General features: G+C 70.9%; 40 protein-coding genes (2 of these 40 only partly in view). 23 read left to right on the forward strand and 17 right to left on the reverse strand.

Going from position 1 to position 57,671, the window contains the following annotated elements; all coding sequences use genetic code 11:
• Window positions 1-362 carry the end of a hypothetical protein gene (locus tag MQN93_RS00765; RefSeq protein WP_242707859.1) on the forward strand. Its footprint begins 715 nt before the window's first position, so the window shows 362 of its 1,077 coding nt (coding positions 716-1,077); its start codon lies beyond the left edge, outside the window; the stop codon is at window positions 360-362.
• Window positions 363-405: 43 nt separating this feature from the next.
• On the opposite strand, the gene MQN93_RS00770 is transcribed toward MQN93_RS00765, so the two are convergent.
• Window positions 406-4,062: a CHAT domain-containing protein gene (locus MQN93_RS00770; RefSeq protein WP_242707860.1), complete on the reverse strand. Its 3,657-nt coding sequence runs from the start codon at window positions 4,060-4,062 to the stop codon at window positions 406-408.
• Between the two features lie 97 nt (window positions 4,063-4,159).
• Between MQN93_RS00770 and MQN93_RS00775 the strand changes: the two genes are divergently transcribed.
• Together MQN93_RS00775 and MQN93_RS00780 are read left to right on the forward strand one after the other, a co-directional pair.
• Window positions 4,160-4,801, forward strand: a complete 642-nt coding sequence (locus MQN93_RS00775) for a hypothetical protein (protein ID WP_242707861.1) — start codon at window positions 4,160-4,162, stop codon at window positions 4,799-4,801.
• 325 nt (window positions 4,802-5,126) lie between these two features.
• Window positions 5,127-8,399 carry a GH92 family glycosyl hydrolase gene (locus tag MQN93_RS00780; protein ID WP_242707862.1) on the forward strand — a complete coding sequence of 1,091 codons (3,273 nt, stop codon included), beginning with the start codon at window positions 5,127-5,129 and terminating at the stop codon, window positions 8,397-8,399.
• Between the two features lie 62 nt (window positions 8,400-8,461).
• Here MQN93_RS00780 and MQN93_RS00785 read toward each other — a convergent pair whose 3' ends face one another.
• Entirely contained in the window at window positions 8,462-12,265 is a 3,804-nt protein-coding gene (locus MQN93_RS00785) for a GH92 family glycosyl hydrolase (RefSeq protein ID WP_242707863.1), read from the reverse strand.
• A 367-nt stretch (window positions 12,266-12,632) separates the two neighbouring features.
• Between MQN93_RS00785 and ngcE the strand changes: the two genes are divergently transcribed.
• From ngcE to MQN93_RS00830, 9 genes are all read left to right on the forward strand, one after another.
• Window positions 12,633-14,087, forward strand: a complete 1,455-nt coding sequence (gene ngcE / locus MQN93_RS00790; RefSeq protein WP_242707864.1) for an N-acetylglucosamine/diacetylchitobiose ABC transporter substrate-binding protein — start codon at window positions 12,633-12,635, stop codon at window positions 14,085-14,087.
• Between the two features lie 50 nt (window positions 14,088-14,137).
• The gene (locus MQN93_RS00795; protein ID WP_016432090.1) at window positions 14,138-15,064 is read left to right on the forward strand and encodes a carbohydrate ABC transporter permease; all 927 of its coding nucleotides are present in this window, start codon (window positions 14,138-14,140) and stop codon (window positions 15,062-15,064) included.
• Between the two features lie 4 nt (window positions 15,065-15,068).
• Complete coding sequence (locus MQN93_RS00800) at window positions 15,069-15,992, forward strand: carbohydrate ABC transporter permease (RefSeq protein ID WP_242707865.1); 924 nt, start codon at window positions 15,069-15,071, stop codon at window positions 15,990-15,992.
• Window positions 15,993-16,172: 180 nt separating this feature from the next.
• Window positions 16,173-17,372 (forward strand): ROK family transcriptional regulator, encoded by a 1,200-nt coding sequence (locus tag MQN93_RS00805; protein WP_016432088.1) that lies wholly within the window; start codon window positions 16,173-16,175, stop codon window positions 17,370-17,372.
• A 133-nt stretch (window positions 17,373-17,505) separates the two neighbouring features.
• On the forward strand, window positions 17,506-18,606 hold the full coding sequence (locus MQN93_RS00810; protein WP_037780245.1) for a sugar ABC transporter substrate-binding protein: 1,101 nt from the start codon (window positions 17,506-17,508) through the stop codon (window positions 18,604-18,606).
• A 180-nt stretch (window positions 18,607-18,786) separates the two neighbouring features.
• Entirely contained in the window at window positions 18,787-19,578 is a 792-nt protein-coding gene (locus MQN93_RS00815) for an ATP-binding cassette domain-containing protein (RefSeq protein WP_016432086.1), read from the forward strand.
• The gene (locus MQN93_RS00820; protein WP_016432085.1) at window positions 19,575-20,867 is read left to right on the forward strand and encodes a sugar ABC transporter permease; all 1,293 of its coding nucleotides are present in this window, start codon (window positions 19,575-19,577) and stop codon (window positions 20,865-20,867) included. Before MQN93_RS00815 ends, MQN93_RS00820 begins: the two co-directional genes overlap by 4 nt.
• Before the next feature lie 191 nt (window positions 20,868-21,058).
• Complete coding sequence (gene dxs, locus MQN93_RS00825; protein WP_242707866.1) at window positions 21,059-22,984, forward strand: 1-deoxy-D-xylulose-5-phosphate synthase; 1,926 nt, start codon at window positions 21,059-21,061, stop codon at window positions 22,982-22,984.
• A 153-nt stretch (window positions 22,985-23,137) separates the two neighbouring features.
• The gene (locus MQN93_RS00830) at window positions 23,138-24,637 is read left to right on the forward strand and encodes an amino acid permease (RefSeq protein WP_016432083.1); all 1,500 of its coding nucleotides are present in this window, start codon (window positions 23,138-23,140) and stop codon (window positions 24,635-24,637) included.
• A 638-nt stretch (window positions 24,638-25,275) separates the two neighbouring features.
• On the opposite strand, the gene MQN93_RS00840 is transcribed toward MQN93_RS00830, so the two are convergent.
• A complete protein-coding gene (locus tag MQN93_RS00840; RefSeq protein WP_242707867.1) occupies window positions 25,276-25,662 on the reverse strand; it encodes a PIN domain-containing protein in 387 nt (128 codons plus the stop codon).
• A gap of 3 nt (window positions 25,663-25,665) precedes the next feature.
• On the reverse strand, window positions 25,666-26,562 hold the full coding sequence (locus tag MQN93_RS00845) for an NAD(P)-dependent oxidoreductase (RefSeq protein WP_016432081.1): 897 nt from the start codon (window positions 26,560-26,562) through the stop codon (window positions 25,666-25,668).
• Between the two features lie 176 nt (window positions 26,563-26,738).
• Here MQN93_RS00845 and MQN93_RS00850 point away from each other — a divergent pair, with 176 nt between their 5' ends.
• Window positions 26,739-27,755 (forward strand): PLL family lectin, encoded by a 1,017-nt coding sequence (locus tag MQN93_RS00850; RefSeq protein WP_242707868.1) that lies wholly within the window; start codon window positions 26,739-26,741, stop codon window positions 27,753-27,755.
• A 145-nt stretch (window positions 27,756-27,900) separates the two neighbouring features.
• A complete protein-coding gene (locus MQN93_RS00855) occupies window positions 27,901-29,043 on the forward strand; it encodes a PLL family lectin (RefSeq protein WP_242707869.1) in 1,143 nt (380 codons plus the stop codon).
• 39 nt (window positions 29,044-29,082) lie between these two features.
• Here MQN93_RS00855 and MQN93_RS00860 read toward each other — a convergent pair whose 3' ends face one another.
• Window positions 29,083-30,192 carry an LCP family protein gene (locus MQN93_RS00860; protein WP_242707870.1) on the reverse strand — a complete coding sequence of 370 codons (1,110 nt, stop codon included), beginning with the start codon at window positions 30,190-30,192 and terminating at the stop codon, window positions 29,083-29,085.
• A 380-nt stretch (window positions 30,193-30,572) separates the two neighbouring features.
• On the opposite strand from MQN93_RS00860, the gene MQN93_RS00865 reads away from it, so the two are divergent.
• The 5 genes from MQN93_RS00865 to MQN93_RS00885 are packed head-to-tail and all read left to right on the forward strand — an operon-like array spanning window position 30,573 to window position 39,733.
• Window positions 30,573-32,204 carry a stealth family protein gene (locus MQN93_RS00865; RefSeq protein ID WP_242707871.1) on the forward strand — a complete coding sequence of 544 codons (1,632 nt, stop codon included), beginning with the start codon at window positions 30,573-30,575 and terminating at the stop codon, window positions 32,202-32,204.
• Between the two features lie 15 nt (window positions 32,205-32,219).
• The gene (locus MQN93_RS00870; RefSeq protein WP_037780242.1) at window positions 32,220-33,845 is read left to right on the forward strand and encodes a stealth family protein; all 1,626 of its coding nucleotides are present in this window, start codon (window positions 32,220-32,222) and stop codon (window positions 33,843-33,845) included.
• Between the two features lie 2 nt (window positions 33,846-33,847).
• Window positions 33,848-35,623 carry a stealth family protein gene (locus MQN93_RS00875; RefSeq protein WP_242708494.1) on the forward strand — a complete coding sequence of 592 codons (1,776 nt, stop codon included), beginning with the start codon at window positions 33,848-33,850 and terminating at the stop codon, window positions 35,621-35,623.
• Window positions 35,620-37,716: a glycosyltransferase family 4 protein gene (locus MQN93_RS00880; RefSeq protein ID WP_242707872.1), complete on the forward strand. Its 2,097-nt coding sequence runs from the start codon at window positions 35,620-35,622 to the stop codon at window positions 37,714-37,716. The genes MQN93_RS00875 and MQN93_RS00880 overlap by 4 nt, the downstream gene beginning before the upstream one ends.
• 49 nt (window positions 37,717-37,765) lie before the next feature.
• Window positions 37,766-39,733, forward strand: a complete 1,968-nt coding sequence (locus MQN93_RS00885) for a DUF8189 domain-containing protein (RefSeq protein ID WP_016432073.1) — start codon at window positions 37,766-37,768, stop codon at window positions 39,731-39,733.
• Window positions 39,734-39,791: 58 nt separating this feature from the next.
• Here MQN93_RS00885 and MQN93_RS00890 read toward each other — a convergent pair whose 3' ends face one another.
• From MQN93_RS00890 to MQN93_RS00910, 5 genes are all read right to left on the reverse strand, one after another.
• Window positions 39,792-41,918, reverse strand: a complete 2,127-nt coding sequence (locus MQN93_RS00890) for a 3-hydroxyacyl-CoA dehydrogenase NAD-binding domain-containing protein (RefSeq protein WP_242707873.1) — start codon at window positions 41,916-41,918, stop codon at window positions 39,792-39,794.
• Window positions 41,915-43,141: a thiolase family protein gene (locus MQN93_RS00895; protein WP_016432071.1), complete on the reverse strand. Its 1,227-nt coding sequence runs from the start codon at window positions 43,139-43,141 to the stop codon at window positions 41,915-41,917. Before MQN93_RS00895 ends, MQN93_RS00890 begins: the two co-directional genes overlap by 4 nt.
• 211 nt (window positions 43,142-43,352) lie before the next feature.
• A complete protein-coding gene (locus tag MQN93_RS00900) occupies window positions 43,353-44,645 on the reverse strand; it encodes a ribonuclease D (protein ID WP_242707874.1) in 1,293 nt (430 codons plus the stop codon).
• Window positions 44,646-44,853: 208 nt separating this feature from the next.
• Window positions 44,854-45,516, reverse strand: coding sequence for a helix-turn-helix transcriptional regulator (locus MQN93_RS00905; protein WP_016432069.1), 663 nt, complete (start codon window positions 45,514-45,516; stop codon window positions 44,854-44,856).
• 241 nt (window positions 45,517-45,757) lie between these two features.
• On the reverse strand, window positions 45,758-46,426 hold the full coding sequence (locus MQN93_RS00910) for a DUF3000 domain-containing protein (protein ID WP_106964277.1): 669 nt from the start codon (window positions 46,424-46,426) through the stop codon (window positions 45,758-45,760).
• 126 nt (window positions 46,427-46,552) lie between these two features.
• Between MQN93_RS00910 and hemE the strand changes: the two genes are divergently transcribed.
• Window positions 46,553-47,629, forward strand: a complete 1,077-nt coding sequence (gene hemE / locus MQN93_RS00915; RefSeq protein WP_016432067.1) for a uroporphyrinogen decarboxylase — start codon at window positions 46,553-46,555, stop codon at window positions 47,627-47,629.
• A 1-nt stretch (window position 47,630) separates the two neighbouring features.
• Here the strand turns inward: hemE and MQN93_RS00920 are convergent, their stop codons facing one another.
• Window positions 47,631-48,455, reverse strand: a complete 825-nt coding sequence (locus tag MQN93_RS00920; protein ID WP_016432066.1) for a rhomboid family intramembrane serine protease — start codon at window positions 48,453-48,455, stop codon at window positions 47,631-47,633.
• Window positions 48,456-48,602: 147 nt separating this feature from the next.
• On the opposite strand from MQN93_RS00920, the gene MQN93_RS00925 reads away from it, so the two are divergent.
• Window positions 48,603-48,938, forward strand: coding sequence for a hypothetical protein (locus tag MQN93_RS00925; protein ID WP_016432065.1), 336 nt, complete (start codon window positions 48,603-48,605; stop codon window positions 48,936-48,938).
• Window positions 48,939-49,007: 69 nt separating this feature from the next.
• On the opposite strand, the gene MQN93_RS00930 is transcribed toward MQN93_RS00925, so the two are convergent.
• Complete coding sequence (locus tag MQN93_RS00930) at window positions 49,008-50,396, reverse strand: FAD-dependent oxidoreductase (protein ID WP_016432064.1); 1,389 nt, start codon at window positions 50,394-50,396, stop codon at window positions 49,008-49,010.
• Between the two features lie 27 nt (window positions 50,397-50,423).
• Window positions 50,424-51,398: a DUF4349 domain-containing protein gene (locus MQN93_RS00935; RefSeq protein WP_242707875.1), complete on the reverse strand. Its 975-nt coding sequence runs from the start codon at window positions 51,396-51,398 to the stop codon at window positions 50,424-50,426.
• Window positions 51,399-51,568: 170 nt separating this feature from the next.
• On the opposite strand from MQN93_RS00935, the gene hemG reads away from it, so the two are divergent.
• Window positions 51,569-53,023, forward strand: a complete 1,455-nt coding sequence (gene hemG / locus MQN93_RS00940) for a protoporphyrinogen oxidase (protein WP_242707876.1) — start codon at window positions 51,569-51,571, stop codon at window positions 53,021-53,023.
• Between the two features lie 5 nt (window positions 53,024-53,028).
• Entirely contained in the window at window positions 53,029-53,760 is a 732-nt protein-coding gene (gene hemQ, locus MQN93_RS00945; protein ID WP_242707877.1) for a hydrogen peroxide-dependent heme synthase, read from the forward strand.
• Between the two features lie 3 nt (window positions 53,761-53,763).
• Here hemQ and MQN93_RS00950 read toward each other — a convergent pair whose 3' ends face one another.
• The 4 genes from MQN93_RS00950 to MQN93_RS00965 all read right to left on the reverse strand — a co-directional run.
• Window positions 53,764-55,422 carry an alpha/beta hydrolase gene (locus MQN93_RS00950; protein WP_242707878.1) on the reverse strand — a complete coding sequence of 553 codons (1,659 nt, stop codon included), beginning with the start codon at window positions 55,420-55,422 and terminating at the stop codon, window positions 53,764-53,766.
• Between the two features lie 97 nt (window positions 55,423-55,519).
• Window positions 55,520-56,320, reverse strand: coding sequence for a TIGR04222 domain-containing membrane protein (locus tag MQN93_RS00955; RefSeq protein WP_016432059.1), 801 nt, complete (start codon window positions 56,318-56,320; stop codon window positions 55,520-55,522).
• Window positions 56,321-56,427: 107 nt separating this feature from the next.
• Window positions 56,428-57,201: a DUF4142 domain-containing protein gene (locus MQN93_RS00960; RefSeq protein ID WP_242707879.1), complete on the reverse strand. Its 774-nt coding sequence runs from the start codon at window positions 57,199-57,201 to the stop codon at window positions 56,428-56,430.
• A 58-nt stretch (window positions 57,202-57,259) separates the two neighbouring features.
• A protein-coding gene (locus MQN93_RS00965) for an MbnB/TglH/ChrH family RiPP precursor modification enzyme (RefSeq protein ID WP_242707880.1) crosses the window boundary here: on the reverse strand, window positions 57,260-57,671 show its 3' end. Its footprint extends 896 nt past the window's final position; the window shows 412 of its 1,308 coding nt (coding positions 897-1,308); its start codon lies off the right edge, out of view; the stop codon is at window positions 57,260-57,262.

The raw sequence follows: 57,671 nt of genomic DNA on the forward strand, positions 1-57,671 counted from the left end.
AGGAGGCGCGGGCCCCGGCCGTGGAGGCCGTACGGCTGTATGCCCACGTGCACCGCAGGGGCGACCACAGGGGCAGCGTCAATTACGCCTCGGCCAGGGTCAATTACGCCATCCTGCTGCACCGCGCCGGGCAGATCTCCGACGCCAAGTACGAGGCGTCCATGGCCGGCATGGAACTGCTGCGCCGCGCCCGCGACGCGTCGGACCCCGCCGGAGCGGCGCGGGTCGCGAGCCAACTCGCCGGGCTCATGAACGATCTGGGCATGAAGCGCAGGTCCGCGAACTTCGTCGCGAAGATGAACGCCCGGCTCCAGCTACGCCCCCGAGGACGGTGGCGGCTCTTCTCGAACGGCCGGGCCTGAGCGCTTCACGAACGGCCGGACACCAACCCGGCCATGGAACGGCTCAGGGACCGCTGTGGACGAACGGCGCCCACAGGTCGGGGGCGTCGGGGAACCGGTCGCGCAGCCGTCGGGTCACCTCGTGCAGGGCGTTCGCGGCGCCGTCCGCCGTCGGGGAGTCACCGAGCAGGCGGTAGAAGCGGCGGGCCGCCATGGCCGCGACCGTGTCGTTGACCGACCACAGCGTGGCGACGACATGACGGTACCCGGCGAGCTGGAAGGCGGACGCCAGATGGATCGCCTCGTCGGCCTGGTAGACGCTGCCCTGCCCGGTCGAACACGCCGACAGATAGGCCAGTTCACCGGAGCGCAGCCGCAGCCTGCTGATCTCCGGGACGGGCAGCCGGGTGTCGTGCAGATGCAGCGTGTTGCGCGACGGCTTGACCGGGTGACCGCTCGCATGGCACGCGAAGTGCGCCCAACTGGCCCGGGGCAGCGCGTCCAGCACGGCGGCCGCCGTGGCGTCGGCGTCGGACAGCGCGACGGCGTCGGGACGGCCGGCGAGCAGCCGCGCCGCTTCGGCCGCGGTGCCGGTCAGGTCGGGCATGCCCGGGGTGTGCCGCATGGTGACGGCCAGTTGGGTGCGGGTCTCGGCGACCGGCCGCTGCCGGGCGTGCAGCAGCGCCCGGACCGTGGGGGCGTACGAACTGACGACGTGGTCGAGGGCCGACGGGCCCCCGCGCCGGCCGGCCGCGTGCAGCGGCAACAGGGCGAGGGGGCCGGTGGGTACCCACCACACCCTCGGCAGCGGCTCACCGGGGACGGACGGGCCGAGCCGGCCCAGCGCGGCCAGCACCGGTTCGACGGTCGTCTCCCACAGCCACTCCAGCAGCTCGGGCGTGGCCCCGCCGGACCCCAGATAGGTCATCTTCCGGCCCTCGTGGCCGGGTACGGGTTCAAGCCCGGCCAGGGCGTGGGCGTGGGCCTGGGCGTCCTCGGCGGTCAGGCCGGGCAGCGGCACCCGGTCCAGCGAGTCGGGCCGTATCAGAACCGCGTCCCCGCCGAGCGAGCTCACGTTGACGAGCACCACGCAACCGTCCGCGGCGGCTCGCCGCAGGTCGGCGGCGCGGGGCGGGGCCAGAAAGCCGGCGAGACCGGGCAGTTCACGGATGCGGCGCAGCAGGTCGTTCCACCGGTCGGCGGTGTCGAGCGGTGAGCGCCGCAGGGCGGCCGTGCCCGTCAGGTCGTGGACGCGGTTGTACGACCGCCGGTCCGCCTCCGCCCGGAGCTGTTCGAACTCGGCGGCCAACTCCGGTGCGGCTGCCGCGAGTTCGGCGATGTCACCGCGGGCGTCCAGGCGCTGGGAGAGCAGGATGCCACGGCCCAGTTCGGCCAGTTCGACCGCGCCCGACACATCGCCGAGGGCGAGATGGGCGGCGGTTGCCTCGCCGATCAGCCCCTGGCTGCCGACGAGGACCTCCTCCTGGTCGGACCACGCCATCCCCTGCACGGCGCACTCCGGCAGCGCCTCCACCGCCGAGCGGAACACCCGTGCGGCCTCGGGGAGTCGGCCGGTGCTCAGTGCCAGCAGCGCGATGTTCAGCTGCCCGGTGGCCCGGGACACCGGCGTCGCGGTCGCGGCGGCCCTGGAGGCGGCCTCGACGAGCCGGGACACCGCGTCCGCCGGGATGCCCGCGCCGCCGGCCCGTTCGTGCCGTTCCCGGTAGGCGACCGCGAGGTTGTTGAGCAGGTCCAGCCGCGCGGGCGCGTGCGTGCCGCCGGAGGCGGCCACCGACCACTCGATGAGGCTCACCGCCTCGTCGAGGTCCGTCGCCGGCCCCGTGCCGCGCTGGTGGCGGTGGAACAGCGCCCCGGCGAGCGCGGCGGCGGTGCGCGGCCGGTCCGGGTCGTCGGACGCGGTCCCGTCGAGCGCCTTCCGGCTGTAGTCGATGCTCGCTTCCAGGTCGGCGGGGTCGTGGTCGGCCCCGAAGCGCTCCAGGAGATGCCCGGCGAGGTTGGACCGGAACAGCGCCTGCTGCGCGGGGCCGAGAGGGCTGCAGGCGAGCGCCTGCTCGCCGAGTTCGACGGCGGTGTCGAGATCGTCGCGTTCCCGGCTGCGGGCGAACTGCGCCGCGTACGCACTGGCCAGGCTGTCCAGCCGGGACGCGCGCTCGACATGGTCGTCGCCCAGCGACCGCACCGCCCTGTGGCCGAGGTCGATGGCGTGGTCCAGGTCGGCTTGGGCGCCGAAGTGCTCGTAGCGGTACCGATGGGCGACCGAGAGGGTGCCGAGGCAGACGCTGCGCTGCTCTGGGCTCAACCCCGGGTCGGCCAGGGCCTCTTCGCCGGCTTCGATGCACCGGTTGAGATCGCGGGGTTCACCGGTGAGCCGGTAGCGCCTGGCCAGGGTGGAGGCGAGGTTGGTCAGCGCGATGCCGCGGTGGTCGGCCGGGGCGAGGGCCAGCGCCTGCTCCGACAGGTCGATGTCGGCATCGAGATCACCGGGTTCTCCCCACCGGGCGAAGCGGAGGCCGTGCGCCGCGGCCAGCTGGCCGAGGATCTGCGGACGGTCCGGATGCCCCGGGCCGGTTGCCGCGAGCGCCGCACGTCCCCGCTCCACGGCGGTGTCCAGGTCCGCCCGGTCGCCGGTCAGGCGGTGCCGCTCCGTGTGGTCGACGCAGAGGTTGGCCAGCAGCCGGGCCTTGTCCGGATCCCGGGGGCCGAGCAGGGTCGAGGCCTCCTCGCCGTGGGCGATGCAGGCGTCGAGATCGGCGGCATCACCCCGGGTGCTGAACCTGCGTTGGTAGGACTCGGCGGTCAGCCGCAGTATCAGGGGCCGTGACGGATCACCGGCCTCCGTCGCCGCGAGGACGCGCTCCGCGTTCCGGATCGACGCGTCCGCGTCCTCGGGCGCTCCGTAAAGGTCGAACAGCTGCTGGTGGACGGCGGTGAGGTCGATCAGCAGGTTCCTGCGGTGGTCCGGTTCGGCGATGGGCAGCGCCAGCGCGCGCTCGCAGCTGTCGGCCGCACGGTCGAGATCCTCGCGGTCCCCGCTCTCGGCGAACCGGTCCCGGTAGGCGATCTCGAGATGGCCCAGCACGGTCGCGCGGTCCCAGGCCGGCGTCGGCTCGGCGGTCAGCGCGCGCTCGTACCACTCGATCGCCGCGTCACGGGCGTCCGCGCCGCCGACGGCGTGGTAGCGGCGGTGGAAGGCGAGCCCGAGCCCGAACAGTGCCTCGGTGTGCTGCTTCCCGCCCGGTTCGGCGAGTTCCAGGCCCTCCCTCGACCACGCGACCGCCGCGTCCAGGTCGGCGAGGTCACCGGCCTCCGCGAACCGCGCGCGACAGCACTCCGCCAACTTGTTCAGGAGCAAGGGGCGTTGGGGGTCGTCCCGGGGCACGGCGGCCAGGGCCCGCTCTTCGCACTCCACGGCGGCGTCCAGATCGCCGCGCCGTCCGGTCATTTGGAACAGGAAGCGAAGCCCGTCGCCCGCCGCGCCGAGACACAGGCCGCGGTACGGGTAGTCCGCCGGCGCCCGCTGCAAGGTGCTCAGCAGCGCGTCGACCGCCGATCGCAGGGCGGCCGGGTCGTCGGATGCCGACGCACCGTTCACGGCCGTGACCGACTCGGCGAGCACATCCCGGATGTCGCGGGTGTCACCGTCCGGGACGGGCGGTGACCCGGTCGTCCCGTCCGTCCCCCGACTTCTCCTCCACCGCATCTCTTCACGCTACCGGCGGTTGGCGGTTCGCCACAGGCCACCTCGGATCGCATCCGATCCCGCACCCGCGGCGAAGCCGCGATCTAGAGTGCGTGGCATGGCCAACGAAGAACGACTGCCCCACTGGCGGGCCGAGTTGATCGCGAGCCTGGAACAGCTCGGTGCCCTGGGGGCGGAACTGCGGGACGACGGGCCGGAGTTCGAGGCGGACGCGCTCGCCGAGGCGGACGAACTGCTGAGGCGGGCCTCTCGTGCGGTCGAGGAACTGTCGGCCCGGTACCCGCGGTTGGACGCGGACGAGCTCCGTACGTCCCCTGCGCGCGGCATCGACACGCTGAGCGTGGTCTACACCGTCGGGATCACCACCCTCGTGCTGCCGTTCGTGCAGACGCTGGCCCAGCGCGCCGGTGAGGACGCCTACCGGGCCCTGTGCCGGATCATCGGCCGGCACGGCCGCTCGTCGCGGCGGAACGCCGAGCCCGGCCGTGTCGTCCTCGGCGACCGGGAGACCGACGTGCGCGTCGCCATCGACTCCCGCGTCGACGCAGCGGCCCTCGCCGCGCTCCAGCAGGTCGACTTCGCCGACGAGTCGCTCCAGGAGGCCACACTCCGCTGGAACCCGGACCGCTCCGCCTGGGAGACCGAGCCGGGACGCGCCCGGGTCAGCCTGTGGCTCCCGGGCGACCCGCTGGACGAGGACTGGGACAGGAACAGGGACGGAACGGCCACGTCCGGCTGACGCCTCCGCTCAGGGCGGACCCGGTGGGGTGTGTCGGGCCACCGGGTCCGCGAGCCGGGCAGGCCGGGGGAGTACCTGGTCCGGATGGTGCTGGCTTGTGGCGACGCAGTGCTGCGACAACGTTGTCTGATAGTCTGTATGCAACCTTACCGCTTGAACGGACAACGATGTCAAGACAGTTGGCGGCCGAACCCGTCCGGGCGCCTTCCGCGCGAGCCCCCGCGCCCCCACGCGCTCTTCCGTGGTACGCGTGGCGCACGCTACTGTCCCTGCGGCTTGTGCGACCTGTGGTGCGCGACCCGTCCGAAGGAGGAGGGGCCGCCCCATGCGTTTCCGTCCTACGTCCCTGCTGCTGGCCGCGGTACTCGCGGTCGGCGGCGCCACCCCCGCCCTCGCGGCGACGACCTCACCACCGGACCTGGTCAAGGACCCGGCCGCGTACGTCGATCCGCTCATCGGCACCCGGAACGGCGGCAACGTCTTCCCGGGCGCCGTCACGCCCTTCGGCATGCTCTCGTGGAGCCCGGAGAACACCAGGGGCGACGCGACCAGAACCGCCGCGCCCGGCGGCTACCAGTACGACGCCACCCGCATCCGCGGCTTCAGCCTCACCCATATGTCCGGCACCGGCTGTGCGGGCGGCAGCGGCGACATCCCGTTCTTCCCTTACGCCGGCGAGGTCACCTCCTCGCCCGCGAGCGACACCAAGGACGCCGTCTACGCCTCCGGCTTCAGCCACGACGACGAGACCACGGAGCCCGGCCACTACAAGGTGCGGCTCGCGTCCGGCGTGACCGCGGACCTCGCGGCGACGGCCCGGACCGGCTCGGGCCGCTTCACCTTCCCGGCCGACAAGCCCGCCTCCCTGCTCATCCGCACCGCCAACTCCGAAGTGGGCTCCAGCGCTTCGGACGTACACATCGACCCGAAGACCCGTACTGTCTCCGGCTCGGTCACCTCCGGCAACTTCTGCGGCTACCTCGACCCGGAGGGCCAACGCGCCTACTACACCCTCCACTTCACCGCCCGCTTCGACCGCGCCTTCAAGGCGACCGGCACCTGGCAGGACGACAAGCTCAGCCCCGGCTCGACCGAGGCGAGCGGCGGCACCGGCGGCTTCTCCAATGGCGGACAGCCCGTCGCGGGCAAGGGCGCCGGCGGCTACGTCGAGTTCGAGCCCGGCTCAGGACCCGTGAACGTCAAGGTCGGCATCTCCTACGTCAGCCAGGCGGGCGCCGCCGCCAACCTCGCCGCCGAGAACCCGCCGCACCGCTCCTTCGACGCGGTACGCGATGCCGCCCACCGCGCCTGGCGCGAACGCCTCGGCGCCATCCGGGTCGGCGGCGGCACCGACGCCGAGCGCACCACCTTCTACACGGCGCTCTACCACGCGATGATGCACCCCAACGTCATCAGCGACGTCGACCGCCGATACAGCGGCAGCGACGGCAAGGTGCACCGGGTCGCGCGCGGACACCAGGCGCAGTACGGCACCTTCTCCGGCTGGGACGTCTACCGCGACCAGGTGCAGCTACTGACCCTCCTCAGCCCGCGCACGGGCTCCGACGTCGCGCAGTCGCTGTACGAACTGGCCCGGCAGAACGGCGGGGTGTGGGACCGCTGGCTGCACGGCGCGAGCGGCACGCACGTCATGAACGGCGACCCCTCGCCGACCGCCCTGGCCGGCATCCGCGCCTTCGGCGGCACGGACTTCGACCTGGACGGCGCGCTGGACTCGCTCGTCAAGGCGGCCACCGTCCCCACCGAGCAGGACCTCTCCTCCGCCGGCAAGCCGGTGCTCTCCGTCGGTCAACGGCCCTCGCTCGACAAGTACTTGAAGCTGCACTACATGCCGTCCGTGTCGAACGCCTGGGGCGGCGCCGCCGAGACGCTGGAGATGTCCGGGGCCGACTTCGCCCTCTCCCAGCTCGCCACGGCCGCGGGGGAGAAGAAGACGGCAGCCACCTTCGCGAAGCGTTCCCAGTGGTGGCAGAACAACTTCAACATCGCGGCCGACCCCAGCGGCGGCTACATCGCCAACCGCAAGGCCGACGGCAGCTGGGTCACCGGCTTCACCCCGTCGACCGGCAACGGCTTCGTCGAGGGCACGGCCGCCCAGTACACCTGGATGGTGCAGCACAACCCGGCCGGCCTGTTCGCCGCGATGGGCGGCAAGGACCAGGCCATGGCGCGCCTCGACTCCTTCTTCCACGACAGCGACGGCAGCTGGGCGTTCACCGGCAGCGGCGGCGACAAGTCCGAGCTGGACAACGAGCCGTCGATCAACGTGCCCTACCTGTACGACTACGCGGGGGCGCCCTACAAGACCCAGGAGACCGTCCGGGCCGCGATGAAGCAGCTCTGGACGACACAGCCGGAGGGCATCCCCGGCAACGACGACCTCGGCGCCATGTCCTCCTGGTACGTCTTCTCCGCCATGGGCATGTACCCCCAGGTGCCGTCCCGGGCCGAACTCGCCCTCGCCTCACCGCTGTTCCCGCGCATCGAGATCGACCGCCCGCACGGCGGCGACATCTCCGTCCGCGCCGACGGGGCGGCGGCCGACGCGCCGTACATCCACTCCCTGAAGGTCAACGGCCGTACCAGCGACCGCTCCTGGCTGCCCGCCTCCTTCGTGCGCGACGGCGGCAGGCTCGACTACACGCTCTCCGCGACGCCCGACAAGGACTGGGGCAGCGACCCCGCCGACGCACCGCCCTCCTTCCGTGACGGCGAGCAGCCGTACCAGATCGGCGTCGGCCCCACCGCGGCGACGATCGCACCCGGCGACAGCACGAAGGTCGGCATCCGTGCCCTGTCGATGAACGGCGGCAGCGGGCCCGAGGTGAGGTTCGAGGTCGACGTGCCCGAGGGGCTCACCGCCACGCCGGCCGAGGGCACCGTCACCGGCGGCACCCAGGAGATCACCCTCTCCGCCGCCGAGGACGTCAAGCAGGGCTTCTACGACGCCGAGGTCACGGTGACCTCGGGCGACACGTCGTACGAACAGCCCGTGGCCCTGACCGTGGCCGCTCCCGGCACGCTTCTCGCCGCCTACAACAACACCGGTGTCTCGGACGACGAGGGTGACCACGACGAGGCCGACTACGACGGCGGCGGCTGGAGCTACTCCCGCCAGGCCCTCGCGGCGGCCGGTCTCACGCCGGGCGGGCAGGGCACGGTCGACGGGCTGACGTTCACTTGGCCCGACTCGCCGAGCGCGCGCCCGGACAATGTCTCGGCGGCCGGGCAGAGCATCGAACTCGCCGCCCCCGCGGCCTCGTTGTCGTTCATCGGCAGCGCGGTCAACGGCAACCAGCAGACCAAGGCCACGGTCACCTACTCCGACGGCACCACCGACACGATCGACCTCTCCTTCACGGACTGGACCGTCGGCGGAGGCGGCGGCACCGTCCAGTACGGCAACGAGGTCGTCGCCGAGACCGCGTACCGCAACGTCGCGGGCGCGGACAAGGACCCGGTGGCCACGTACATCTTCGCCACCAAGCCGTTCGCGGCGCCGCAGGGGAAGACGATCACGAGCGTGAAGCTGCCGCAGAACACGGATCTGCACGTGTTCACCCTCGCGACCGGCTGACGTAAAAGCAAAAACAAGGGGGCCGCGTCGCGAGCGACGCGGCCCCCTCACTGTTCAGCGGCTCACGCGAGCAGCTCGACCTCCGAGACCACCGCCTCGCCGTCGAGCACCAGGCGGTACTTGCCGTACGTACCGGGCGACTTCACGGAGAACGCGCGGGTCTGCCTGTCCCAGCGGAAGGACTCCCCGGACCGCTTGTCCAGCGTCTTCCAGGTGGTTCCGTCGTCGGAGCCCTGGAGCGTCCAGCCGGTCGGCGCCTTGGTGTGGTCGCCGGACGACGTCACCGTGTACTGCAGGCCCTTGACCGGACCGGAGACCGGCAGGTCCACGGACGTGACGGTCGCGTTGGTGGCCGAGGTGTTGTCGAACAGCGCCCCCTCGCCCTTCAGCACGTCCGCCCGCGGGGTCGGCACCTTGTCGTCCTTGGTGATCGACACGGGCGCCGCGCCCTTGCCGCTGCCCCACTTCGAGGGCTTGGAGCCCATGTCGAAGTCGAGCACCCCGCCCTTCTGCAGCAGGTCGTTCGGCAGCGAAGTCTTCGACCAGGTACGGCCGTTGACCTTCAGCCCCTGCACGTAGACGTTCTTCGTGCTGTTCTTCGGCGCCCTGACGACCAGGTCGTGGCCGTTCTCCAGATGCACCGTCGCCTTCTTGAACAGCGGGGAGCCGATGGCGTACTCACCGCTGCCCATCACCAGCGGGTAGAAGCCGAGCGAGGAGAAGAGGTACCAGGCCGACTGCTCGCCGTTGTCCTCGTCGCCGTGGTAGCCCTGCCCGATCTCGCTGCCGGTGTAGAGGCGGGAGAGCACCTCGCGCACGTTCTTCTGCGCCTTCCAGGGCTCGCCGGCCGCGTCGTACATGTAGTTGACGTGGTGGGCGACCTGGTTGGAGTGCCCGTACATGCCCATCCGGACGTCCCGCGCCTCGGTCATCTCGTGGATGACGCCGCCGTAGGAGCCGACGAACTCGGGAGAGGCGGTCTCGGGTGTGGCGAAGTACTCGTCCAGCTTGTCCCCGAGGGCCTTCTGCCCGCCGTACAGGTTGGCCAGGCCCCGGCTGTCCTGCGGGGCGGTGAAGGCGTAGCCCCAGCCGTTGGTCTCCGTGTAGTCGTAGCCCCACACACGCGGGTCGTACTTCGCGGAGTCCACGCGCCAGTCGCCCTTGGCGTCCCGGCCCTGGAAGAAGCCGGCCTTGGAGTCGAAGAGGTTCACGTAGTCCTGGGCGCGGTTGAGGAAGTACTCCGACTCCTCCTTGTAGCGCTTCTCACCGGTCTTCTTGTAGAGCGCCTTGCCCATCTCGGCGATGCCGTAGTCGTTGACGTAGCCCTCCATCGCCCACGAGAAGCCCTCACCGGTGTCGGTGCTCGTGTAGCCGAGGAACGGCGAGGTGGCCATGCCCTTGCGGCCCACGCCGGAGGACGGCGGGACGACGGTCGCGTTCTTCACGGCCGCGTCGTACGCCGCCTTCGCGTCGAACTTCACGCCCTTGACGTACGCGTCCGCGAAGGCCACGTCCGAGGAGGTGCCGGTCATCAGGTCCGCGTAGCCGGGGGAGGACCAGCGCGAGGTCCAGCCGCCGTCCTTGTACTGCTGCACGAACCCGTCGACCATCTCGCCCGCCTGAGAGGGCGTTAGGAAGGAGTACGCCGGCCAGGTCGTCCGATAGGTGTCCCAGAAGCCGTTGTTGACGTACACCTTGCCGTCGACGATCTTCGCGCCGGTGTGGGTCGGGGTGTCCGGGTTCGGCATCGGCGAGAACGGCGAGGCGTACTGGTACTTCGAACCCACCTTCTCGAAGCCGGAGTTGGGGTACAGGTACAGCCGGTAGATGCTGGAGTACAGCGTGGTCAGCTGGTCCGGCGTCGCACCCTCGACCTCGACCTTGCCGAGCAGCTTGTCCCAGGTGTGCTGGGCCTGCTTCTTCACCGCGTCGAAGGACCGGCCGGCCGGGATCTCCTGGCGCAGGTTGTCCTTCGCCTGGTCGACGCTGATCAGCGAGGTGGCCAGGCGCAGGGTGACCGTGTGGTCGGAGCCCGCGTCGAAGCGCAAAAAGCCCTTGACCCCGCTGGAGGACCCGTCCGTCACCTTCTTGTCGAAGACGCCGTAGACGAAGAGCCGGGTGGCGCCCGTCGACAGCCCGGACTTCACGTCCGAGTAGCCGGTGACGATGCCGTTGTCCTTGTCGAGCGTGAGGCCCGCCTGGTCGGTGACGTTGTCGAAGATCACGCTCGCGTCGTCGCCCGGGTAGGTGAAGCGCAGCGCCGCCGCGTGGTCGGTCGGGGCCATCTCGGCCTTCAGGCCGTTCTCGAACCGCACCCCGTAGTAGTACGGCCGCGCGGTCTCGTTCTCGTGCCGGAACGCCAGCTCACGGACCTCACGGCCGGTGTCCGGGGTGCCGGAGGCCACCGACGGCATCACCTGGAAGGTCTGCCGGTCACCCATCCAGGGGCTGGGCTCGTGGCTCGCGCTGAACGACTGGATCGTCGGCAGGTTGTCGTCGTTGTTCGCCCGCGAGTAGTCGTACAGCCAGCTCAGCGACGACGAGTTGGTCACCGGCGTCCAGAAGTTGAACCCGTGCGGGGTGGCCGTCGCGGGGAAGTTGTTGCCGCGCGAGAAGCTGCCGCTGGAGTTGGTGCCACGGGTGGTCAGCGCGTAGTCCGACAGATGTGCCTTCGGCTTCTCGGGCGCCACCCGCTTCAGCGCGATGTCGTCCAGCCAGCCGCGGAACTTCGCTGGGCCCTTGGGGGAGTCGTACGCCACCAGGATCCGGTCGACGGTCTTGCCGGCCGCGACCGAGCCGATCCGCGAGGTGACGTTGTTCCACTGGTTGACGTAGAGGATCTTGGCGGCGCCCTGCGCCTGCGGCGTCAGCCCGAAGCCGTGCTGGTCGGTCGCGCCCAGGTCGCTGAGGTAGGTCCCGTCGGTGAAGGCCAGGTCGACGGAGACGTTCGTCGCGTCGTAGTCCCGGTCCTTGTCCGCCATCTGCGGGAACACCCGGTAGGAGAGCTGGGTGTCGCGGTCGACGGCCACGTTCACGTCGAAGACCTTGTTGTACGAGTACGCCCGCCCGTCGGCGGTGTGCCGTCCGGCGTAACGCAGGGCCTTCTTTCCGGTGAAGCCCGCGGCCGCCTTCGCGGTCGGTGAGCCGCTCGGGCCGTGGTCGACCAGCGAGAGCATGTCCTGCGGGACCGGGTTGTCGCTGTCACCGGTGGAAAGCTGCAGGTCGGCGAGTTGCAGGATGTCCGCGGCGCCGTTGTTCCTGGTGATGTCGAGCCGGAAGTGCTGGTACTCGGCCGGCTCGGCGAGGTCGTACTTCTTGGTCTGGAACCGCTCGCCGAAGGTCTCCCCGGAGCGGGAGTCGAGGGTCTTCCAGTCCTTGCCGTCGCTGGAGCCCTGAAGGGTCCAGTCCTTCGGGTCGCGCTCGGCGAAGTCGTTGGCCGAGGTGAGCGCGTAGTTCGTGATCTTCAGCGGCTTGTCGAGGTCGAACTCCACCCAGCCGGTGGCCTCGAAGGCCAGCCACTTGGTGGCCGACTCGCCGTCGACGAGGTTCTCCTTCACCTCGCCGCCGCCGGTGTTCTCACCGCTGGCCCGGACGTCGGTGACATGGTCGTTGACGTTCCCGGGAATGCCGCTGCTGTATCCCCCGTCCACACCGGAGGCCCGTTTGCTGCCGTCCGCCTTGGTGTCGACCGTGTTCAGCCAGTCCGGCGCCGGATCGTCCGTCTCGAAAGAGGAGGCGAACGACCGGTCGGCGGCCGGTGCCTTGGCCGGAAGTGCCGTGGCCGCCCCCTGCGCGCCCACCGCCATAGCAAAAGCGGCCGTCAGCACGACGGCCGGACCCCATCTGTGCCTGGTTCTGTGCCCCATGTGCCAGCACCCTCCCTGGGCTTGTGGACAACGTTGTCAACTTAGCCACGCAGAGACCAGTAGTGGGTCAAGTGGTCAGTGATGTCAAGGGTGTTGCCTGTGGCATTCGGGGTTTATGTCGCGGATTTTTCCGGCAAGGTGGTCACAGGGGGCTCATATTTCCGCGAGGTCTCAACTCGGATAAGACCATCGGCCAACCTTGCATTCGATCTTGCTCCGTTGGCGGGAAGTGGACTATACCTGTCGGCGATTCACCCCATCCGTACTACACGATCCGCACTTCCTGCACGACCCTGCTTGACCTGACCGCGGTGCCGGGGAGGATCCGGTTCACCGCCTGAGTCCTGGAGAAGGCGAGGACTTGAGCATGGGATCCACTTCCGCCGAGAACAACGGCACGACGGGTGTCGGCCGCCGCGATCTGATCAAGCGGTCCGCCGCGCTCGGCCTGATCTCCGTCCCCACGATGAGCTTCCTGTCGGCCTGCGCGAGCGGCGGCGGCGACGACAACGGCGACAAGGCCAAGGCGGGCAAGAAGACCGCCAAGAACCCGCTCGGCGTGAACGACACCGCGGGCATGGAGTTCGTCCTCTTCGACGGCGGCTTCGGCAAGGAGTACGCCGAGGACGCCGTCAAGATCTACGAGAAGAACTTCCCCAAGGTGAAGGTGAAGTTCTCCGCCACCCAGAAGATCCAGTCCACCCTGCAGCCCCGCTTCAACCAGGGCACCCCGCCGGACCTGATCGACAACTCCGGCGCCGAGCAGATGGACATGGGCGTCCTGGTCGGCAAGAAGCAGCTCGCCGACCTCACCCCGCTGCTGGACGCCCCGTCCTACGACGACCCGAACAAGAAGGTCCGCGACACGCTGCGCCCCGGCATCGTCGAGATGGGCCAGTTCGACGGCGACCCGGTCTGGATCATGTACTACGCCTACACGGTGTACGGCGTCTGGTACTCGCAGAAGGCCCTCGACTCCCTCGACGCGGAGTACCCGAAGACCTGGGACGAGATGCTCGCCGTGTGCGAGAAGGCCAAGAAGAAGGGCATGGCCGGCTGGACGTACGCGGGCAAGTACCCGTACTACGTCCCCTTCTCGCTCTACCCGATGATCGGCAAGGTCGGCGGCCGCGAGGTCCTGGACGCCATCGACAACCTGGAGCCGAACGCCTGGAAGCACCCGGCCGTCAAGGCCTGCTTCGAGGCCTACTACGAGCTCTACAAGAAGGGCTACATCCTCAAGGGCACGCCCGGCCTGGACCACATCCAGTCGCAGACCGCTTGGGCCAAGGGCAAGGCGCTGTTCATCCCGAACGGCTCCTGGGTGGAGAACGAGTCGGCGAACGTCATCCCCAAGGACTTCAACCTCGCCGTCTCCGCGCCCACCGGCCTCGACAGCTCCGACAAGCTGCCCTTCGGCACCATCTGGGCCTCCGGCGGTGAGCCCTTCATCGTCCCGGCCAAGGCGAAGAACCCCGAGGGCGGCATGGAGCAGCTGCGCATCATGCTCAGCGAGGCGTCCTCGAAGAACTTCACCTCCAAGGTGAAGTCGCTGACCGCGTTCAACGGCGGCACCACCGGCATCACCCTCACCCCGGGCCTCAAGTCCGGTGTCGCGGCGCTGGAACTGGCCAAGGACAACGTCCTGAACCCGCGCATCCAGGACTGGTACGTGCAGCTGGAGAAGGAGCAGATCGGTGTCGCGGGCCTCGGCGAGATGATGGCCGGCCGCGCCACCCCGGCCGAGACCATCAAGAAGATCCAGGGCTTCGCGGACGCGGCCGCCAAGGACAGCTCGATCAAGCACTACAAGCACCAGTGAATGCCCGTCACGAGCGGCAGCACCGGCCCGGAAGATCGGGGTAGGCAGTAATGCAGCACGGCAAGTACCGGTTCATCGTGGGGTTCCTGGCGGTTCCCCTGGGGCTGTACGCGCTATTCGTCGTCTGGCCGTTCATCCAGTCCATCTACTACTCGTTCACGGACTGGACGGGACTGAGCCCCGAATTCAAGATGGTCGGCTTCGACAACTACGACAGAATGTTCCACGACGACATCTTCTGGAAATCGTTGTGGCACAGCCTGCTGTTCGCGTTGGTGCTGCCGCTGGTGACGATCAGTCTGGCGCTCTTCTTCGCCTTCATGATCAATGTGGGCGGACGCAGAAGGAGGGGCGGCCCGGTCATTTCCGGTGTCCGGGGCTCCTCCTTCTACAAAATCGTCTATTTCTTCCCGCAGGTGCTCTCGATCGCGATCGTCGCCCTGCTGTTCGCTTTCGCGTACAACCCCGACAGCGGCGCCATCAACGCGCTGTTCCGGGGCATCGGGCTCGACAGCCTCCAGCCGCTGTGGCTCGGCGATCCCGACCTCGCCCTGTGGTGTGTGATGGCGGTCCTCGTCTGGTCCACGGTCGGCTTCTTCGTGGTCCTCTTCTCCGCCGGTATGGCCTCCATTCCGGCAGATCTGTACGAGGCCGCGCTGCTCGACGGCGCGAACCGCATCTCCACGTTCTTCCGCATCACCCTGCCGCTGCTGTGGGACACCGTGCAGTCCGGCTGGGTGTACATGGGCATCCTCGCCCTCGGTGCCGAGTCGTTCGCGGTCGTACAGATCATGACGACCGGACCCGGCGGACCCGACTACTCGACCACCGTCATGGTCCTGTACGTGTACCAGAAGGCGTTCCGTGACGGACAGGCCGCCTACGCGACCACGATCGGCGTCGCCCTGCTCGTCGTCACGCTGGCCTTCGCGGCGATCGTGATGCGTCTCGGCCGGCGCGAGCGGCTGGAGTACTGATCAGATGAAGACGACCGAGACCCCCGCCCCCGTGCCCGCCGAGTCCGGCGCCACCGTCAGCAAGGTCGACACAGCGGCCCGCCCGCAGAAGAAGCCGAAGAAGGAGGGAGGCGTCCTCAACGCCTTCTCCCACGGCTTCCTCATCCTGTGGGCGTTCATGGTCGTCATGCCTCTGCTGTGGGCCGTGATGACGTCCTTCAAGGACGACAGCTCCATCTTCTCCTCGCCCTGGGCGCTGCCGGACAAGCTGCACTTCGACAACTGGGCGCGGGCCTGGACCGACGCCAACATGAGCGACTACTTCCTCAACACCATCCTGGTGGTGGGCGGTTCGCTCATCGGCACCCTGGTCCTCGGCTCGATGGCGGCCTATGTCCTCGCCCGCTTCGACTTCCCGGGCAACCGCTTCATCTACTACCTCTTCATCGGCGGCATGAGCTTCCCGATCATGCTGGCGCTGGTCCCGTTGTTCTACGTCGTGAACAACATGGGCCTCCTGAACACCATCCACGGCCTGATCCTGGTCTACATCGCCTACTCGCTGCCGTTCACGGTCTTCTTCCTGCACGCGTTCTTCCGGACGCTGCCGACCTCGGTCGCGGAGGCGGCCTTCGTCGACGGCGCCTCGCACAGCCGGACGTTCTTCCAGATCATGCTGCCGATGGCCAAGCCCGGCCTGATCAGCGTGGGGATCTTCAACTTCCTGGGGCAGTGGAACCAGTACATGCTGCCGACGGTGCTCAACACCGACCCGGACAAACGGGTGCTCACCCAGGGTCTGGTGCAGCTCGCCGCCAGCCAGGGCTACAAGGGCGACTGGTCGGGCCTGTTCGCCGGTCTGGTGATGGCCATGCTGCCGGTCCTGGCGGCGTACATCGTCTTCCAGCGGCAGGTGGTCCAGGGGCTGACGGCGGGGGCGCTGAAGTAGCGTTCCGAAGCCTTCGAGCGCGCCGTCCCCGACCGCGGGGGCGGCGCGCCCCTGTGTGTCCAAGAACCCGGATGCGGTTCAACCTCTTGACGGGAGGCGACCCGAACGGCTCAGCTTAGAGTTCACTAGTTGGACATAGTCGGGGCCTCATCGAAGCGGTCCCGCGCGCAGGAGGTCGTCGTGGAGACTCCGGGGTCGCAGTCGTCACTGCACCGAGCCAACCTGGAGCGGGTCGTACGCGCCGTGCGGCTGGCCGGGTCGCTCACGCAGGCGGAGATCGCGCGGACCACGGGACTGTCGGCGGCGACGGTCTCCAACATCGTCCGCGAGCTCAAGGACGGCGGAACGGTCGAGGTCACGCCCACCTCGGCGGGCGGCCGCAGGGCCCGCAGCGTCTCGCTGAGCGGCGACGCCGGCATCGTCATCGGGGTCGACTTCGGGCATACGCATCTGCGGGTCGCGATCGGCAACCTCGCCCACCAGGTGCTGGCCGAGGAGTCCGAGCCGCTGGACGTGGACGCGTCCTCGGCGCAGGGCTTCGACCGGGCGGAAGAGCTGGTCAACCGTCTGATCGTGGCCACGGGCGTCGACCGTTCCAAGATCGCCGGGGTGGGCCTCGGCGTGCCCGGGCCGATCGACGTCGAGTCCGGCACCCTGGGCTCCACCGCGATCCTGCCGGGCTGGACCGGCACCCGGCCCGCCGAGGAGCTGCGGGGGCGGCTCGGCGTGCCGGTGCACGTGGACAACGACGCCAACCTCGGTGCCCTCGGCGAGCTGGTCTGGGGCAGTGGCCGGGGGGTCAAGGACCTGGCGTACATCAAGGTCGCGAGCGGTGTCGGCGCCGGACTGGTGATCAACGGGAAGATCTACCGGGGACCCGGCGGCACCGCCGGTGAAATCGGACATATTACACTCGACGAATCCGGTCCCGTCTGCCGCTGCGGAAACCGCGGATGCCTGGAAACCTTTGCCGCAGCGCGCTATGTGCTTCCGTTGCTCCAGTCGAGCCACGGCACCGACCTCACGATGGAAGGCGTCGTACGGCTGGGCAGGGACGGAGATCCGGGCTGCCGTCGGGTGATCGCCGACGTCGGCCGTCACATCGGCAGTGGAGTCGCGAATCTCTGCAATCTGCTGAACCCGAGCCGTGTGGTCCTCGGTGGTGATCTCGCCGAGGCCGGTGAGCTGGTGCTCGGGCCGATAAGGGAGTCCGTCGGCCGCTACGCCATCCCCAGCGCCGCGCGTCAACTGTCCGTTCTCCCGGGGGCACTTGGGGGCCGTGCGGAGGTGCTCGGGGCGCTCGCTCTCGCGCTCAGCGAGATGGGCGATTCGACCCTTTTGGACGGCACGCTGACAGCAGTCACCCCTGCCTTCACTTAGAGAACGGATGGCACCGTTGCCATCTCGTTAAGGATTTACTTCTTGACGTCGCACGTGCGGCCGAGTTGACTTCCAGCCACCTCGGCCGCAGTGTCGCGGCCTCGTCAGGGAGGTTTCTGAAGTGAACACGCGTATGCGTCGTGCCGCGTTTGCCGTTGCCGCGGGTGCGATGGCCGTTTCCCTCGCCGCCTGTGGCAGTGCGAAGGAGTCCGGCGGCGACTCGGACTCGTCGTCGTCGGCCAAGAAGGGCGACGACATCAAGGTCGGTCTCCTGCTTCCGGAGAACCAGACCGCTCGCTACGAGAAGTTCGACAAGCCCCTGATCGAGAAGAAGATCAAGGAGCTCACGAACGACAAGGCGCAGCTCGTCTACGCCAACGCCAAGCAGGACGCCAGCACGCAGAACCAGCAGGTCGACACGATGATCACCAACAAGGTGGACGTCCTCATCGTGGACGCGGTCGACTCGGCGGCGATCAAGAACTCGGTGCAGAAGGCCCACGACGCGGGCATCCCCGTCGTCGCCTACGACCGTCTGGCGCAGGGCCCCATCGACGCGTACACCTCGTTCGACAACGAGACCGTCGGCAAGACCCAGGGCGAGGCCCTCCTCAAGGCCCTCGGCTCCAAGGCCAAGTCCGGCAAGATCGTCATGATGAACGGCTCCTCCACGGACCCGAACGCCGCCCAGTTCAAGAAGGGCGCTCTCTCGGTCCTCCAGGGCAAGGTCAACATCGGCAAGTCCTACGACACCAAGGACTGGAAGCCGGAGAACGCCAACGCCAACATGGAGGGCGCGATCTCGGCGATCGGCAAGAAGAACCTGATCGGCGTCTACTCCGCCAACGACGGCATGGCCGGCGGTATCATCACCGCCCTCAAGGCCGCCGGCATCTCCAACATCCCGGTCACCGGCCAGGACGCGGAGCTCGCCGGTGTCCAGCGCATCGTCGCCGGCACCCAGTACATGAGCGTCTACAAGCCCTACGCGCCGGAGGCCGACGCCGCCGCCGAGATGGCCGTGAACCTGGCCCAGGGCAAGTCGCTCGACTCCGTCGCCAAGGACAAGGTCGACAGCCCGACCACCAAGCAGGTCCCCTCGGTCCTGGTCCCCGTCCAGTCGCTGACCAAGGACAACATCAAGGACACCGTCATCAAGGACGGCGTCTACACGGTCGCCGACATCTGCACGGCCCAGTACAAGGCCGCCTGCGACAAGATCGGTCTGAAGTAAGCAGCCGGGCGTCCTTTCCAGGCAGGGGAGTCCGGTGTACGGATTCCCCTGCGGGACGCCCGCTCCGAAGGCTCCTCCGGCGCCCCGCGCATCAAACAGCCCCGCAAGCTCGTCGCGGGGCGCCGGACGGATCAACCCCCCTTTCTGCACAACCTCCCGCCGGGTCAGGCGGCGAAGGAGATGGTTCACGTGTCCGCTACGCCCGTGCTGGCGTTGCGCGGGGTCTCCAAGCGATTCGGTGCCGTCCAGGCGCTCACCGACGTAGAGCTTGAAGTCCACGCCGGTGAGGTGGTCGCCCTGGTCGGCGACAACGGCGCCGGAAAGTCCACGCTGGTCAAGACGATCGCCGGCGTGCATCCCATCGATGAAGGCGTCATCGAGTGGGAAGGCAGGTCGGTCAACATCAACCGGCCGCACGACGCCCAGCACCTGGGCATCGCGACGGTGTACCAGGACCTCGCGCTGTGCGACAACATCGATGTCGTCGGCAACCTGTACCTGGGCCGTGAGGTCCGCAAGTTCGGCGTCCTCGACGAGGTCGAGATGGAGCGCCGCTCCCGCGAACTGCTGGACCAGCTGTCCATCCGCATTCCCAGCGTCCGCATCCCGATCGCCTCGCTGTCCGGCGGTCAGCGCCAGACCGTGGCCATCGCCCGCTCCATGCTCGGCGAGCCCAAGCTGGTCATCCTCGACGAGCCCACGGCCGCCCTCGGCGTCGAGCAGACCGCCCAGGTCCTCGACCTGGTGGAGCGGCTGCGCGAGCGCAATCACGCCGTGATCCTGATCAGCCACAACATGGCTGACGTGAAGGCCGTCGCCGACAAGGTGGCGGTGCTGCGTCTGGGTCGCAACAACGGCGTCTTCGAGGTCAAGACGACCTCGCAGGAAGAGATCATCTCCGCCATCACCGGCGCCACGGACAACGCCGTGACCCGTCGTGCGGCGCGCACCACTGGGGAGATCAAGAAGTGAGCATCGACAAGACCTCCACGCCTCCCGGTGACCACGTCGTGGAGAACCCCGAGGCCGCGACCGGTGCCGCGACCGTCGTCGACCCCCGGCTGCTGGTCCGCGAGCAGGGCTTCGCGGGCTACCTCAGCGAGTTCAAGCGCAAGATGAAGGCCGGCGACCTGGGTTCCATCCCGGTCGTCATCGGTCTGGTGATCATCTGGATCATCTTCCAGAGCCTGAACTCCAACTTCCTCACCGCGAACAACCTCTCCGACATCTCGATCGCGATGGTCGGCACGGGCATGATCGCCGTCGGCATCGTCTTCGTGCTGCTGCTCGGTGAGATCGACCTGTCGGTCGGTTCGGTCTCCGGTGTCGCGGGTGCCTCCTTCGCCGTGCTGAACATCAACCACGGCATGAACGAGTGGCTGGCCTTCGTGCTGGCCATCCTCACCGGCACCGTCGCCGGTGCGATCCACGGCTTCTTCTTCGCGAAGGTCGGCGTGCCCGCGTTCGCGGTCACCCTGGCCGGCCTGCTGTTCTGGAACGGCTTCATGCTCCAGATCCTGGGCAGCAACGGCACGATCAACCTCAACAGCGACGGCATGGTCGCCAAGCTGACCACGTACTACTTCACGGACGTGGCCGCTGCGTACACGCTCGCCATCGTGGTGACCGCGCTGTACTTCGTCAGCTCCTTCCTCGGCAACCGGCGCCGCGAGGCCGCCGGCGTGCCGTCGCGGCCGCTGAGCGAGACCATCCTGCGCACGGTGCTGCTCGGGGTCCTCTCCATCGCGGTGGCCGTGGTCTACAACCAGTACAAGGGCCTGCCGCTGGCCGTCGTGATCTTCATCGGCGTCCTGCTGATCACGGACTTCGTGCTGCGCCGCACCCCGTACGGCCGCAAGATCTTCGCGCTCGGCGGCAGCGTCGAGGCGTCCCGGCGTGCCGGTATCAACGTGGAGCTGATCCGGATCTCGGTCTTCGCGATCTCGGGCACCTTCGCCGCGATCGGCGGTCTGTTCATCGCCTCGAAGATCGCCTCCGCCAACCAGGGCGCCGGCGCCGGCGACCTGCTGATGAACGCGATCGCCGCGGCGGTCATCGGCGGTACGTCCCTGTTCGGCGGCCGTGGCCGCACCTGGAACGCGCTGCTCGGTGTGCTGGTCATCGTGTCGATCCAGTACGGCCTGGCCCTGGAGGGCATCGCCTCCCCGGTCCAGTACATGATCACCGGTGGTGTTCTGCTGGCGACCGTCGTCATCGACGCCGTCACCCGCAGGACGCAGAAGACGGCCGGGCGCGCCTAGCGCCGGGCGGAACCTCTCTCGCCGTAGGGGCGTGGGTTGACTGCGCGTGCCGGTCCGTCGTGGCTGGTCGCGCGGTTCCCCGCGCCCCTTCGCGCGTTCCCCGCGCCCCTTGGCGTGTCACCCGTGAGGGGAACATTAGACTCGGGTGAGCCCGGCGAAGGCTCGATCAGCTCTACTGCAAGGAGGCACGGGTGCCGCTGCTGACCCGCATCAGGGGACCGCGCGATCTGGACCGGCTCAGCCTGGAGGAGCTGGACCAGCTGGCGGAGGAGATCCGCAGCTTCCTCGTCGACGCCGTCTCCAAGACCGGCGGCCACCTCGGCCCGAACCTCGGTGTGGTGGAGCTGACCATCGCCCTGCACCGCGTCTTCGAGTCCCCGAAGGACCGGGTGCTGTGGGACACGGGCCACCAGTCCTACGTGCACAAGCTGCTCACCGGCCGCCAGGACTTCTCCAAGCTGAAGCAGAAGGGCGGCCTGTCCGGCTACCCCTCGCAGGCCGAGTCCGAGCACGACGTCATCGAGAACAGCCACGCCTCGACCGTCCTCGGCTGGGCCGACGGCCTCGCCAAGGCCAACCAGATCCTGGAGCGCGACGACCACGTGGTCGCCGTGATCGGTGACGGCGCCCTGACGGGCGGCATGGCCTGGGAGGCGCTGAACAACATCGCCGACGGCGACCGCCCCCTCGTCATCGTCGTCAACGACAACGAGCGGTCGTACGCACCGACCATCGGCGGCCTCGCCAACCACCTCGCGACCCTGCGCACCACCGACGGCTACGAGCGCTTCCTGGCCCGCGGCAAGGACCTCCTGGAGCGCACCCCCGTCGTCGGCAGGCCCCTCTACGAGACCCTGCACGGGGCCAAGAAGGGCCTCAAGGACTTCATCGCGCCCCAGGGCATGTTCGAGGACCTCGGGCTCAAGTACGTCGGCCCCATCGACGGCCACGACATCGAGGCCCTGGAGTCGGCGCTCGCCCGCGCCAAACGCTTCGGCGGGCCCGTCATCGTGCACTGCCTCACCGAGAAGGGCCGCGGCTACCAGCCCGCCCTCCAGGACGAGGCCGACCGCTTCCATGGCATCGGCCCCATCCACCCCGACACCGGCCTGCCCGTCAAGGCCTCGGGCGCCGACTGGACCTCCGTCTTCGGCGACGAGATGGTCAAGCTCGGCAAGGAGCGCAAGGACATCGTCGCGATCACCGCCGCGATGCTCCAGCCGGTCGGCCTGAAGAAGTTCGCGGACACCTTCCCGGAGCGGATCTACGACGTCGGCATCGCCGAACAGCACGGCGCCGTGTCGGCGGCGGGCCTGGCCCAGGGCGGGCTGCACCCCGTCTTCGCCGTCTACGCCACCTTCCTCAACCGCGCCTTCGACCAGGTCCTGATGGACGTCGCCCTGCACAAGCGGGGCGTCACCTTCGTCCTGGACCGGGCCGGCATCACCGGCACCGACGGCGCCTCCCACAACGGCATGTGGGACATGTCGATCCTCCAGGTCGTCCCGGGCCTCAGGCTCGCCGCCCCGCGCGACGCCGACCAGGTCCGTGCCCAGCTGCGCGAGGCCGTCGCGGTCGAGGAAGCCCCGACCGTGGTGCGCTTCTCCAAGGGCGCCGTCGGCCCCGCCGTACCCGCCGTGGGACGCGTGGGCGGCATGGACGTACTGCGCGAGCCGGGCACGCAGACCCCGGACGTGCTGCTCGTCTCCGTCGGCGCGCTCGCCCCCATGTGCCTGGAGATCGCCTCCCTGCTCGACAAGCAGGGCATCTCCACCACCGTCGTCGACCCGCGCTGGGTCAAGCCCGTCGACGAGGCCATGGCGCCGCTCGCGGAGCGGCACCGCGTGGTCGTCACCGTCGAGGACAACTCCCGCGTCGGCGGTGTCGGTTCGGCGATCGCGCAGGCCCTGCGCGACGCGGGCGTCGACATCCCGCTGCGCGACTTCGGCATCCCGCCGCGCTTCCTCGACCACGCCTCCCGCGCCGAGGTCATGGCGGAGATCGGGCTCACCGCACCCGACATCGCCCGCCAGGTCACCGGACTGGTCTCCAAGCTGGACGGCCGCTTCGACCGTACGGCGACCGGAGTGGACGCGGTGGAGCCCGCGCGCGACTAGAACAAAGCGCCCCCACGGGCCGGTTGCGCCACTCCTCCAGGTGGCGGAACCGGCCCGTTTGCGTGAACCTGCCCTTGCCGGGGCATACGCACTCCCGGCCCTCTCGATCATGTTGAGCCATATCGAGGTCTCACGAGCGTGGGAGGTAGGTACGTGAGCAGCACGCTGTTCAGGACGAAGAACATCGAACAGTCCATCCAGGACACCGAGGAACCGGAACACGCGCTCAGGAAGTCACTGTCGGCTCTCGATCTGACGGTGTTCGGCGTCGGTGTCATCATCGGCACCGGCATCTTCGTCCTGACCGGTACGGCGGCCAAGGACACCGCGGGCCCCGCGGTCTCCCTCTCCTTCATCGTCGCCGGAGTCGTCTGCGGGCTCGCCGCCCTGTGCTACGCCGAGTTCGCCTCCACGGTCCCGGTCGCGGGTTCCGCGTACACCTTCTCGTACGCCTCAATGGGTGAGTTCCCCGCCTGGATCATCGGCTGGGACCTGGTCCTCGAGCTGGCGCTCGGCACGGCGGTGGTGGCCGTCGGCTGGTCCGGCTACATCCACTCGCTGCTGGACAACGCGGGCTGGCAGATGCCCGAGGCGCTCAGCGGCCGGGACGGCGCCTCCGGCTTCGGCTTCGACATCCTCGCCGCCGCCCTCGTCCTCGTCCTCACCGCGATCCTCGTCGTCGGCATGAAGCTGTCGGCGCGGGTCACCTCGCTGGTCGTCGCCATCAAGGTGGCCGTCGTCCTCGTCGTCATCATCGCGGGCGCGTTCTTCATCAAGGGCGACAACTACGACCCGTTCATCCCGAAGGAACAGGCCGTGGAGGCGGGCGGCAATCTCCAGGCGCCACTGATTCAGCTGATGTTCGGGTGGGCGCCGTCCAACTTCGGCGTGATGGGCATCTTCACCGCCGCGTCCGTCGTCTTCTTCGCCTTCATCGGCTTCGACGTCGTGGCCACCGCCGCCGAGGAGACCCGCAAGCCGCAGCGGGACGTGCCGCGCGGCATCATCGGCTCCCTGATCATCTGCACCACGCTCTACGTCGCCGTGTCGATCGTGGTGACCGGCATGCAGAAGTACAGCAAGCTGTCCGTCGACGCGCCGCTCGCCGACGCGTTCAAGGCCACGGGGCATCCCTGGTTCGCGGGCCTGATCAGCTTCGGCGCCGCCGTCGGCCTGACCACGGTCTGCATGATCCTGCTCCTCGGCCAGTCCCGGGTGTTCTTCGCGATGAGCCGGGACGGGCTGCTGCCGCGGTTCTTCTCGCACACGCACCCGCGCTTCCGTACCCCGTACCGCCCGACGATCCTGCTCGGCGTCGTCATCGCGATCGTCGCCGGCTTCACCAGCCTCAGCGAGCTCGCCGAGCTGGTGAACATCGGCACGCTCTTCGCCTTCATCGTCGTCGCGATCAGCGTGATCATCCTGCGCAGGAGCCGCCCCGACCTGGAGCGCTCCTTCCGCGCCCCGCTGGTGCCCTTCCTGCCGATCCTGTCGGTCCTGGCCTCCCTCTGGCTGATGCTCAACCTCCCCGCCGAAACCTGGCTCCGCTTCGCCATCTGGATGGCGATCGGCCTGGTCGTGTACTTCTTCTACAGCCGCACCCACAGCCGCCTCGCCCGACCGGAGGAAGGGGCCGTGACGAACGGCCGATAACCCCGACTGCCGAACCGGCGGCCCCGTTCGCCCCTTTTCAGGAGAGGCCGAATGGGGCCGCGGGGCGGTCACGGGGGCGCGACGCCACGCCGGCCTGACGGTCCGTGCGCCCATGACCTGGGCGCCCTGGTCCCGTGCGCGTCGGCGTAGTTCGCGGTCTGCGGTCACGATCGGGACGGGGTGTTGGCCTGCGTCCGCCACCAGCGGGCCCGACCATCTGGTCTCGCGGGCCGTGTCTTGCGACCGTGCGGGCGATCTCGGCGGGCGCGACGTGGCCCGGCAGGCCGTTGACCGCCGGGCGCTGCGCGGGTCGTACGGTCTGTGGGTTCGTGACCTGGGTGCTCAGGTGCTGTACGCGTCGGTGTGGTTCGCGGTCTGCGGTCACGATCGGGACGGGGTGTTGGCCTGCGTCCGCGACCAGCCGGGGGTGACCACTCGATCCCGCGGGTCGCCCCTTCGATCACGAGGGTGACCGCGGCCTGTCCGTCGAGGCCGGGCAGGCCGGCGGCTGCCTGACGGTCCGCGGACCCGCGACCCGCGCGCTCAGGTCCGCGGCGCCGTCGTTCCCGGTCTGCGGTCGTCATCAGGACGCGTCGTTGGCCTGTGTCCGGCGGGGGGGCGACCCCCATGCGGTCCCGCTACCCCGGTCGTACGGTCCGTGGGCCCGTGACCTCTGCGCCCAGGTCCTGTACGCGGCGGCGTAGTTCGCGGTCTGCCGTCACCACCAGGACGGGCCGTTCGCCCGCTCCCGCGACCAGTTCGACCATGTGGTCGTCCCCGCTGCCGGGGGCCGGTTCCACCCGTACGCCGGGGACCGACTGCACTCCGCGGGCCGCGCCCTCGACCACGAGGACGATCTCGACGGGGCCGTCGTGGCCCGGCAGGCCGTCGGCCGCCAACCGGTCGCGCAGGCGTTCCGCGGCGCCTCGGCGGTCGCGCCACCAGCCGTCGGGGACCGAGCCGACGACGTTGGCGGCGTCGACGACGAGCAGGAGTGGGGGGTCGCCCCGGTCTGCGGCGTCCATGGGTCAGTCGGCCTGCTTCTCGGGCTCGTCGAAGCTCGCGAAGTAGGCCGCGGCCATGTCCTCGTCGGCGTGGCCCTGTGCGGCAGCCCGCTCCAGGCGCTCCGCGCTCGCGGCGGCCACGTCCAGGCGGACCCCGTGCTGCCGGCCGGCCTCGACGATCAGCCGGGCGTCCTTGGCCGCGGTGCCCACCGCGAAGCTGGCCGGGGTGAGCCGGTCCTCCAGTACCAGGGCCGCCTTGGCCTTGAGATAGCCCATGTCGAGCGGGCCCCCGGCGATCAGGTCGAAGAAGCTCTCCGGGGCGACGTCGAGCCCCTGCGCAAGCGCCAGGACCTCGCCGGCCGCCGCGGTGGCCGCGAGCACCCAGCTGTTGGCCACCAGCTTCAGCCGGGTCGCGCTGCCCGCCGCGCCGTCCTCACCGGTCCACACGGTGCGCGCCCCGACCGCGTCGAACACCGGCTGCACGGTCTCGCGGCCCTCGACGGGCCCGGCGGCCAGCACCGTCAACTGACCGGCCTCGGCGGGCTGCCGGGTGCCGAGCACGGGGGCGTCGTAGAAGACGAGCCCGTGCTCCTCGGCGAACGCCGCGAGGTCACCGGTCGCCCCGATGCCCGCGGTGGTCGACTGCACCCAGGCGGCGCCGGAGCGCAGCCCCGGGGCGGCCTCGCGCATCACGCCCAGGGCGGCCGGACCGTCGTAGAGCATCGTCAGGACGGCGTCGGCGTCCTGCACCGCCTCGGCGGGGGAGTCGCAGACCTGGATGCCGTCGCCGGCGAGCGGCTCGGCCTTGGCGCGGGTGCGGTTCCAGGCGCGGACGGTGTGTCCGGCGCGGGCGAGGTTGCGCGCCATCGCGGCGCCCATGATGCCCGTGCCCAGGACGCTCACGGTGAGCTGGTCGGTCATGAATCGGCTTCCTTACTCGTGCGGGTTGCCCCTCGTGCGGGGTTGCCCTCGTGCGGTGGTTGCTGGGTACAGCCTGCCCGCCGGGTGCCCCACCGCGCGCACCGGACCCGTACGAAGCCGTGCGTCACGCGGGGGCCGGGACGCGGCCGGCGCACCGCCCCGCATAGAGTGAACCGGTGAACGGCGACTGGCTCATACGCGGCCGCGACGGCCGGCTCAGTGTCTATCTGCCGACCGACGACGCGGTCCTGTGCCGCGCGGAACGCGGACCCGGCACCGCATGGACCCCCGCGCACCGCATCGGGGGCGACCAGAAGCTGCTCCCGCCCCCCGCCGTCGGCCAGGGCCGAAACGCCTACGCCCATCTGGTCTCCTGGCGGCCCACCGTCCCCGGTGAGGCCGGCCTGGTGCACTCCACCCACTTCCGGCCCCGCCTCGCCGCCCTCGACTGGAACCCGATCGGCCACCCCAACAAGAAGGGCGACCGGACCGGCACCCCGGCGGTCGCGGTCGACGCCGAGGGCCGCGCCCATGTCTTCGTCCGCAACAGGGGCGGCGGGGTGAGCATGCTCGGCCAGAAGGAGAAGGGCGGCTGGGGGCCCTGGCGCGACCTCAAGGGGCGTGAGGTGCAGGAGGAGTTGGCGGCCGTCACCGGCGAGTCCGGCCGCGTCGAGCTGTACGCGGCGGTCCCGAACGGCCTGCTGTACTGGCGGCAGGAGAAGGCGGGGGAACAGCCCGCGCTGGAGGAGGCGCTGGAGGCCTCCGTCCGCCCGGGCACCCTGCGCGCCCTCGCCACCTCCCCGCAGGGCACCACCCTCTTCTACACCGACGACTCGGGCGACCTGTGCGTCTGGCGCCCCGGCGGCAAGGCGGTCACACTGCTGCCGTCGGCCGGGCCGGGTCCGGTCTCCGCGGTGCGCTGCGAACTCGACGGCCACGACTGCACGTTGCTCGCCCAGCGCTCGGCGAGCGGGCGCGTCGCCTTCGCCGCGTACCCCACCGAGCAGGAGTCGGCGGGCGCCTGGTGGACCGAGTCGGGCCCCGCGCTCCCCTCGGACGCCACGGTGTCCCTCGCGGTCGACGAGGACGACCGCGTGGTGGCGGCAACGCTGTCACCGTCGACCGGACAACTCCTGCTGACCCGCCGCAAGGACGAGCCGGGACTGGCGCTGGAGGCCTGGCGGGAGCTGTGAGGGGCGGCCGCCTCCACGTCTCGGTCACACGGTGTTCGCGAAATGTTCGACCTATGATGGGGCGCGCTCGGCTTCCCCGTGCAACAGGTGTTCGGGAATCGGCAGGTCAGCCACGCCGGGCCGCAAGGGAGGGGCGGGCCACGTCATGCGGACCGGATCCGGGCGCGGCGCCGCCCGACGCAGAACCACCGAGCGCGCGGTCGAACAACAGGAGACCGGGGGACGCGGGGGACACGAGGGACGCGCGGCCGAGGCGACCGTGGACGGCCGCTGGCTGCCGCGCGGCAAGGACGGCCGGCTGACGGCCTACGCCCGTACCCGTGGCGGGCTGCTGCGCTGGACCGAGGTCCGGCCGGGCGGCCCGCACTGGACGGGCCCCGAGTTCTTCCCCGTGGCGGACCTGACCCATCTGTCGGTCGTCCAGGGCGCGGACAGCTACGTCCACTTCCTGGGGCGGCGCGAGGTGCGCAAGGGCGACGGCCCGCCCGCGGTCGACATCGTGCACGCCATCCAGTACCAGACGGGCCGCCCGGTCACCGAGTGGCGTTCGCTGGGCAATCCGCACAAGGACCGGGAGAAGGCCGCGCGGTTCGGCACACCCATGGGGGCGGTGAGCGGGTCGGGGCGTGTGCACGTCTTCGTGCGCAACGCGGGACGCGGGCTGATGCTGCGCCGCGAGGGGCCGACCGGGAAGTGGCAGCCCTGGGAGGACCTCAAGGGCAGCGGGGTGCAGGACGGACTCGCGGTGACCTCCCACGCGTCCGGGCGCATCGAGGTGCTGGCGGGCGGCGGCCGGGACGCCATGTGGTGGCGGCAGGCCGGGCCCGACGGCGACTTCGGGCAGGAGCCGAACATCGCGCTGCAGATCACGCCGGGTACCGCGGCGGCGCTGGAGACGGCCCCGGACCGGGCGACGTACTACTGGACCGACCGGGACACGGGTCAGCTGGTCGCCCACCGCCCGGGCGGCTGGCTGATCCCGCTCGGGGGCGCCCCGGCCGCCGAGCCGTTGGCGCTGCTGCGGGCGGAGCTCGACGGCTACGACTGTACGGTGCTCGCGCACCGCGGCCTCGACGGCGAGGTCGCACTGGCGGTGTGCGGCACCGAGAACGAACAGGCGGGCCTGTGGTGGGCGCCCACCGGTGAGCCCTCCGTCGGGGCCCCCGCCCTGTCCCTGGACGCCCACGGCCGCGTCGTCATGGCCACCGTCACCAAGGACGGCGCCCTGCACATAGCCCGCCAGTCGGGCGGCCCCGGTCTGACGCTGTCCCCGTCGGTACGCGTCTGACGAACAGCGGGAGCGGGGCGCCGTGCCGCGCCCCCAGCGTCAGGAGCTGGAACCCGAACCCCCGCCCCGCGCCGGTGACTTCTTCGCCGACGCCGGGATCTCCTGGTCCTTGCGCAGGGCCTCCCAGAGGCGGTCGGCATTGGGTTGGGCGGCGACCACGCGGTTCGGGTCCTGGGTGTCGTACTTCACCGGGAGCATGATCGTCTCCATCGTGGCGGGGTCGATGCCGTTCATGCTGCGGGCGAACTCGGCGAGCTTGGTGAGGGAGGCGAGCCCCGAGTCGGTGGTGAGGGACTTGGTCAGGCTGTTGGCGATCTTGTACGTCTTGGTCGGGCTGCCGAGCAGGTCCTGCTTCTTGATCTCGCTCAGCAGCGCGATCATGAACTGCTGCTGCAGACCGATGCGTCCGAGGTCGCTGCCGTCGCCGATGCCGTGCCGGGTGCGCACGAACTGCAGCGACTGCGTGCCGTCCAGCCGATGCTCACCGGCCGTCAGATCCAGGCCGCTGGACTTGTCGTGGATGTCCTGGTCGACGGTGACGTCCACCCCGCCGATCGCGTCGACCAGCCCCTTGAACCCCGCGAAGTCGATCTCCACGAAGTGGTCGAGGCGGACCCCCGACATCTGCTCGACCGTCTTGACCACACAGGCCGGACCGGCCAGCGAGTAGACCGAGTTGAACATCACGCGCTTCGCGGACGGCAGCTGTGAGCCGTCCTTCGCCTGGCACTCGGGCCGCGTCACCAGCGTGTCGCGCGGGATGCTCACGGCGACCGCCTTGCGCCGGCCCTCGGGTATGTGGATCACCAGCGCGGTGTCGGAGCGCGCCCCGGCGACCTTGCCCGTGCCCAGCGACGCATTGGCACCGGAGCGCGAGTCCGAGCCCAGGACCAGCAGGTTCTGCCCGGACGTGGGCAGCTTCTCGGGACGGTTGTCGCCGATCGCCTTGTCCAGGTCGACGCCTTCGATGTTGCCGTTGAGATCGCTGTACAGCCAGTAGCCGGCACCGCCCGCGGCCAGCACCAGCAGGACGAGGCTCAGAGCGATCCAGCGCCAGACCCGACGGCGCCGACGGGGCGGCCTGGCCCGGCGCCGCGACGGTGCGCGCCGTGATTCCCGGGGCCCCGTCTCCGTCTGGACGTGCGTCATGTGCGTGGGTCCTCTCTCCTCATCCAGGTGGCTCGGGGCACGAGTGGGGGGAGAGGCCGGGCCCGTCTGCTGTGGCGGACGGTCGTCCACCGGTCATCAGACATTCAGAAGCAATTAAGGGTTGTATGTGTTTTCTGTCATTTCTGACTGATCTTGACAGCTGTGTAGGCGCTTGCTGATGATGTGCCGGTCCTGTGAAGGTTAAACATTCGGTGTGAACCGGCGACGGCTGCCCGCCGTCGCCCATGTGGTCGCGGATCGAGCCGGGGGGCACGAAGGCGAGCGGCCACCAGTACTCACTTTCGGCCGTGCCGGGGTGAGCAGAGGGAGGGTGGGGTGGCTGTGCTGCTGTGTGCGTCGACCCGTGGGGGGCGATCGGCGTGACGGCCGTATCCGATCATGCGGTGGGGCAGGCGCCCCGTCCGGCAGCCGGCCGTACCGTCCAAGGCGGAGCCGCACAGCGGCCCGCCGCCCGGTCGGCGCCCACCACGGTGACCGCGGAGCACGGTGACGTCTACGTCGAGCCCGGTCTGACGCCGTTGTCGGCCCGCGAGGCCAACCGCAGCGCGCTGACCGCTCTGCTCGACGCGGCCGGCGTCCCCCACTTCGCCGTCCGCGGCACCACCGACCACGGCACGGTCGTGGCCGTCGCCGAGGAGTACCGGGAGCAGGTGCTGGGCGCGGTGTTCCGCGGGCTGGGCCAGTACCCGGGGCATCTGAGCGTGATCGACCCCGACGCACCCCGCCCGGCCAAGCCGGTCTCCTCCCGGGACCCCAGGGCCTGGCGCGAGGTCACCGCCGCGCGCGTCCTGCAGATCAGCTGGTACCGCACCGACCCGGGCCGGCATCTGCTGCTCGGGCACGAGTACGGCTGCGCGGTCGAGTTCTGGCAGCGCAGCGGCGGCTACCTCGTCGCACCGCGCGCCAACCGCGCCACCTGGGCCGTCGCGGCCGACGGCCCGAACGTCGTCGGGGCCGCCAGACTGTTCAGCCGGTTCGTGTCGGACTGGACCCCGCGGCACCTGGCGCCCGCACTCGCCACCCGCCCCGAGTTCCTGGTGAATTGCGCGGACGACATCACCTTCCCCGTCGACGCCGTCTACACCTGGGTCGACGGCAACGACCCGGCCTGGAAGCAGCGCAAGGCGCAGGCGAAGGGCGAGGTCTACCACGCGGAGTCGGCCAGCGACGCACGCTTCATCAGCCGTGACGAACTGCGCTACTCGGTGCGCTCGCTGCATCTGTTCGCACCCTGGATCCGCAACGTGTACATCGTCACCGACGACCAGGTCCCGCCCTGGCTGCGCGAGGACCTGCCCGGGGTGCGGATCGCCACCCACCGCGAGATCTTCCGCGACCGCTCGGTGCTGCCGGTGTTCAACTCGCACGCCATCGAGTCGCAGCTGCACCACATCGAGGGCCTGGCCGAGCACTTCCTGTACTTCAACGACGACATGTTCATGGGCCGCCCTGTGGCCCCGCACGCCTTCTTCACGCCGAGCGGCACGGCCCGCTACTTCCCCTCGCGCAACCGCATCCCGCAGGGGCCGGTCGTGGAGACCGACACCCCGGTCGACGCGGCGTGCAAGAACAATCGCGCTTTGCTGCTGGAACGTTTCGGCAGAGTGATCACACAGCCGATGGAGCACATCCCGTACGCCCTGCGCCGGTCCGCCATGGAGGAGGCCGAACGAGACTTCCCCGAAGCCTGGGCCCGCACGGCGGCCAGCCGCTTCCGTGCGATGACCGACCTGTCGCCCACGTCGTCCTTCGCGCTGTACTACGCCGCCCTCACCGGCCGCGCGCAACCGGGATCGATGCCCTTCACCTATCTGCAGCTGGCGGTGCCCGACCTCGCGGACCGGCTGCAACGGCTGCTCGACGGCCGCGACCAGGACTCCTTCTGCCTCAACGACGCCTTCTCGACACCCGAGGACATCGAGGCACAGCAGGAGCTGCTGGACGGCTTCCTCAACGCGTACTTCCCCACCCCCAGCCCCCACGAGAGATGAAACGGAGTTCATGACGTGTCGGACCCGACGTCCATGAGCTCCGCGGCCAACGTCTACAAACGCCTCGTCCCCCAGCCCGTACGCTCCGCCGCCGCCACCACCGTCCCGGTGGGCGTACGGCGCAAGGTCAAGCGGCGGCTCGCGCGCACCCTGAGCCGCCGCGAGGCCCGGCTGCACCGGCGCGCCCTGCGCCGGGTGCGCAGGGCCGGCCTCGGCGGCTCCGAGCGCCGCACCCAGGCACCCGACGGCAGGGTCGGCCATGTGCACGGCGGCCTCACCCCCGACCTGGCCCGGCGGCTCGACCACGACCTGGTCACCCAGGCCCTGGACGCCGCCGAGATCCCCTGGTTCGCGGTGCCGGCCCTCGACGACCGGCGGATCTGCCTCGCCGTCGACCTGAAGGACAAGGGCGCCGTCCGCCGCGTACTACGCGCGTTGCTGGAGGATCACACGGGCTACGTCGTCTGCGTCTCGCCCGCGCACAACGACACCCGCGAGCTGCCCGGCAGCCATGTCCGGGCGTGGAAGCACTACGGCAGGGCCAAGGTCATCCGCCTGACCTGGCTGCGCACCGATCCCACCGAGAACCTCTGGGTCGGCGAGGACCAGGGCATCGAGATCGAGTTCTGGAGCACCAACACCGACCTGGCCACCGAGCGGCTGGTCGGCCCGCGGCCCAACCGTGTGCAGCGCGCGGTGCCCAGCGACGCACCCGGCGTCGAGATCGGCCTGGACCGGCTGTCCGGCTACTGCGACATCGACGGCGACCTGGAGCCGACCGTGACCCTGGAGAACTTCGACGTCCTGCGTCTGGAGGAGATCACCTTCCCCGTCGACGCCGTCCTGCTGTGGCAGCACGCGACCCCCTGGGGCGAGGAGCTGCTGCGGGCCGCACTGCGCTCCCTGCACCAGTACGCGCCCTGGGTGGACGTCGTCCATGTGGTCGCCGAGGCGAGCCCGCCGGACTGGCTGGTCGCCGACGACCGGCTCACCGTGGTCCGCGCCCGGCCCGGCTCCGAGTGGCACCTGAGCCAACTCCCCGACCTCGCCGAGCACTTCCTGCTGCTGCGCCCCGGCGCCCTGCTCGGCAGGCCGGTGCGGCCCTTCGACTACTTCACCCCGAACGGCGCCACCCGCCCCCGGCGCGGACCCTGGAACGCCCAGGAGTCCTTCGCCCCATGGACCCGCACCGCCTACTCGGCCGCCGGCCGGGTCGTCGCGCACGGCTATGCGCACGGCCCCCAGCCGCACCGCGTCGAGACGCTCACCCGGCTCGCCGCCACCGGTGTCGCGCCGCTGCCGCTCGACGACGCGCAGTGGCTGCCCGCCGTACCCGGCACCCATCCGCTGGACGGAGTGGTCCATCACTTCGCCCACACCGCGGGCCTGGCCGACCCCTCCGGCGAGGCCACCGTGGCGCTGCACGCCGCACTGCCCGGCATCGCCGACCACCTGCAGCGGCTCCTGGTCCGCCGGGACAGCCAGCACATCCAGCTGTTCGGCCTCGGCACCGACGAGGCCCGCGCCCGCGGCGGCACCAAGGCCGTCACGAGCTTTCTGCACCGCTACTTCCCCGTCCCGAGCATCTTCGAGGGCGGCCAGGACCCCGACGGACACGACGAGGCGGACAACCAGCCGTGAGCATGGGCAACCCCGAGGCCTCCGCCGCGGTGGGCGCGTACCGCACCCTGGTACCGGCGGGCCTCAGACGCCGTATCGCGCGCCGCGTGCCACCGCGCCTGCGCATGGCGCTCAAGCAGCTGCTGCGCCGGCTGCACACCGTGAACCTGATGGCCCGCGTCGTGCGCGGCGCCCGGGCCCGGCGCCGCTGGCCGCACCTGTCCGGTGCGGGGGAGCGGCTGGCCGCGCTCGCCGGGCACGGCGCGCGGATCGCGCTGATCCGCCCGGCCGTCTCCCCGCTCGGCCTGCGCGAGGCCAACCTCGAACTCGTGGTCACCGCCCTGGAGGAGCTCGGCGTCGACTACTTCGCCGTACGCGGCAGCTCCGACTTCCGCTCCTGCCTCGCTGTCGCCGAGGCCGACCGGGAGCGGGTCGGACAGGTGCTGGAGCGGTGCGCCGAGCGCAGCCCCGTCCATCTGCGGGCCTGCCGGGGCGAGTCGGCCCAGGGCCGCACCGTCCTGGCCGGATCGCGGGCGGGCCGGCAGCTGGCCCGGCAGGCCGGCGTGCTGCGGGTCGGCATGGTGTGGAGCGACCCGGCCGGCTCCCTGGTCCTCGGCCTGGAGCACGGCTGCGACATCGAGTTCTGGCGTCCCGAGGACGGCCGGCTGCACGCGCCGCGCCCCAACCGGGTCACCGAGGACGTCGCCCTGGACGAGCCCCGGGTCACCGTCCCGGTCAGCCGGCTCACCGGCTTCGCCGCCCTGCACACCCGCCGCACCCGCTCGGTGCGCACCATCCGGCCGTGCGCCGACCCGCTGCCCGAGGACGTGCGCTTCCCGATCGACGTCGTCTACACCTGGGTCGACGGCAGCGACCCCGAGTGGCAGCGGCGGCGCGGCGCGTACGGCGAGCACGGCTACCACACCGAGTCCGCCAACGCCGCCCGCTACATCAGCCGCGACGAACTGCGCTACTCCCTGCGCGCGTTGGAGCAGAACGCCCCCTGGGTGCGCCATGTCCACCTGGTGACGGACCGGCAGCGCCCGGCCTGGCTCAACGACGCCCACCCGCGCATCACCGTCGTCGACCACTCGGAGATCTTCGACGACCCGAGCGCGCTGCCCACCTTCAACTCGCACGCCATCGAGAGCCGGCTGCACCACATCAAGGGCCTGAGCGAGCACTTCCTCTACTTCAACGACGACATGTTCCTCGGCAGCCCCGTCACCCCCCAGGACTTCTTCCTCTCCAACGGCATGACCCGCACCTTCTTCTCCCCCTCGCAGGTGCCCCGGTGGGACCTGACCCCCGTCGACCGCCCGGTCGACGCGGCCGGCAAGAACAACCGCCGCCTGCTGCAGGACCACTTCGGCAGCGCCATCGTGCAAAAGCTCCGGCACGCCCCCTACGCGCTGCGCTGCAGCGTGCTGGCGGAGATCGAGAGCGAGTTCGCCGAGGACCACCGCCGCACCTCGCACAGCCGGTTCCGCAGCGCGGCCGACATCTCCATCCCGTCGTCGCTCTACCACTACTACGCCTACTTCACCGGCCGGGCCGTGCCCTCGAACATCACCTTCGCCTACCTCGACCTCGCCAAGCCCGAGATCCAGCGCCGGCTCGGCATCCTGCTCGCCCGCCGCGACCGGCAGGCGTTCTGCATCAACGACACCCTCTCCGACGGCCATGACACCGAGCACCAGACGGCCATGCTCAGCCGCTTCCTGCGGACCTACTACCCGGTGCCGTCCCCCTTCGAGAAGAAGGAGAGCCACAACCAGAAAGAACCCCAGGCCCGGTGAAGATCTCCTTCCTGATCAACAACATCTACGGCATCGGCGGCACCAACCGCACGGTCATCAACCTCGCCGAGGCACTCTCCGTCCACCACGACGTGGAGATCGTCTCGGTGTTCCGGCGCACCACCGCCACCAAGTTCGAGATCTCCCCGCGCATCACCGTGCGCGCCCTGGTCGACCTGCGCCCCGGCTCCGCCGACAAGGGCGCCGCCGGCAGCGACGAACCGAGCGAAGTGGTGCCGCGCCAGGAGGAGTTCTACGCGCAGTACAGCCGCTTCACCGACGGACGGATCATCCGCGACCTGCAAAGGACGTCCGCCGACGTCGTCGTCGGCACCCGCCCCAGCCTCAACCTCTTCGTCGCCGCGCACACCCGCGACGGCGCCCTGCGTGTGGCCCAGGAGCACATGACGCACCTGGCGATCCCGCCCGCGGTGCGCGCGGAGATGGCTCGCGTCTACCCCCGGCTCGACGCCATCACCACGGTCACCGAAGCCGACGCCCGCTCCTTCACCGAGAACACGCCGATCCCCGGCATCCCCGTCGTCGGCATCCCCAACAGCGTGCCCGAACCCGCCGTCGCCCCCTCCGACTGCTCGCGCAAGGTCGTCGTCAGCGCCGGCCGCATGCACCACATCAAGCGCTACGACCTCCTCATCCGCGCCTTCGGACACCTGGCCCACGATTTCCCCGACTGGCAGCTGCGGATCTACGGCGACGGCGGCGAGGCCGGCAAGCTGCGCGCACTGGTCACCGAACTCGGCCTGACCGGAAGGGCGTTGCTCATGGGCGGCTTCTCGCCCATCGAGTCCGAGTGGGCCAAGGGCTCCATCGCCGCGGTCACCTCCAGCGCCGAGTCCTTCGGCATGACGCTCGTCGAGGCGATGCGGTGCGGACTGCCCGTCGTCTCCACCGACTGCCCCGTCGGCCCCCGCGAGATCCTGCGCGACGGCGAGGACGGCTTCCTCGTACCCAACGGCGAGGTCGAGGGCATCGCCTGGGGCCTGCGCCGCCTCATGGCCGACGACCCGCTGCGCCGCGCCATGGGCGCCGCCGCCCTGCGCAACGCCACCCGCTACGACCCCGCCGCCGTGGCCGACCGCTACGTCGAGCTCTTCGAGGACGCCGCCCGCCGCCGCGCCGCGGCCCACCGCGGCTACCGCGCCCCGGCCGGCGCCCGCACGGCCGGACCCGAGCAGCTCACCGTGCCGCCCGTCTCCCTCGGCGCGGCCACCGTGGACATCACCGCCGACGACGCGGGCTGGCTGCGGCTGTCCGCCGACGGACCCGAGGAAGGGCGCCGCCGCTGGCGGTTCGTGCTGCGCCACAAGCCCTCCGACGGTGAGGCCCGCCCCGACCTCCCGCTGCGCACCTCCCGCAAGGACCTGGACAACGGCGGCACCCGCTACACCGCCGTCCTGACCCCCTCCGCCCTCGACGAACTCGGCGACGGGCGCTGGCAGGTGACGATGAGCGCCCCCAAGTCCTCGCCCGTGCACATGAAGGCCGGCGTCCGCGACACCCGCGCCCTCATCGACGCCCGCGCCCGGCTCATCGCCCGCCCGCCGACCGGCCCGATCGGCTGGAACCTGCCGTACGCCCAGCCCAACGGCAGGCTGATGCTGCGCACCGTCGTACGCGAGCAGCATGTCGAGTGCACCCGGGTCGAGTCGGCGGACGGCGCCGTCACCGTGCGGGGCGTACTGACCGGCGGACGCCGGATCGAGCCCGGAGCGCTGTTCATCGTCAGCCGCCGCGGCCGCCACAGCCGCACCTTCTCCGTGCCCGTCGAGGTCCTCGGCCGCCAGGCCTTCCGCGCCCGGGCACCGCTGCGCCATGTCGTCGACCACCGCCTGGAGCGCTGGGAGGACTGGGACTGGTGGCTGCAGCCCGACCCGTACGACCGGCGCAAGGTGCGCGTGTGCCATCTGCTGGAGGACTTCCCCGACGTCAAGGGCGCCTACGTCTACCCGTCCGTGCCACTGGTCGGCGACGAGGCCTCGCCGTACGCGGTGGTCCATCCGGCCCGCCCGGTCTGGGTGCGGCCCTACTGCTCCGCCTCCGGCGCCATGGCCATGAACGTCGTGGACCGATGAAGGCGCCCGACGCCGTGACCCGGCTGAACCCGACGCCCGAGGAGGGCCGATGACCGATTCCACCCGCTCCATCCTGCACATCGTCGCCCACCAGGACGACGACCTGTACTTCATGAACCCCGACCTGGTGCGCTCGCTCCAGGACGGCGACCGGATCACCACGGTGGTCGTCACCGCGGGCGAGGGCGACGGCATCAACGTCGACACCAACGAGCCCCAACGCGCCGCCGTACAGCCGGACTTCGCCCGCTACAGCACCGAGCGCGGCTGCGGGCTGCGCTCCGCCTACGCCCGTATGGCCACCGGCGACCGTAATCACCCCTGGCGGCGCGAACCCGTCGACCTGGTCCCCGGGTTCGCCGCGGAGCGGTTCACCCTCGTCGACCACGACGAGGTGTGCCTGTACTTCCTCCAGCTGCACATGGGGGCGCCCACCGACCGAGGTACCCGCACCCGGCTGCACGACCTGTGGGAGGGGGCCCTGCGCACCCAGGCCACGCTGCCGGTGCACGGCTGCACGGTCGGGCAGGTCCAGCACATCACCCGTGAGCAGGTGATCGCGGCCCTGACCGCGCTGCTCGGCCATGTCCGCCCCACCACGGTGCGCACCATGGACCCCGACCCCGAACACGACGGCGGACGCGCCGAGTTCGTGTGTTCCGACCACGCCGACCACACGACCACCACGCAGTTCGCGCTCGCCGCCCTCGCCCGGTACCGGGAGGGCGGCCACAACCCGGTCGTCGAGCACTACCGCGCCTACGCCAACCGCTTCTGGGGCTACAACCTCGACTCGGCCGCCGTCACGGAGAAGGCCGAGTACCTGGCGACCTACAGCGGCCTCGACGCCCCCACGGTCTGCCCGCACGGGACCTGCCACACCTGCGGCGACCGCCAGTTGGGGACCGACCCCTTCCGCAGCACCCACATGAACAGCGCCGCCTACCGCTACTCGCCGACCACGCACTGGCTGCGGCTCGGGCCGGGCGGGCGGCTCAACGCGTTCGCCGTGCTGGCCGGGCGGCTCGCCTTCTGGACGGAGACCGGACCGGCGAGCGGCGAGTGGAAGGGCCCCTTCGTGCTCGGCGACGGCTGGATCGCGCCGACGCTCGCCGTCACCGGCCTGCCCGGTGGCCCGGCCGAACTCGTCGGCCTGCGCCGCCAGAACGTCGTCGGCGGCGGGGTCACCGTCGACGTCGTGCACACCGTGCAGGACCCGGGCGGCAACGGCTTCAACGGCTGGCAGACCCTGGAGAACCCCGACTGGACGCAGGGCGACGGCCGCCGGCAGCGCGAGGCGGGCGTCCCCTCGGCGGCGGTCGACGCGGCCGGCCGGCTGTACGTCTTCGTCCGCACCTTCGACCAGGGCGTCGCCTGCCGCCGCCGGGAGGCCGACGGCACCTGGCTGCCGTGGGAGAACCTCGGCGGCTCCTTCGTGCAGGACGCGGGCTGCGCCCTCGCCACCGAACGCGGCACGGTCGAGCTGTATGTGCCGGGCAAGAACACCGTCTGGCGCTGGCACCAGGCCGAACCCGGCGGCCCCTTCCTGCTCGACGACACCCTGCGGACGGGCCGTCCCGCCACCGGCGGGGTCACCGCCGTCGACTCCGGTGACGGCCGAACCTGCCTGTACTTCCGCGAGGCCGGCACCCAGCAGGTCATGGCCTACCGTCAGCACGCCGACGGCCGCTGGCCCGGTTCCGGCGCGGGCCTCGGCGGCCACGGCGGCACCGGAGCCGTCGCCGCCCTGTGGGCCCCCGAACGCGGCGCCCGCGAGGCCTTCCTGGCCCACCGCGGCAGCCGCGGCCGTCTCGTCACCTCGCTGCCCGACCGGGACAAGAAGGATTCGGGCACCCACTGGCAGGAGTCCGGCGCGATGTTCGCGCAGGCCCCGGCGCTGGCCTACGACGCGACGGGCGCGCTCGTCGTCGCGGTCATCGGCACGGACGGACTACTGCATACCCGCCGCCAGCTGTCCCCGACGGTCGGCAGTCCCCTCGGGCCCTGGTCGGCCTGAGAACGGCGAAGAGGGCCTCCGCCGAACGGCGGAGGCCCTCCTCATCTGCGTGCGCGCGTTACGCCGGGACGCTCGCCACGCCCGGAGCCAGGAACTTCTTGCCGTTCACGCGCTCCGAGACACCCTCCCGGTCCAGATACGGCGTGATGCCGCCCAGGTGGAAGGGCCAGCCGGCGCCCGTGATCAGGCAGAGGTCGATGTCCTGGGCCTCGGCGACGACGCCCTCGTCGAGCATGAGCCCGATCTCCTGCGCCACCGCGTCCAGGACCCGGTCGCGGACCTGCTCCTCGGTCAGCACGGTGTCGCCCTGCTTCAGCAGCGCGGCGACCTCCGGGTCCAGCTCCGGCTTGCCGGAGTCGTAGACGTAGAAGCCGCGCTTGCCCGCCTTGACGACGGCCGCGAGGTTCGGGGAGACCTTGAAGCGGTCCGGGAAGGCCCGGTTGAGGGTCTCCGAGACGTGCAGGCCGATCGCGGGGCCGACCAGTTCGAGCAGGACCAGCGGCGACATCGGCAGGCCGAGCGGCTCGATCGCCTTCTCGGCGACCTCGACCGGGGTGCCCTCGTCGATGACGTTCTGGATCTCGCCCATGAAGCGGGTGAGGATGCGGTTCACGACGAACGCCGGGGCGTCCTTGGTGAGGACCGCGGTCTTCTTCAGCTTCTTGGCGACGGCGAAGGCCGTGGCCAGCGAGGCGTCGTCCGTCTTCTCGCCGCGGACGATCTCAAGGAGCGGCAGGACCGCGACCGGGTTGAAGAAGTGGAAGCCCACGACCCGCTCGGGGTGCTGAAGCTTCGACGCCATCTCCGACACCGACAGCGAGGAGGTGTTCGTCGCGAGGATCGCGTGCGCCGGGGCGACCGCCTCGACCTCCGCGAACACCTGCTGCTTGACGCCGATCTCCTCGAAGACGGCCTCGATGACGAAGTCCGCGTCCGCGAAGCCCTCGGCCTTGTCCAGCACACCGGCCACCAGCGCCTTGAGGCGGTTGGCCTTGTCCTGGTTGATACGGCCCTTGCCGAGCAGCTTGTCGATCTCGGCGTGGACGTAGCCCACACCCTTGTCGACGCGCTCCTGGTCGATGTCCGTGAGGACGACCGGGACCTCCAGGCGGCGGAGGAAGAGCAGCGCCAGCTGCGAGGCCATCAGGCCCGCGCCGACCACGCCCACCTTGGTGACCGGGCGCGCCAGGTTCTTGTCCGGGGCGCCGGCCGGGCGCTTGCCGCGCTTCTGCACCAGGTTGAAGGCGTAGATGCCGGCGCGCAGTTCACCGCCCATGATCAGGTCGGCGAGCGCCTGGTCCTCGGCGTCGAAGCCCTGCTGCAGGTCGCCGTTCTTGGCGGCGGCGATGATGTCCAGGGCGCGGTAGGCGGCCGGGGCGGCGCCGTGCACCTTGCCGTCCGCGATGAAGCGGCCCTTGGCGACGGCCTGGTCCCAGGCCTCACCGCGGTCGATCACCGGGCGCTCGACCTTGACGTCACCCTTGAGGACGTTCGCGGTCCAGATCAGCGACTGCTCCAGGAAGTCCGCGCCCTCGAAGATCGCGTCGGCGATACCGAGGTCGAAGACCTGCTGCCCCTTGAGCTGCTTGTTCTGGTTGAGGCTGTTCTCGATGACGACCTGGACGGCCTTGTCGGCGCCGATCAGGTTCGGCAGGAGAGTGCAGCCGCCCCAGCCGGGGACCAGGCCGAGGAAGACCTCGGGGAGGGAGAAGGCCGGGAGCGCCTTGCTGACCGTGCGGTACTGGCAGTGCAGACCGACCTCGACGCCACCGCCCATCGCGGCACCGTTGTAGTACGCGAAGGTCGGCACCGCGAGGCCCGCGAGGCGCTTGAAGACCTCGTGGCCGCCCTTGCCGATGGCCAGCGCGTCCTTGTGCTCCTTCAGCAGCTCGACGCCCTTGAGGTCGGCGCCGACGGCGAAGATGAACGGCTTGCCGGTGATGCCGACACCGACGATCTCGCCGGCCGCGGCCTCCTCCTCGACCTGGTCGATCGCGGTGTTGAGGTTCGCGAGCGACGCCGGGCCGAAGGTGGTCGGCTTGGTGTGGTCGAAGCCGTTGTCCAGCGTGATGAGCGCGAAGCGCCCGGCGCCGTACGGCAGGTCGAGGTGGCGTACGTGCGCCGAGGTCACGACCTCGTCGGGGAAGAGCTCGGCCGCGCCCTTCAGGAGTTCGGTGGTGCTCACTTGTTGCCTCCGGCGTCCTTGTGGTTCGGGTTCTCCCAGATCACCGTGGCGCCCATGCCGAAGCCGACACACATGGTGGTGATGCCGTAGCGCACCTCCGGCTGCTCCTCGAACTGGCGGGCCAGCTGGGTCATCAGACGGACACCGGAGGAGGCCAGCGGGTGGCCGAAGGCGATCGCGCCGCCGTACTGGTTGACACGCGGGTCGTCGTCGGCGATGCCGTAGTGGTCCAGCAGGGCCAGGACCTGGACGGCAAAGGCCTCGTTGATCTCGAACAGGCCGATGTCGGAGATGTCGAGGCCCGCCTTGGCGAGGGCCTTCTCCGTGGCCGGGATCGGGCCGTAGCCCATGACCTCCGGCTCGACGCCCGCGAAGGCGTACGACACCAGGCGCATCTTCACCGGCAGGTTGTTCTCGCGGGCGAAGTCCTCGGAGGCGATGATCGAGGCGGTCGCGCCGTCGTTCAGACCGGCCGCGTTTCCGGCGGTGACCCGGCCGTGGACGCGGAACGGCGTCTTGAGGCCGGCGAGGTTCTCCAGGGTCGTGCCCGGGCGCATCGGCTCGTCGGCGGTGACCAGGCCCCAGCCGGTCTCGCCGGCCTCGGCGTTGGTGCGGCGCACCGAGATCGGCACCAGGTCCTGCTGGATCTTGCCGTTGGCGTACGCCTTGGCGGCCTTCTCCTGCGAGCGCACCGCGTACTCGTCCGCGCGCTGCTTGGTGATGTGCGGGTAGCGGTCGTGCAGGTTCTCCGCGGTCATGCCCATGAACAGGGCGGACTCGTCGACCAGCTTCTCGCTCACGAAGCGCGGGTTGGGGTCCACGCCCTCGCCCATCGGGTGGCGGCCCATGTGCTCGACACCGCCGGCGATGACGGCGTCGTAGGCGCCGAAGGCGATGGAGCCCGCGGTGGTGGTGACGGCGGTGAGCGCGCCGGCGCACATGCGGTCGATCGAGTAGCCGGGCACCGACTGCGGCAGGCCCGCGAGGATGCCGGCCGTGCGGCCGAGCGTGAGGCCCTGGTCACCGATCTGCGTGGTCGCGGCGATGGCGACCTCGTCGATCTGCTTCGGGTCGAGACCGGGGTTGCGGCGCAGCAGTTCCCGGATCGCCTTCACGACGAGGTCGTCGGCACGGGTCTCGTGGTAGATGCCCTTCGGGCCCGCCTTGCCGAACGGGGTACGGACGCCGTCGACGAAGACGACGTCCCTGACGGTACGAGGCACGATGGCTCTCCTCCAGGGTGCGGGACGCTGAGCGCTTGCTCATGGCCATGCTACTTATGAGTAACGTGACTGCCCAGTCCTGTCGGCGTGAGCGGCGAAGGTCACATTCGCGAGCGGGTACCGGACCGTGCCGGAGGGCGCCGCGGACCCGTCGCAGATCTTGGCGTGATCTCGACGTATCCGTTCCGCTTCGGGGCGGCTCGTTCCAGGGCTACGCGGACAGCGCGGCCACCAGAACCGGCGTGACCTGCTCGACCTGCCAGGGGCGCGCGCCGTATCCGGACAGCGCCGCACCGACCGTCTCCGGACCGACCTCCTTCGGCGGCTCCCAGCACACCCGCCGCACCGTGTCCGGGGTGATCAGGTTCTCCTGCGGCATGTTCAGCTGCTCGGCCAGCGCCGACACCGCGGCCCGGGCCGCCGAGAGCCGCGCGGCCGCCGCCGGGTCCTTGTCGGCCCAGGCCCGCGGCGGAGGGGGCCCCGTCACCGGCTGTCCCGGCGCCGGCAACTGCGTCTCCGTCAGCGCCTTCGCATGGTCCACCGCGGCCTGCCACTGCTCCAGCTGGCGCCGTCCCATCCGGTTCCCGAAGCCGTTCAGCGCCGAGAGCGCCTGTGCCGTGGACGGGAGGGCGAGCGCCGCCTCCACGATGGCGGCGTCGCTGAGCACCTTGCCCGGCGACACGTCCCGCCGCTGCGCGATCCGGTCCCGCGTCTGCCACAGCTCCCGCACCACGGCGAGCTGCCGGCGCCGGCGGACCTTGTGCATCCCGGACGTACGCCGCCAGGGGTCCTTGCGCGGCTCCGGCGGCGGGGCCGAGGCGATCGCGTCGAACTCCTGGCGCGCCCAATCGAGCTTGCCCTGCCGGTCCAGCTCCTTCTCCAGCGCGTCCCGCAGATCGACGAGGAGCTCCACGTCCAGCGCGGCGTACCGCAGCCAGGGCTCGGGCAGCGGGCGGGTCGACCAGTCGACGGCGGAGTGTCCCTTTTCGAGTACGAAGCCCAGGACGTTCTCGACCATGGCGCCGAGGCCGACCCTGGGGAACCCGGCGAGCCGCCCGGCCAGCTCGGTGTCGAACAGCCGCGTCGGCACCATGCCTATCTCGCGCAGACACGGCAGATCCTGGGTGGCGGCGTGCAGAACCCATTCGACGTCGGAGAGCGCCTGGCCGAGACCCGACAGATCGGGACAGGCCACGGGGTCGATCAGCGCGGTCCCCGCACCCTCGCGGCGCAGCTGCACGAGATAGGCGCGCTGGCCGTAGCGGTAGCCGGACGCTCGTTCGGCGTCGACGGCGACGGGGCCGGTGCCGCCCGCGAAGGCGGCGATCACGTCGGCCAGCGCGGCCGCGTCGGTGATCACCGGCGGAATCCCCTCGCGCGGCTCCAGCAAAGGGATCGGCTCTGCGTTCGGCGCCCCCGTAACAGATGTTCCGCCGTCTTCCGGAGGGGCGCCTCCGGTGGTTCGCAGTGAGGTGTCTGCTGCGGTCTCTTGGGCGTCGGTCACCTGTCAAGAGTATCTGTGTATGGACAGCGCCCGCCGACGTAACGTTCCGTCGACGGGCGCCTGAGGGTCGTAAACCAGTCAGGTCGGTGAAAGATCCGGTTCACGACAGGTGGGACACGGGCGGGGGAATCAGCGGCCGATTCCGTTCACGTCCGTGAATGCGGGAGAGGGGGAAGTACCAGGAAGGCGTACGGGTGAGACGTGCGGGTCAGTGGATGATGCCGGTCCGCAGGGCCACGGCGACCATTCCGGCGCGGTCACCGGTGCCGAGCTTGCGGGCGATCCGGGCGAGGTGGCTCTTGACGGTCAGCGCGGACAGGCCCATCGAGACGCCGATGGCCTTGTTCGACTGGCCCTCCGCGACCAGTCGCAGCACCTCGACCTCGCGGCCGGACAGTTCACGGTAGCCACCCGGGTGGCTCGGGGTACCCGGGGGGCGGCGGTGCATACGGGCGGCGGCTGCGCCGATGGGGGCGGCACCGGGCCGGGTGGGGAGCCCGACGTTGGTGCGGGTGCCGGTGACGACATAGCCCTTGACCCCGCCCGCGAGGGCGTTGCGCACGGCGCCGATGTCGTCGGCGGCGGACAGCGCGAGGCCGTTGGGCCAGCCCGCGGCGCGGGTCTCGGAGAGGATCGTCAGGCCGGAGCCGTCGGGCAGATGGACGTCGGCGACACAGATGTCGCGGGGGTTGCCGATGCGGGGACGGGCCTCCGCGATGGACGAGGCCTCGATGACGTCGCGCACACCGAGAGCCCACAGGTGGCGGGTGACGGTGGAGCGGACGCGCGGGTCGGCCACGACCACCATGGCGGTCGGCTTGTTCGGGCGGTAGGCGACCAGGCTTGCGGGCTGCTCGAGGAGAACGGACACCAGGCCTCCTGGGGTGCGGGACGGCTTTCAAGGTCACAGTCGTCTTCGGCACCGAACCCGGAGTCCTTTAGGGAAAGATCACGATTTAGTGAGTAACAATACGTGCAATTCGGACAAGCGATCGATCATCTGCTGAACGAATCGGTTCGTTCGAGGCCTCGTTCGTGATTGAAAGTGGCCGAGTCGACAAAGTGACGGCCACCGAAACGGGCCAGTGCGGTGACCGTCACTCAGGCGGGCATCACCGTGCCTGCGGATCCCTGCGCTGCGGCAGCGTCACGATCGACGCGTCGCCGGGGCCGGCCGGCGGCAGACCCGCGACCTGGGCCAGCAGATCGCACCAGGCGGTCAGATGCGCCGCCGTGTCGGGCACACCGCCCAGGCCCTCGCGGGGCGTCCAGGACGCCCGGATCTCGATCTGCGAGGCGGCCGGGCGCTCCGCGAGCCCACCGAAGTAGTGCGAACTCGCGCGGGTGACGGTGCCGCTGGGCTCGCCGTACGACAGACCCCGCGACTGCAGCGCGCCGGTCAGCCAGGCCCAGCACACGTCCGGCAGCAGCGGGTCGGCGGCCATCTCCGGCTCCAGTTCGGCGCGCACCAGCGTCACCAGCCGGAAGCTGCCGCGCCAGGCGTCGTGTCCGGCGGGCTCGTGCAGCAGTACCAGCCGGCCGTCGGCCAGATCCTGGTCGCCGTCGACGACCGTGGCCTCCAGCGCGTACGCGAACGCGGCGAGCCGCTGCGGCGCACGGGTCGCCTCGACCTCGATCTGCGGCCGCAGCCGCGCGGTTCTCAGCGCATCGACGGCAGCCCTGAAGGGCAACGGAGCCGTACCGCCCGCATTCCGGTCCCCCTCCGTGGTGTCGTCCATTCCGTCAGCGCCGTCCGACAGTCGTCCCTGAGCCGCAGCCATGCGGGGAAGATTAAGGGGAACGGCGCCTTCGCGCAGGGAGGGACACCCGTGCGGGGGCCGCATGTCCGGATCGTGCTGCGCAGACCCCGGACTTCGGCGCCGCGGCGCCGTGGGAGACTTGCCGTCGTGAGTGCGAACGAGAGCCCCGCGAACCAGACCAAGACGCCGCCGGCCGGCACGTACGACTCGGTGTTCCTGAAGGCGTGCAGGCGCGAGCCCGTGCCGTACACGCCGGTGTGGTTCATGCGTCAGGCCGGGCGCTCACTGCCCGAGTACCGCAAGGTCCGCGAGGGCGTCCCGATGCTCGAGGCCCTGCGACGGCCCGAACTGATCGCCGAGATCACCCTTCAGCCGGTCCGCAGGCACGGGGTGGACGCGGCGATCTTCTTCAGCGACATCGTCGTCCCGCTCAAGGCCGTCGGCATCGACCTCGACATCAAGCCCGGTGTCGGCCCGGTCGTCGAGCGCCCGGTCCGCACCCGCGCCGACCTGGCCCGGCTGCGGGACCTCACCCCCGAGGACGTCTCCTACGTCACCGAGGCGATCGGCCTGCTCACCGGCGAACTCGGCGCGACCCCGCTCATCGGTTTCGCCGGTGCGCCTTTCACCCTCGCGAGCTACCTGGTCGAGGGCGGTCCGTCGCGCACGTACGAGAACGCCAAGGCGATGATGTACGGCGATCCCGAGCTGTGGGCCGACCTGCTCGACCGGCTCTCCGAGATCACGATCGCGTTCCTCAAGGTGCAGCTCGACGCGGGCGCCTCGGCCGTGCAGCTCTTCGACTCCTGGGCCGGCGCCCTCGCCCCGGCCGAGTACCGGCACTCGGTGCTGCCCGCCTCCGCCAAGGTCTTCGACGCCGTCGCCGGATACGGCGTCCCGCGCATCCACTTCGGCGTCGGCACCGGCGAGCTGCTCGGCCTCATGGGCGAGGCCGGCGCGGACGTCGTCGGCGTCGACTGGCGCGTCCCGCTCGACGAGGCCGCCCGCCGGGTCGGCCCCGGCAAGGCGCTGCAGGGCAACTTCGACCCGGCCGTCCTGTTCGCCCCCAAGGACGCCGTCGAGGCCAAGGCCCGCGAGGTCCTCGACTCGGCCGCGGGCCTGGAGGGCCATGTCTTCAACCTCGGCCACGGCGTCATGCCGGCCACCGACCCGGACGCGCTGACGCGGCTCGCGGAGTACGTGCACACGCACTCCGCGCGCTGACTCACCACGTGTGCCGGGGCCGTGCGTTCCTGCCGAACAGCAGGCCGCGCGGTTCCGGCGGCGGGGGCGTGCCCGCCTTCAGCGGCCAGGCCAGGAGCATGCCGGCCAGGAAGCCGACGACGTGCGCCGCGTACGCCACCGTTCCCGCGGAGGAGACGCCCTCGCCGGACGAGTACACGGCCTGGAGCACGAACCAGAAGCCCAGCACGATCCAGGCCGGCAGCCGCAGCGGCAGGAAGAGCAGGAACGGCACCAGGATCCAGACCCTGGCCTTCGGATACAGCACCAGATAGGCGCCGAGGACACCGGCGATCGCCCCGGACGCGCCGATCAGGGGGTCGGCGGAGTCGGCGTTGAGGAGCGCGAAGCCGTAGCCCGCCGCGTAGCCGCAGACGACGTAGAACAGCGCGTACCTGATGTGGCCCATGCGGTCCTCGACGTTGTTGCCGAAGATCAGCAGGAAGAGCATGTTGCCGAGCAGGTGCAGCCAGCTGCCGTGCAGGAACATCGCCGTGAGGACGGACAGCGCGGGGGACTTGTCGTAGCCCGGCGGGGCCACCACGCACCCCGCCCCGTGCGCGCCCACGCCGACGTCGCCGGTGGGCACGAGCCGCGGCATCTGGTGGTGGATCAACTCCCGCGGTACGGCCGCGTAGTGGTCGAGGAACGCCTGCAGATGGCACGTCTGCGCAAGGGTGCTGTCTCCCACCACGGAGCCGGCGAGGCCGGGCGTGAACAGGAAGACCACGAAGTTCGCGGCGATCAGCGCATACGTCACCCAGGGGGTGCGGCGCACCGGATTCACGTCATGGACGGGGATGACCACAAGGAACTAGTGCCCCCGGCGGAAGGAAATAGTGCCTCCGTGTGCGCCGCGTGACCGATGAACAACGGCACGCGCGCGTGCGTATGTCTCCTCAACCGCCCGCGGCACGGGGAAGGCGGGTCGCGGGGACGACGTGAGGATCAGGCGATGAACGACCGAGTGACTCCTGCGATGCATGCCACACCCGACGGTGAGGCGGAGATCTCCCTCGTGGTCAAGCTGCCGTGGGAGGACGTCGCCCGGCTCGGCCAGGAGGCGGGGCGGCTGGCCGCGCAGATGCAGCGCCCGGTGACGCTCGACGAGGCGGTGAGCCATCGGCTGCGGTCGGTGCGCAGTGCTTCGCACGCGAAGCCGGCGGGGGAGCAGCCTGCCGCTGTAGCGGCTGCTCCTTCCGCTTCGTCGGCCTCCGTGTCGTCGTTGCCGCCGCGGCCTCCTGCGGAGCAGGCTCGGCAGGCGATTGAGCGGATCAACGGGTCGGCGTAGGGGGTGGGTTTTGGGGGTGCGTTGCCGGGTGCGGGTGCGTTGTGGTTTCTCGCGCAGTTCCCCGCGCCCCTAAAAGCCTTGCTGTACCGCTCTTGACGCCTTGCGGGCTGCTACCAGTACCGGGTCCCAGACCGGGCTGAACGGTGGGGCGTAGCCGAGGTCCAGGGCGGTCATCTGGTCGACCGTCATCCGGGCCGTGAGGGCGACCGCGGCGATGTCGACGCGCTTGCCCGCGCCCTCGCGGCCGACGATCTGGACGCCGAGGAGGCGGCCGGTGCGGCGTTCGGCGAGCATCTTGACCGTCATGGGGGAGGAGTCCGGGTAGTAGCCCGCCCGGCTCGTCGACTCGATCGTGACCGCCTCGAACTGCAGCCCGGCCCTGCGGGCGTCCTTCTCGCGCAGGCCCGTGCGGGCGATCTCCAGGTCGCAGACCTTGGAGACCGCCGTGCCGACGACACCGGGGAACGTGGCGTAGCCGCCGCCGACGTTGGTGCCGATGATCTGGCCGTGCTTGTTGGCGTGGGTGCCCAGCGCGATGTGCCGCTCCTGGCCGGAGACCAGGTCGAGGACCTCGACGCAGTCGCCGCCGGCCCAGATGTTCTCGTGCCCGCGCACCCGCATGGCCAGGTCGGTGAGCAGGCCGCCGTGGGCGCCGAGGGGGAGCCCGGCCGCCCGCGCGAGCGTCGTCTCCGGGCGTACGCCGATGCCCAGGACCACCACGTCCGCGGGGTACTCGGCGTCCTGCGTGGCCACCGCCCGCACCCGGCCGTCCTCGCCGGTGAGCAGCTTGGTCACCTCGGCGTCGTTGACCATGGTGATGCCGAGGCCCTCCATCGCCTCGTGCACCAGGCGGCCCATGTCGGGGTCGAGTGTGGCCATCGGCTCGCTGCCGCGGTTGACGACCGTCACCTCGTAGCCGCGGTTGATGAGCGCCTCCGCCATCTCCACGCCGATGTAGCCCGCCCCGACGACCACCGCGCGGCGGCCACGCGTGCGCGTGAGCGAGTCGATCAGCGCCTGGCCGTCGTCGAGCGTCTGCACACCGTGCACACCGGGGGCATCCACGCCCGGCATGTCCGGGCGGATCGGGCGGGCGCCGGTCGCGATCACGAGCTTGTCGTACGACGTCCAGGACTCGGCGCCGGAATCCACGTCACGCGCGCGTACCCGCCCGCCCGCCACGTCGATCTCGGTGACCTCCGTCCGCATGCGCAGATCGATGTCCCGCGCGCGGTGCTCCTCGGGCGTACGGGCGATCAGCTCGTCCCGCTCCCCGACGTCCCCGCCCACCCAGTACGGGATGCCGCAGGCCGAGTAGGAGGCGAAGTGGCCGCGCTCGAAGGCGACGATCTCCAGTTCGCCCGGGCCCTTCGTCCGGCGGGCCTGCGACGCCGCGGACATTCCCGCGGCGTCGCCGCCGATCACGACCAGTCGTTCCCGCGCAGCGTTCATGTTCATGTGAACACGCTACGGGGGCAGGGCATTTCAGTCGTGCTCACCTCCCGGCCGCGGGCCGCCACCCGGTGCTCGAGGGGCCGACGGCAGCGGGCCGAGCGCGCTCGTCGCGGGCGCGCGGGCAGGGCGGCGCGGCAGCCGGGGACGCACCAGCCGCAGCCACGCCAGCACGATCAGGGCCGCCACCGCCACGAAGGGCAGCACCGCCCCGAGCGCCACCGCGAGCCAGCGCAGCATCGTCACGAACGCCCCCCAGCCACCCGCGAGGGCGTCCAGGAACCCGGGGTCGTCGTCCTTTGCGGCCGTCTTCACCGGGGTCTCGGACAGGGAGAGGGTGATCGTGGCGAGGCTCGTACGGTCCTTCAGCGACGCCTGCTGCGCGAGGAGCGACTCCAGATCGGCCTCCCTCGTGCTCAACTCGCCCTCCAGCTCCACCACATCGCTGAGCCGAGTGGCCTGGTCCATCAGCTCACGCACCCGGGCCACGCTCGCCCGCTGAGACTTGATGCGGCTCTCCACGTCGACGACCTGGTCCGTGACGTCCTCGGCCTTCGCGGTCCGGTCGAGCAGCTTGCCCGCACCCTGCAGATCGGCGAGGACGTCGTCGTACTGGTCGACCGGCACCCGCAGCACGACACGGGTGCGTTCACGGCCCTTGCCGTCGCGCGTGGTGGTCTCGTTGCCGACGTAGCCGCCCGCGGTCTCGGCGGTGGTGCGGGCCTCGTCGAGGGCCTTGGGCACGTCCTTGACCTGGACGGTCAGGGAGGCGGTACGGATGATGCTGCTGGTGAGCTTCGGCGCGCGGGTGGCCTTGGCGCCGCCCGCGTCCTTCTCGGCGCCTTGGGCGGGCCCCTGCGCTTCGCTCCTCGCGGCGGCCTTGTCGTCGGCGGCGCTCCCACCGGAGTCCGTGCCGCCCGCCCCGCTGCATCCGGTCAGCGCGAGCGCCGCGGCGAGCAGGACCCCGGCCAGGGCCGGGAAGGGTCGTACGGGTTGTCGTGAGCGCATGTGCGGAACCCCCGGGGTTGTGACGACTGACGCTCCTTCGACGCCGGGAGGGGCCCGGACGTTGGACCCGGTCGGTCCCGATGCGGTCACGGTCGGGACTCGCGCAGGACACCGGGCGCCGGACGACGGGTGGCGGACGGTCTGTCAGTGGGGTCTGAGAGGCTGGGGACATGCGCGAAGTGGAGTCCCGTACGGGTCAGGTCGTCGTTGTCGGAGCCGGGATCGCCGGGCTGGCCGCCGCCCACCGGCTGCTGGGGCGCGGGGCACGGGTGACGGTCCTGGAGGCCTCGGAGCGGGTCGGCGGCAAGCTGCTGCCCGGCGAGATCGCGGGCACGCGCGTGGACCTCGGCGCCGAGTCCATGCTGGCCCGCAGGCCCGAAGCGGTGGCCCTCGCGCGCGAGGTGGGCCTGGAGGACCGGCTCCAGCCACCGGCCACCGCCACGGCCTCGATCTGGACCCGCGGCGCCCTGCGCCCCATGCCCAAGGGCCATGTCATGGGCGTCCCCGGCACCGCCACCGCCCTGGCCGGCCTGCTGTCCGACGAAGGCCTCGCCCGGATCGAGCGCGACGCCGACCTGCCCCGCACGGAGGTCGGCGACGACATCGCGGTGGGGGAGTACGTGGCGGCACGGCTCGGCCGGGAGGTCGTCGACCGCCTGGTGGAACCCCTGCTCGGCGGTGTCTACGCGGGCGACGCGTACCGCATCTCGATGCGCTCGGCGGTCCCGCAGCTCTACCAGGCCGCGACGACGCACGACTCGATCACCCGGGCGGTCCGCGAGATCCAGGCCCGCGCGTCCGCCGCCCAGCAGACCGGACCGGTGTTCATGGGCATCGAGGGCGGCGTGGGCAGCCTGCCGCTCGCGGTCGCCGAGTCGGTGCGGGCGCGCGGCGGCGAGATCGTCACCGGGGCGCCGGTGAGCGAGCTGCGCCGGCAGGAGGACGGTGGCTGGCGCGTCGTCGCCGGCGAGCGCGAGCTGCACACGGACGCCGTGATCGTCGCCGTGCCCGCCCCGGCCGCCGCCGCGCTGCTGCGCGCCGAGGCCCCGGCAGCCGCGACCGAGCTGGCCACCGTGGAGTACGCCTCCATGGCCCTGATCACGCTCGCCTACCGCCGCACGGAGGCGGCCCTGCCCGAGGGCAGCGGCTTCCTGGTGCCGCCCGTCGACGGGCGCACCATCAAGGCGTCGACCTTCGCCTCCCGCAAGTGGGGCTGGATCGCCGACGACAACCCCGACCTGCTCGTGCTGCGCACCTCGGTCGGGCGCTACGGCGAGACGGAGATCCTCGGCCGCGAGGACGCCGACCTGGTGGAGGTCTCCCGCCGCGACCTGCGCGAGGCCACCGGCCTCGACGCGGTCCCGGTCGCGACCCGCGTCACGCGCTGGACCGACGGCCTGCCCCAGTATCCGGTCGGCCACCACGCGCGCGTGGCCCGCATCCGCGAGCACGTCGCCAAGCTGCCGGGCCTCGCCGTGTGCGGCGCGCAGTACGACGGCGTGGGAATCCCGGCGTGCATCGCGAGCGCGTACGCCGCGGTGGACCAGGTCCACGGCGACCTGAGCGGTGTGCAGGAGCTCACCGCCAACCCGGTGCAGAGTCTGCACGGCGGAGCGGGAGAATAAGGGACATGAGTGACGACGCCCCCACCACCGAGGCCGCGAGGATCCCCAACAAGGGCAAGCTGGCCAAGGATCTCAACGAGGTCATCCGCTACACCCTGTGGTCCGTCTTCAAGCTGAAGGACGCGCTCCCCGAGGACCGCGCGGGCTACGCCGACGAGGTCCGGGAGCTGTTCGACCAGCTCGCCGCCAAGGACGTGACGATCCGCGGCACCTACGACCTGTCCGGTCTGCGCGCCGACGCCGATCTCATGATCTGGTGGCACGCGGAGACCAGCGAGCAGCTGCAGGAGGCGTACAACCTCTTCCGCCGCACGAAGCTGGGCCGCGCCCTGGAGCCCGTCTGGTCGAACATGGCGCTGCACCGCCCCGCCGAGTTCAACCGCTCGCACATCCCCGCGTTCCTCGCCGACGAGACGCCGCGCAACTACATCAGCGTGTACCCCTTCGTGCGCTCCTACGAGTGGTACCTGCTGCCCGACGAGGACCGCCGCCGCATGCTCGCCGACCACGGCAAGATGGCCCGCGGCTTCCCGGACGTGCGCGCCAACACGGTCGCCTCGTTCTCGCTGGGCGACTACGAGTGGATTCTCGCCTTCGAGGCCGACGAACTGCACCGCATCGTCGACCTCATGCGCCACCTGCGCGGCTCCGAGGCCCGCAGGCACGTCCGCGAGGAGATCCCGTTCTACACGGGCCGCCGCAAGGACGTCGCGGACCTCGTCGCGGGCCTCGCCTGACCGTCAGCCCCGGGCGGCCTTGCCCTTCAGGGACTCCTTCAGGGCGGCCCGCTGGGCACGGTCGGCCTGCGGCTTCGGCTTGGGCTCCGCGTGTGGGGCGCAGGATGCGTCCTGGTGAGGGGTGCGGCCCTGCAGGAGGTAGGCGTCGAGGTAGCCGTTGACGCACTTGTTCGGGCCGCCGGCGATGCCGTGCGTGCCGGCGTCCCGCTCGGTCACCAGCACCGAGCCGGACAGCCGGCGGTGCATCTCCAGGGCGCCCTCGTACGGCGTCGCCGCGTCCCGCTCGGCGGCCAGGATCAGCGTCGGCGGCAGCTGACCGGGCGCGGTCCGCACGTCGAGCGGCTGCTGACGGGACGTCGGCCAGTAGGCGCACGGCAGGTTCATCCACACGTTGTCCCAGGTCTCGAACGGCGCCACGCGCGAGAGCCGGGTGTTGTCCCGGTCCCAGACCGTGAAGTCCGTCGGCCAGGGCGCGTCGTTGCACTCGACGGCCGTGTACACCGCGTTGGAGTTCTCCGCCTCGGCCGCAGCCTCCGTGGCCGGCCCCGCCTGCTCGATCAGCGGCTTCGCATCGCCCTTGAGATACGCCGACAGCGCCTGCGCACGCGTCGGCCAGTAGTCGTCGTAGTACCCCGCCGACAGGAACGCGGCCTGCAGCTCCGCGGGACCCACCTTGCCGCCCGCCGGCTCCGCCGCGAGCTGGGCGCTCGCCTTGGCGTAGCTGTGCTGGACCGCGGCCACCGTCCTGCCCAGGCCGTACACGTCGTGGTGCCGGGCGATCCACTTGCGGAAGTCCGTCCAGCGGCTCTCGAACGCCGCCGACTGGTCGAGGTTGTTGCGGTACCAGATCTGCTCCGGCGTCGGGTCCACCGCCGAGTCGAACACCATCCGCCGTACGTGCGAGGGGAACAGGGTCGCGTAGAGCGCCCCGAAGTAGGTGCCGTACGACGCCCCCATGAACGTCAGCTTCCGCTCGCCCAGCGCCGCCCTGATGACGTCCAGGTCACGCGCGTTGTTGAGGGAGTTGAAGTGCTTGAGCCCGCTGCCGGACCGCTTGGCGCAGCCCTGGGCGTAGGCCTTCGCCTGGGCGATGCGCTCCTTCTTGTACGACTCCGAGGGGTGCGTGGGCGCCTGTGACGGCGCCTTGAAGAAGCGCCCCGGGTCCTCGCAGGACAGGGGAGCGGAGCGGCCGACTCCGCGCGGGGAGTAGCCGATCAGGTCGTAGGCCGCCGCGATGCGCTTCCACTCCGGGAGCAGGCCGACGAGCGGGAAGTACCGGCCGTCGCCGCCCGGCCCGCCGGGGTTGTAGACCAGGGCGCCCTGGCGGCGCACGTGGCGCTTGCTGTTGTGCGGATCCTTGTGCGTGGCCGCGACCTTGGTGACCGTCAGCTTGATCTGCTTGCCGCTGGGGTGCGCGTAGTCCAGCGGGACGGACACCGTGCCGCACTGCATCGCCCCCGGCATGTCCTTGACGTCGGCGCACTTGCCGAAGGCGATGCCGGTGGCCGCGGCCCGCGCGGCGGCCGCCGCCGTGCCCTGCTGCTCGGCCCCGCCGAGGGCGGCCGGCGCGGCCGGTGCCGCCGGTGCGCTGCCGGCCGGGGCCAGGGCCAGGGCCGTCAGGAGCAAGGACCCGGCGACCGAGTGGAGGGCGGCAGCTCTCATGACGTATCCCTTCGAGGCATGGCAGCGACAAAAGGGATGTTTCGTACGGTGTATGGAGAACGCAAGCACCGACCCGGCGGTTCGGCGCCAATGCCCCCTATGCGCCCCCGATGTGCGGTTCACGCCACGGCCGGCCGCGATGCGACAGGGCCGCGCGCAGGTCGGGTTCGCCGATCGCGCGCACGCCCCGTACGGCGACGGTGGTGAGGTACGTACGGTCGTCACCGCCCGCCGTGCGCCGGGTGAGGGCCCCGAGCAGCCGCTGCCCCGCCGGTGAGGCCCAGCGCGAGTACGGGTGGACCTCGACCCGGGCGATGGCCAGACAGCTCAGCGTCAGCGCGAGCGGGAGCGCGAACCACAGGGCGACCAGGCCGCGCGACATGTCCGGCTGGGCGGGCACCAGCAGGGCGACCGCGCCCAGCACGAGCACCGCCACCGAGGCGAGTTGCACTTGGCGCACCGCGGCGGCGACCGTGGTCCGGGCGCCGGCGGGCACCGCCAGACCGGCGTCCACCAGCCGGTCGGCGAGACCGGAGACGGCGTCGGCGGAGGCGGTGGCGTCGCGCACCGGGGCGATGCGGCTCTGTCCCCCGGGCCCGATGGCCCCGATGACGGAGCGCTCCATGTCGTCCCGGCCGCGTGGGTCGACCACGGTCGCCCAGCCGGTGTGGGCGAGCAGCAGCCGACGCTGACGGGCCATGGAGACCATGGTCAGATCGGCGACCCGGTGGGGTCCGCCGGACAGGAAAGCGGCCTCGTACAGGGTCAGCTCATGACGCCGGGCCGACCCGTGGTCGTCCGCGTCGGCCGCCGCGGCGCGTACGGCGGCCAGGCACAGTCGTGTGCAGGCGATGCCGGCGGTGGCCCAGGCCAGCAGCAGGAGAAGGACCCAGAACATGCCGCGTTTCTATGCCAGATGCCCGGTGGAACGCCATGCCCTGTTCACCATCCGGGACGGAGCGTTGTCCGTATGTGACGTTCCGTTTGAAGGGGAACGGGCGGCGGCTACCGCGGTGGCGGGCTGGTGGCGGCCGGCGGCAGCGGATAGGTCGGGGACGGGGAGCCCGTGAGCGGGGTCGCCGGGCTCGGGTCCGCGGTCGGGCCGGGCGGGGCGGGGGAGCTGGTCAGCGGGGGCGTGCTCGCCATGGCCATGTCCCGGGCCAGCGCGTCCCAGTCGACGTATCCCGTGGCCTCCAGGACCTTGATGTGGTCGAGCACGGTGGTGTTCGCGTCGTCCGCGAGCGCACGCACCAGCGAGTTGCGGGTGGTGGCACGGACCTCGGCGACGACCGAGAACACCTTGCCGTGCGACAGCCGCGTGATGTTGACGAAGTCGCGGTCGTAGTCCGTGCCGCGGGCGGCGTTCAGGGTGGAGAGCCACTGCCTCTGCTGGGCGTTGGGCTCGTTGGGCAGCTGGAGGCCGAGCTTGGCGGCGACGTCGCGCACCCGCTGGTCCAGGAAGGTGTGCCCCACGACGAGGTGCTCGCCCGCCGTGCGGACGGCCTGCGTGGTGCCCTTCTGCTCGGCCTCCTGCCCGGCGGGCAGCTCCCACAGCCCGGCCAGCCGCACCTTCGTGACGAAGTCCCGGTCGAGCGCGGACAGCGGTCCGTACCGCGTCGGCACGCTCCCGGCGTTCAGCGTGCTGACGCCGGTCCCCGAACGGTCCGCGTACGACCAGATCGGAAAGACCAGCGCGATCAGCGTGGCCAGCAGACCGATGACGATGATGCCGGTGCCGCTGAGGATGCCTCGTCCCTCAAGAGGTGGTCGCGGTCGCATGGTGCCTCCTGTACGGCACCGCATATTACTGCGGGGTTCGACCGCCCCTCCGGCCCGGTCAGCGGTGCAGCAGGACCCGCCGGGCCGCCCTCGCCGCACGCACCGCGGGCCGCTGCGACCGCGGCACAGGCCCCGACCGCTCCAGCCACCACGCCCTGAGCTCCCGCCGGACGGCGCCCTCCGCGAGATGTCCGTCGAGCAGCAGATGCGCGGCGAAGTCCAGGGCGTCCCGGCGGTAGCCGCCCGTCATCGGGTGCCCGTGGGCGTACGCGAGGAAGCCGGGCCGGTACGCCTCGCCGAGGATCTGTGGCAGTTCGGGCGCGACCTTGGCGACCACGTCCGCGCGCTTCCCGGCGAGCGCCCGCGCCTGCACCCCCAGCCGCACCCGGTCGAACCCCTCCGGCACGGGCGTCCCGGCGACGAGCGCGGACAGCAGAGCGGCCTGGGCGAGTCCGAGGCGCTGACGGGCG

The organism is Streptomyces spinosisporus (assembly GCF_022698145.1).
Classification (GTDB): domain Bacteria; phylum Actinomycetota; class Actinomycetes; order Streptomycetales; family Streptomycetaceae; genus Streptomyces; species Streptomyces spinosisporus.

Coding starts and splice junctions, on each gene's coding strand:
- MQN93_RS00770 (WP_242707860.1), bottom strand. CDS start 4,062: ATGCGGTGGAGGAGAAGTCGGGGGACGGACGGGACGACCGGGTCACCG.
- MQN93_RS00775 (WP_242707861.1), top strand. CDS start 4,160: ATGGCCAACGAAGAACGACTGCCCCACTGGCGGGCCGAGTTGATCGCG.
- MQN93_RS00780 (WP_242707862.1), top strand. CDS start 5,127: ATGCGTTTCCGTCCTACGTCCCTGCTGCTGGCCGCGGTACTCGCGGTC.
- MQN93_RS00785 (WP_242707863.1), bottom strand. CDS start 12,265: ATGGGGCACAGAACCAGGCACAGATGGGGTCCGGCCGTCGTGCTGACG.
- ngcE (WP_242707864.1), top strand. CDS start 12,633: ATGGGATCCACTTCCGCCGAGAACAACGGCACGACGGGTGTCGGCCGC.
- MQN93_RS00795 (WP_016432090.1), top strand. CDS start 14,138: ATGCAGCACGGCAAGTACCGGTTCATCGTGGGGTTCCTGGCGGTTCCC.
- MQN93_RS00800 (WP_242707865.1), top strand. CDS start 15,069: ATGAAGACGACCGAGACCCCCGCCCCCGTGCCCGCCGAGTCCGGCGCC.
- MQN93_RS00810 (WP_037780245.1), top strand. CDS start 17,506: ATGCGTCGTGCCGCGTTTGCCGTTGCCGCGGGTGCGATGGCCGTTTCC.
- MQN93_RS00815 (WP_016432086.1), top strand. CDS start 18,787: ATGGTTCACGTGTCCGCTACGCCCGTGCTGGCGTTGCGCGGGGTCTCC.
- MQN93_RS00840 (WP_242707867.1), bottom strand. CDS start 25,662: ATGGACGCCGCAGACCGGGGCGACCCCCCACTCCTGCTCGTCGTCGAC.
- MQN93_RS00845 (WP_016432081.1), bottom strand. CDS start 26,562: ATGACCGACCAGCTCACCGTGAGCGTCCTGGGCACGGGCATCATGGGC.
- MQN93_RS00855 (WP_242707869.1), top strand. CDS start 27,901: ATGCGGACCGGATCCGGGCGCGGCGCCGCCCGACGCAGAACCACCGAG.
- MQN93_RS00860 (WP_242707870.1), bottom strand. CDS start 30,192: ATGACGCACGTCCAGACGGAGACGGGGCCCCGGGAATCACGGCGCGCA.
- MQN93_RS00875 (WP_242708494.1), top strand. CDS start 33,848: ATGGGCAACCCCGAGGCCTCCGCCGCGGTGGGCGCGTACCGCACCCTG.
- MQN93_RS00885 (WP_016432073.1), top strand. CDS start 37,766: ATGACCGATTCCACCCGCTCCATCCTGCACATCGTCGCCCACCAGGAC.
- MQN93_RS00910 (WP_106964277.1), bottom strand. CDS start 46,426: ATGGCTGCGGCTCAGGGACGACTGTCGGACGGCGCTGACGGAATGGAC.
- MQN93_RS00925 (WP_016432065.1), top strand. CDS start 48,603: ATGAACGACCGAGTGACTCCTGCGATGCATGCCACACCCGACGGTGAG.
- MQN93_RS00930 (WP_016432064.1), bottom strand. CDS start 50,396: ATGAACATGAACGCTGCGCGGGAACGACTGGTCGTGATCGGCGGCGAC.
- MQN93_RS00935 (WP_242707875.1), bottom strand. CDS start 51,398: ATGCGCTCACGACAACCCGTACGACCCTTCCCGGCCCTGGCCGGGGTC.
- hemG (WP_242707876.1), top strand. CDS start 51,569: ATGCGCGAAGTGGAGTCCCGTACGGGTCAGGTCGTCGTTGTCGGAGCC.
- hemQ (WP_242707877.1), top strand. CDS start 53,029: ATGAGTGACGACGCCCCCACCACCGAGGCCGCGAGGATCCCCAACAAG.
- MQN93_RS00950 (WP_242707878.1), bottom strand. CDS start 55,422: ATGAGAGCTGCCGCCCTCCACTCGGTCGCCGGGTCCTTGCTCCTGACG.
- MQN93_RS00955 (WP_016432059.1), bottom strand. CDS start 56,320: ATGTTCTGGGTCCTTCTCCTGCTGCTGGCCTGGGCCACCGCCGGCATC.
- MQN93_RS00960 (WP_242707879.1), bottom strand. CDS start 57,201: ATGCGACCGCGACCACCTCTTGAGGGACGAGGCATCCTCAGCGGCACC.